The 57671-nt window shown below is 64.7% G+C and carries 45 protein-coding genes and 1 tRNA gene (1 of these 46 running past the window's edge); 23 read left to right on the top strand and 23 right to left on the bottom strand.

What is annotated here, in order from left to right; all coding sequences use genetic code 11:
* The 15 genes from ACQRAG_RS08810 to ACQRAG_RS08740 form a co-directional block, all read right to left on the bottom strand.
* Window positions 1–71: the beginning of a DVU_1553 family AMP-dependent CoA ligase gene (locus ACQRAG_RS08810; RefSeq protein WP_427803975.1), read on the bottom strand. Its footprint begins 1189 nt before the window's first position; only the first 71 of its 1260 coding nucleotides appear in the window; it begins with the start codon at window positions 69–71; its stop codon lies beyond the left edge, outside the window.
* Window positions 58–1518: a radical SAM (seleno)protein TrsS gene (gene trsS, locus ACQRAG_RS08805; RefSeq protein WP_300646270.1), complete on the bottom strand. Its 1461-nt coding sequence runs from the start codon at window positions 1516–1518 to the stop codon at window positions 58–60. Before trsS ends, ACQRAG_RS08810 begins: the two co-directional genes overlap by 14 nt.
* Window positions 1511–1975: a DVU_1555 family C-GCAxxG-C-C protein gene (locus ACQRAG_RS08800; RefSeq protein WP_427803976.1), complete on the bottom strand. Its 465-nt coding sequence runs from the start codon at window positions 1973–1975 to the stop codon at window positions 1511–1513. The genes trsS and ACQRAG_RS08800 overlap by 8 nt, the downstream gene beginning before the upstream one ends.
* Window positions 1972–2676, bottom strand: a complete 705-nt coding sequence (trsM, locus tag ACQRAG_RS08795) for a DVU_1556 family methyltransferase (RefSeq protein WP_303866923.1) — start codon at window positions 2674–2676, stop codon at window positions 1972–1974. Before trsM ends, ACQRAG_RS08800 begins: the two co-directional genes overlap by 4 nt.
* A complete protein-coding gene (locus ACQRAG_RS08790) occupies window positions 2673–2888 on the bottom strand; it encodes a DVU_1557 family redox protein (protein ID WP_040369047.1) in 216 nt (71 codons plus the stop codon). The genes trsM and ACQRAG_RS08790 overlap by 4 nt, the downstream gene beginning before the upstream one ends.
* A 1-nt stretch (window position 2889) precedes the next feature.
* Complete coding sequence (locus ACQRAG_RS08785) at window positions 2890–5253, bottom strand: pyridine nucleotide-disulfide oxidoreductase/dicluster-binding protein (protein WP_427803977.1); 2364 nt, start codon at window positions 5251–5253, stop codon at window positions 2890–2892.
* Window positions 5254–5464: 211 nt separating this feature from the next.
* Window positions 5465–8194 (bottom strand): molybdopterin-dependent aldehyde oxidoreductase, encoded by a 2730-nt coding sequence (locus ACQRAG_RS08780; RefSeq protein ID WP_204625309.1) that lies wholly within the window; start codon window positions 8192–8194, stop codon window positions 5465–5467.
* A gap of 51 nt (window positions 8195–8245) precedes the next feature.
* Window positions 8246–9271 (bottom strand): molybdopterin-binding protein, encoded by a 1026-nt coding sequence (locus tag ACQRAG_RS08775; protein ID WP_427803978.1) that lies wholly within the window; start codon window positions 9269–9271, stop codon window positions 8246–8248.
* A gap of 609 nt (window positions 9272–9880) precedes the next feature.
* Window positions 9881–10798, bottom strand: coding sequence for a DUF2333 family protein (locus ACQRAG_RS08770; protein ID WP_168934855.1), 918 nt, complete (start codon window positions 10796–10798; stop codon window positions 9881–9883).
* 310 nt (window positions 10799–11108) lie between these two features.
* Window positions 11109–13769, bottom strand: a complete 2661-nt coding sequence (locus tag ACQRAG_RS08765; RefSeq protein ID WP_427803979.1) for a M16 family metallopeptidase — start codon at window positions 13767–13769, stop codon at window positions 11109–11111.
* A gap of 281 nt (window positions 13770–14050) precedes the next feature.
* Window positions 14051–14773 carry an ABC transporter ATP-binding protein gene (locus ACQRAG_RS08760; protein ID WP_006004328.1) on the bottom strand — a complete coding sequence of 241 codons (723 nt, stop codon included), beginning with the start codon at window positions 14771–14773 and terminating at the stop codon, window positions 14051–14053.
* A 1-nt stretch (window position 14774) separates the two neighbouring features.
* Window positions 14775–15560 (bottom strand): ABC transporter ATP-binding protein, encoded by a 786-nt coding sequence (locus tag ACQRAG_RS08755; protein ID WP_297137651.1) that lies wholly within the window; start codon window positions 15558–15560, stop codon window positions 14775–14777.
* On the bottom strand, window positions 15557–16591 hold the full coding sequence (locus ACQRAG_RS08750) for a branched-chain amino acid ABC transporter permease (RefSeq protein ID WP_304028497.1): 1035 nt from the start codon (window positions 16589–16591) through the stop codon (window positions 15557–15559). Before ACQRAG_RS08750 ends, ACQRAG_RS08755 begins: the two co-directional genes overlap by 4 nt.
* A complete protein-coding gene (locus ACQRAG_RS08745; protein WP_006004323.1) occupies window positions 16591–17484 on the bottom strand; it encodes a branched-chain amino acid ABC transporter permease in 894 nt (297 codons plus the stop codon). The genes ACQRAG_RS08750 and ACQRAG_RS08745 overlap by 1 nt, the downstream gene beginning before the upstream one ends.
* Window positions 17485–17579: 95 nt before the next feature.
* Window positions 17580–18716, bottom strand: a complete 1137-nt coding sequence (locus ACQRAG_RS08740; protein ID WP_168934851.1) for an ABC transporter substrate-binding protein — start codon at window positions 18714–18716, stop codon at window positions 17580–17582.
* Window positions 18717–19174: 458 nt separating this feature from the next.
* Here ACQRAG_RS08740 and dsdC point away from each other — a divergent pair, with 458 nt between their 5' ends.
* On the top strand, window positions 19175–20170 hold the full coding sequence (dsdC, locus tag ACQRAG_RS08735) for a DNA-binding transcriptional regulator DsdC (protein WP_427803980.1): 996 nt from the start codon (window positions 19175–19177) through the stop codon (window positions 20168–20170).
* 329 nt (window positions 20171–20499) lie between these two features.
* Here the strand turns inward: dsdC and ACQRAG_RS08730 are convergent, their stop codons facing one another.
* From ACQRAG_RS08730 to polA, 4 genes are all read right to left on the bottom strand, one after another.
* The gene (locus tag ACQRAG_RS08730) at window positions 20500–22251 is read right to left on the bottom strand and encodes a YcaO-like family protein (protein ID WP_297158649.1); all 1752 of its coding nucleotides are present in this window, start codon (window positions 22249–22251) and stop codon (window positions 20500–20502) included.
* 289 nt (window positions 22252–22540) lie between these two features.
* The gene (rpsI, locus tag ACQRAG_RS08725; protein WP_006004313.1) at window positions 22541–22933 is read right to left on the bottom strand and encodes a 30S ribosomal protein S9; all 393 of its coding nucleotides are present in this window, start codon (window positions 22931–22933) and stop codon (window positions 22541–22543) included.
* A 12-nt stretch (window positions 22934–22945) separates the two neighbouring features.
* Complete coding sequence (gene rplM, locus ACQRAG_RS08720; RefSeq protein ID WP_072331677.1) at window positions 22946–23380, bottom strand: 50S ribosomal protein L13; 435 nt, start codon at window positions 23378–23380, stop codon at window positions 22946–22948.
* 509 nt (window positions 23381–23889) lie between these two features.
* The gene (gene polA / locus ACQRAG_RS08715; RefSeq protein ID WP_427803981.1) at window positions 23890–26649 is read right to left on the bottom strand and encodes a DNA polymerase I; all 2760 of its coding nucleotides are present in this window, start codon (window positions 26647–26649) and stop codon (window positions 23890–23892) included.
* 100 nt (window positions 26650–26749) lie between these two features.
* On the opposite strand from polA, the gene ACQRAG_RS08710 reads away from it, so the two are divergent.
* From ACQRAG_RS08710 to ACQRAG_RS08695, 4 genes are read left to right on the top strand one after another with little or no spacing between them, the layout of a single operon-like run.
* Window positions 26750–27877, top strand: a complete 1128-nt coding sequence (locus ACQRAG_RS08710; protein WP_204625316.1) for an MlaE family ABC transporter permease — start codon at window positions 26750–26752, stop codon at window positions 27875–27877.
* 1 nt (window position 27878) lies between these two features.
* Complete coding sequence (locus ACQRAG_RS08705; protein WP_168934845.1) at window positions 27879–28652, top strand: ABC transporter ATP-binding protein; 774 nt, start codon at window positions 27879–27881, stop codon at window positions 28650–28652.
* A 16-nt stretch (window positions 28653–28668) separates the two neighbouring features.
* The gene (locus ACQRAG_RS08700; RefSeq protein WP_168934844.1) at window positions 28669–29622 is read left to right on the top strand and encodes an MlaD family protein; all 954 of its coding nucleotides are present in this window, start codon (window positions 28669–28671) and stop codon (window positions 29620–29622) included.
* On the top strand, window positions 29619–30215 hold the full coding sequence (locus ACQRAG_RS08695; RefSeq protein WP_204674105.1) for a PqiC family protein: 597 nt from the start codon (window positions 29619–29621) through the stop codon (window positions 30213–30215). The genes ACQRAG_RS08700 and ACQRAG_RS08695 overlap by 4 nt, the downstream gene beginning before the upstream one ends.
* 316 nt (window positions 30216–30531) lie before the next feature.
* Here the strand turns inward: ACQRAG_RS08695 and ACQRAG_RS08690 are convergent, their stop codons facing one another.
* Together ACQRAG_RS08690 and ACQRAG_RS08685 are read right to left on the bottom strand one after the other, a co-directional pair.
* Window positions 30532–31722, bottom strand: coding sequence for an OmpP1/FadL family transporter (locus ACQRAG_RS08690; RefSeq protein ID WP_427803982.1), 1191 nt, complete (start codon window positions 31720–31722; stop codon window positions 30532–30534).
* Between the two features lie 397 nt (window positions 31723–32119).
* A complete protein-coding gene (locus ACQRAG_RS08685) occupies window positions 32120–32689 on the bottom strand; it encodes a nucleotide exchange factor GrpE (protein ID WP_427803985.1) in 570 nt (189 codons plus the stop codon).
* A gap of 231 nt (window positions 32690–32920) precedes the next feature.
* Between ACQRAG_RS08685 and hisD the strand changes: the two genes are divergently transcribed.
* The 8 genes from hisD (at window position 32921) to ACQRAG_RS08645 (ending at window position 43307) form a co-directional block, all read left to right on the top strand.
* Entirely contained in the window at window positions 32921–34225 is a 1305-nt protein-coding gene (gene hisD / locus ACQRAG_RS08680; protein WP_168934841.1) for a histidinol dehydrogenase, read from the top strand.
* Between the two features lie 26 nt (window positions 34226–34251).
* Complete coding sequence (locus ACQRAG_RS08675; protein ID WP_168934840.1) at window positions 34252–35148, top strand: phosphoribosylaminoimidazolesuccinocarboxamide synthase; 897 nt, start codon at window positions 34252–34254, stop codon at window positions 35146–35148.
* A 44-nt stretch (window positions 35149–35192) separates the two neighbouring features.
* A complete protein-coding gene (locus ACQRAG_RS08670) occupies window positions 35193–35957 on the top strand; it encodes an enoyl-ACP reductase FabI (RefSeq protein ID WP_006004296.1) in 765 nt (254 codons plus the stop codon).
* A gap of 540 nt (window positions 35958–36497) precedes the next feature.
* Window positions 36498–36589, top strand: a tRNA-Ser gene (locus ACQRAG_RS08665).
* A 281-nt stretch (window positions 36590–36870) separates the two neighbouring features.
* Window positions 36871–39936: a hypothetical protein gene (locus ACQRAG_RS08660; protein WP_427803983.1), complete on the top strand. Its 3066-nt coding sequence runs from the start codon at window positions 36871–36873 to the stop codon at window positions 39934–39936.
* A 282-nt stretch (window positions 39937–40218) separates the two neighbouring features.
* Window positions 40219–40701 carry a GNAT family N-acetyltransferase gene (locus tag ACQRAG_RS08655; RefSeq protein WP_168934838.1) on the top strand — a complete coding sequence of 161 codons (483 nt, stop codon included), beginning with the start codon at window positions 40219–40221 and terminating at the stop codon, window positions 40699–40701.
* A gap of 119 nt (window positions 40702–40820) precedes the next feature.
* Window positions 40821–42056 (top strand): dicarboxylate/amino acid:cation symporter, encoded by a 1236-nt coding sequence (locus ACQRAG_RS08650; protein ID WP_304020987.1) that lies wholly within the window; start codon window positions 40821–40823, stop codon window positions 42054–42056.
* 309 nt (window positions 42057–42365) lie between these two features.
* Window positions 42366–43307 (top strand): LysR family transcriptional regulator, encoded by a 942-nt coding sequence (locus ACQRAG_RS08645; protein ID WP_297230784.1) that lies wholly within the window; start codon window positions 42366–42368, stop codon window positions 43305–43307.
* Window positions 43308–43671: 364 nt separating this feature from the next.
* On the opposite strand, the gene ACQRAG_RS08640 is transcribed toward ACQRAG_RS08645, so the two are convergent.
* Both ACQRAG_RS08640 and mgtE read right to left on the bottom strand, forming a co-directional pair.
* Window positions 43672–44340 carry a response regulator transcription factor gene (locus ACQRAG_RS08640; protein WP_304024045.1) on the bottom strand — a complete coding sequence of 223 codons (669 nt, stop codon included), beginning with the start codon at window positions 44338–44340 and terminating at the stop codon, window positions 43672–43674.
* 33 nt (window positions 44341–44373) lie between these two features.
* Window positions 44374–45696 (bottom strand): magnesium transporter, encoded by a 1323-nt coding sequence (gene mgtE / locus ACQRAG_RS08635; RefSeq protein WP_239463818.1) that lies wholly within the window; start codon window positions 45694–45696, stop codon window positions 44374–44376.
* A gap of 305 nt (window positions 45697–46001) precedes the next feature.
* Between mgtE and nadC the strand changes: the two genes are divergently transcribed.
* From nadC to hypE, 10 genes are all read left to right on the top strand, one after another.
* Complete coding sequence (gene nadC, locus ACQRAG_RS08630; protein WP_300705603.1) at window positions 46002–46874, top strand: carboxylating nicotinate-nucleotide diphosphorylase; 873 nt, start codon at window positions 46002–46004, stop codon at window positions 46872–46874.
* Window positions 46875–46897: 23 nt separating this feature from the next.
* On the top strand, window positions 46898–47968 hold the full coding sequence (gene nadA, locus ACQRAG_RS08625; RefSeq protein ID WP_168934832.1) for a quinolinate synthase NadA: 1071 nt from the start codon (window positions 46898–46900) through the stop codon (window positions 47966–47968).
* Between the two features lie 21 nt (window positions 47969–47989).
* Window positions 47990–49588: an L-aspartate oxidase gene (gene nadB / locus ACQRAG_RS08620; RefSeq protein WP_168934831.1), complete on the top strand. Its 1599-nt coding sequence runs from the start codon at window positions 47990–47992 to the stop codon at window positions 49586–49588.
* A gap of 168 nt (window positions 49589–49756) precedes the next feature.
* Complete coding sequence (locus ACQRAG_RS08615) at window positions 49757–51298, top strand: hypothetical protein (protein WP_289616443.1); 1542 nt, start codon at window positions 49757–49759, stop codon at window positions 51296–51298.
* Between the two features lie 243 nt (window positions 51299–51541).
* On the top strand, window positions 51542–52735 hold the full coding sequence (locus ACQRAG_RS08610; RefSeq protein WP_168934829.1) for a class I SAM-dependent rRNA methyltransferase: 1194 nt from the start codon (window positions 51542–51544) through the stop codon (window positions 52733–52735).
* Window positions 52736–52756: 21 nt separating this feature from the next.
* A complete protein-coding gene (locus ACQRAG_RS08605) occupies window positions 52757–53944 on the top strand; it encodes a pyridoxal-phosphate-dependent aminotransferase family protein (RefSeq protein WP_204625324.1) in 1188 nt (395 codons plus the stop codon).
* 82 nt (window positions 53945–54026) lie between these two features.
* The gene (locus ACQRAG_RS08600; protein ID WP_204625325.1) at window positions 54027–54323 is read left to right on the top strand and encodes a DUF1844 domain-containing protein; all 297 of its coding nucleotides are present in this window, start codon (window positions 54027–54029) and stop codon (window positions 54321–54323) included.
* Window positions 54324–54334: 11 nt separating this feature from the next.
* Window positions 54335–55387, top strand: coding sequence for an N-acetyl-gamma-glutamyl-phosphate reductase (argC, locus tag ACQRAG_RS08595; RefSeq protein ID WP_168934827.1), 1053 nt, complete (start codon window positions 54335–54337; stop codon window positions 55385–55387).
* A gap of 12 nt (window positions 55388–55399) precedes the next feature.
* The gene (hypD, locus tag ACQRAG_RS08590) at window positions 55400–56491 is read left to right on the top strand and encodes a hydrogenase formation protein HypD (RefSeq protein WP_304049476.1); all 1092 of its coding nucleotides are present in this window, start codon (window positions 55400–55402) and stop codon (window positions 56489–56491) included.
* Between the two features lie 164 nt (window positions 56492–56655).
* The gene (gene hypE / locus ACQRAG_RS08585) at window positions 56656–57663 is read left to right on the top strand and encodes a hydrogenase expression/formation protein HypE (RefSeq protein ID WP_427803984.1); all 1008 of its coding nucleotides are present in this window, start codon (window positions 56656–56658) and stop codon (window positions 57661–57663) included.
* Window positions 57664–57671 lie beyond the last annotated feature (8 nt).

The following is a 57671-nucleotide window of genomic DNA, read 5'->3' as shown; positions in this document are numbered from 1 at the left end:
GGGGGCAGGAGCGACGGCGCTTGCCCCGTACTCCGTGCCTTTGCCGGAGAACGCGGATCAGATGCCGTCATGGCCTTCCTCCCCGCAAGCCAGACGCTGCGGATAGAGCATCCGGCCTTCCGTGGACGTAAGGTTGTGGAGGCAGAAGGGGATCATGCGGCCATCGGGGCGCACCACATGGATGCAGCAGCCGCGCACCCGCTCCACGTCCAGAGAGAGCGCATCCTGAAAAGCCATGCAGGAAAGGGTGAAGCGCTGTTCGGCCCCGGCACGGGCCAGAAAGCGGCCGAAGTCATCGGCCAGCGCCGCCTTGCCCCCGTCCCGGGGACTGTCGTCACCGCGCCAGTGACTGGCCACGAACTGCCGGGACTTGCGCGCCCCTTCGGCCGCCGGGACCGGCACCTTGTCCACGGCAGGACCGCAGCAGGAGCGGGCCGCATCAGGCAGCCAGCGCAGGGATGGGCTGCCGTCCGCCGCCTTTTCCCGCGCGTAGAGCGAACTGAAGGAGCAAAGGGAATGCTCGCAGCCCGGCGGATGGAAATGCTCCATGCGCAGCCACTGCGGGACCTGACGGCACAGGGCGGCCATCACATCGCTGAGGGTGAAGCGGAGGCCGTCCTCCAGCCGTCCGGGATAGCGGCCGAAACGGGCCACGGGCTGGATATGCAGGCCGCGCACGCCGGGGCCCAGCTTCAGCGCCAGACGCAGCAGGGCCCCCAGACGGTCATCATTGACGCCCCGGGCCACGGTGGCCACCAGCACCACGCCCAGACCGGCGGCCGTGCACTGCTCCACGGCCCGGCGCTTGACCGCCAGCAGATCCAGCCCATCGGGCAGGGCCACGGTCCCCCGCAAAGGCAGACAGCCCTCCAGATCGGGGCTGTCCCATTGCAGGTAGACGGAATCCAGCCCGGCCTCGCGCAGCGTTCGGGCATAGCCCGCTTCCAGCCCCAGACGCAGACCGTTGCTGTTGACCTGCAACAGGCCGAAGCCCCGTTCCCGCGCCATGCGGATGATGGCGGGCAGATCGTCGCGCACGGTGGGCTCGCCGCCGGAAAGCTGGACATTGCAGCCCGGCGAGGCCCGGCGCAGGCTGTCCAGCTGGAAGGCCACGGTCTCCGGCGAAGGATCGTCGGGCACGGCCCCGCCGGCCGCCGCATAGCAGATGGGGCAGGCCATGTTGCAGCGCAGGGTCACTTCCACCAGGCCCGTGCAGGTATGCTGGGCATGGGCCGGACACAGACCGCAATCATAGGGGCAGCCGTGCCGGACAGCTGTGCGCGGTTCACGCGGGTACGACGGCGTTTTGGGCCGTGACCAGCCGTCGAAACGCGGCGGCGTGACGTCCTCTTCCGTCCGTTCGTGCCAGATGTCCACGGCAAAGGTGCCGTGTTCCGGGCAGGTACGCTCCAGCAGGATGCTCTGCCCCCGCCGCACATACCGGGCATCCAGCCGTCGCAGGCAGACAGGGCACAGGCTCTGGGTCTCGTGCAATATCTCCACGTCCACCTCAGGCATGGGCCATGAAATCCAGATCGTAGTTCTGGATCAGCTCCAAAATCTTTTCCCAGCATTCGGCCAGCAGGTCGCCACAGGCCACGGGATCGGGCTCCGCGCCCGCCGCCGTACGCGCTCCCAGCCCCAGCGCCACCTGCTCGCAGGAGTGGCCGCCGTAGGCCGCCGTGCGCCCGTAAAACCAGCCGGCGTAGTCATTGAGCAGGGGGGCCAGCATGGGATGGGGCTCCTCGCCTTCCGCGCCTTTGCCCGCCAGCAGGGCCAGCACACAGGCACCGCCCGTGAGCAGGCCGCAGGGCCCGCCGGACTGGCCGATGCCGTGACAAAGGCCGTGCAGGGCCCGCACCAGATCCGGAACTTCCCTGCCCTGGGCCTGTACCAGAAGCTGCACCAGCAGCTGGCTGCAACAATAGCCCTGCCGCACCAGCGGCAAAAGATCCATCATCAGGGGATGCATCATTCCTCCTTTTGCGCGATCCAGAGCGCATAACCGGGCCGGGATGCCGCTCCGCCGCAGCCGGGCCCGCACAGGCCCCATTCCCGCAGGCTCCGCTTGTCGCCATACCAGACCAGCGCCGCGGCCAGACGGGCCAGGGCCGGGCTGGCATCCTCGAAATGCCGGACGGTGAAGCCCGCCCCTTCGCACAGCGCCGTCCAGCCCGCACGGGAACGGGCCCCGGACGCACAGCCGGCGGGCTGTGGAGCAAGGACGCTCTCTTCTCCACGCCGGTACAGATCACTGCACGCCAGCAGACCGCCCGGCCGCAAGACGCGCCGGGCCTCCTGCAGAAAGGCGGCGGGGTCCGGCAATACGGACAACACGCATTCACACAATATCATATCCAGCACACCGTCCCGCAGGGGCAGGCCAGCGCAGGCATCGGCCACCAGATACGGCCGTTCCCCGGTCACAGGCGGAGCTTCCGTCCGCCACTGGGGACGCAGCACGGTATCCAGGCCCCAGACCTGCCGCCCCTGCTGCCTCAGATGGCGCACACTGCCGCCGGGCCCGCAGCCCACGTCCAGGATACGGCCCTCCGCCCCGGCATCATGCCAGCGCCGCCCCAGGGCCAGCAGCCTGTCCGTGATCTCCGTCCCGCCGGGCCGCCAGTGTTCGCCCGCGATGCGCCTGAATTCCGGCCTAGTGTAGAGCTGGCTCACTTGTCTTCCAGCAGGGCTTCCACTTCCAGCATCTTGCCCTCGGCCAGTGACTTGGGCACCATGGTCAGCCCGCATTGCGGACAGCGCGGCAGCATGACGTCAAAAGCGCTGTTGAGGTAAAAGACCTGCACCTTGCCCTGTTCCAGCGGGCAGCCACAGCGGCCGCACGTCCAGCTGCCGCCATCCGGTTCATAATTGGGACCGATACTCATCTTACGCCTCCCCGCAGCAGCCGTTTTCCTGCACGCCGCCGCTGCCCGGCACGCGCATCCGGTGGCACCAGGCATCATGCAACAGCCAGCGCCCGTCTTCTTCCGTGTATTCCACCCAGAAGGTCACGTTGCGCGGCCGCCACGCGCCCAGGCGATGGCCGCTCTCCGCATCCACGAAATAAGCCTTTTCCGCTTCCACGGCCGCCACGGCCCCGTCCACGTCCTCCAGCAGGATATGGCGACGCTCCAGCTCTTCCAGCAGGCCGGGGACAAGGTCCAGCCGCCCGGCGGCCGGTTCGGCCAGCTCCTGCCCCAGCCAGATACGGGCCAGACGACGGCGCAAGGCCGCACGACGGGCGCGCCGTTCCGAAAGGCCGGGGCCCTTTTCCGGCTCCAGACCGTGGGCCAGCGGGGCCAGCTGCGGCAGCAGGTCCAGCAGATGCAGACCGGGCTTGCCGCTGCCCGCCAGACGGTCACGGCACATGATGCAGGAACTGAGGGCCGCATGCGGCAATCCTCCGGCCCGGTGACCGGCCATGGCATCGGCCAGTTCCGGCTGGGCACACCAGACCAGACCGCCGTACCCGCAGCAGGCCGTCCTGTCGCGCCCCTGCGGCGGCTCTTCCGGGATCATGCCGGCCTTGCGCGCCAGCGAACGCACGGCGTCCTGCCATGCCGTATCGTGCCGGGCCGTGCAGGGGTCCTGCATGGTCAGCAGGGTGCCCCTGTCCGCACCGCCGGAAGTGCCTTCGGGCCACGGCAGGGCATCCAGTACCTCCCAGAGGGAGAGGGCCCGCGCCTCGGGCAGGACCTCGCGCAGGACGGAGAGGCAGGACGAACAGGCGGCCATGATCCGCGGCCTGCCCAGTCCTTCCCATTGCTGCCGCAATTCCTGCGCCTGTCGGGCAAAAAGTTCTTCGCGGCCGCCCCAGCGTGCCGGGATGCCGCAACAGCGCAGCAGCAGGCTCACGGGCCCGCGTTCCAGGCCGGGAGCGAACTCGCCCTGCCCGGCCAGCGCGTCACGCAGCCAGGCATAGAGGGCTTCCACCTGCTCCCCACGCGAGGCCGCCAGCTGGCAGCCGGGGAAGAACAGCCAGCCGCCCTCCCCTCCCCTGATGCTCAGGGCGCATTCCGGGCCGCTGGCGGCTTCCATGTCCTCCAGCGCGAATTCATGGGCCGAAGGCGGCATGACGCCGCGCTCCACCATATCCTGCCGCGCGCTCAGGCAGAGCTCGGCCATGGAGAAATTCTCGGGGCACAGTTCCTCGCACTGCCCGCACAAGGCGCAACCGTTGATGAGGTTGTTGGCCAGATGCAGGCCTTTGACGATGGCCGCATTGTTGTACATCTGGCGGGCGTAGACGCGAGGATAGCCCTTGTATTTTTGCAGATAGACGCAGGCCTTGACGCAGACAAGGCACTGGCATTGCAGGCAGCGTCCGGCCTCCTGCCGGGCCTCCGCCTCGGAATAGACTTCCGCGACGGGCAGGACCCGCTCCACCGGCGCGATGCCGTCCAGCTCGGTGTACAGGCTGCGCTCGTCCGTATCGCGGGCCGCGGTCAGGGACACGCCGGCCACCAGCCGCTCCAGGGTCCGGGCCGCACTCCTGCCCTGCCCGGCCTGCCGCGACGCGGACGCGAAACGGTGGCCCGTGGGCGTGACGCTGGCCCAGCCCGCGCAGCAGATGTTGTCCCGCCAGTGCAGGATCTGCGCGTCCACGCCGTCTTCGGCGGGCGCCAGCTCCGGCAGGGCCCCGGCATCCAGCAGGACGCCCTCGTACTCCCCGACAGCCTGCTGCAGGCAGGCCGCATCCGTGGAGGCTTGCTCAAAGCGCACGCCCCGGCGGCCCAGGGCCTCCCATTCGGCATCCAGGGCCGCGGCCCCCGCCCCGGCCAGCACGGGCCAGCAGGACAGCAGCTGCGCTTTGGGATCGCCTTCATGGAAGACGGTCACGGGATAGCCCTTGCCGGCCAGATCCCAGGCACAGACCAGACCGGCCAGGCCGGCACCGATGACGGCGATGCGCTTTTGTTTGCGCGGCATGGGCAGGGAACGGGTCTGCACGCCCAGATGCTTCGTGCAGAAGATCTCCAGCCCGTGCAGGTTGACGGCGCCCCCCAGATCGCCGCGCAGGCAGCCCTGTTCGCAGGGATGGTCGCAGACGCGGGCCAGCAGACCCGGCAGGGGCAGATAACGTTCCAGCTGTTTGCGGGCGTCGCTCCAGCGGCCTTCGGCGGCATGGCCGAGGAAGGCGCGCGCGTCCAGACCCAGCGGACACAGGGACTGGCAACGGGGCGGGCGCTCCTGCGTGCAGCGGGACTCCACTTCATGCAGCGCGCTCTGGCTGTTCATGGAAATGCTCATGGGGACCTCGGGATGCCAGCGGGCAGGGGCCCCGCATCGTCATGCCCCATGAGGAGGCAGGCAACGGATACGGCACACGGCACGCCTGCGGCGGGCAGGGAAGAAAAAACGGTGCAGGGCAAGACGGCATCCCTCCAGCAGGATGCCGTCAGCCTTGTCTGCATCTGACGGGGGACCGGCGAACCGGCCCCCCGGACAGTCATTGTTCCATTTACTTCTTGGGCATGGCCGCCAACACCTTTTCGGGGTACGCGGGCAGATGGGTCACGCGAGCGCCGCAGGCGTTGTAGATGGCGTTGATGATGGCCGGATGCGGGCCGCACAGCGGGATCTCGCCCGTGCCGGAGGCGCCGAAGGGGCCGTCAGGACGCGGGGTCTCCACGTAGATGAGCTCGAGGTCGTCCGGGATATCCTTGATGGTGGGGATACCGGCGCCGGCCATGGTGCTGTGCTTCTTGATGTCCTCGTAGTCTTCGGTGAGGGCCAGACCGATGCCCTGGGCGATACCGCCGTAGAGCTGGCCGTCGGTGAGCAGGCGGTTGACCACCTTGCCGATGTCGGCCACCATGGTCATCTTTTCCACCTTGGTCTTGCCGGTGGCCACTTCCACGGCCACTTCGGCCATGAACAGGCCGTACATGTAGCAGCAGAAGGGTTCGCCCTGGCAATTCTTGCCGCAGTCGCGGGCCGGAGCGGTCCACTTGCCGTCCTGATGCACGGCGCGGCCTTCGGCCTTCATTTCATCATAGGTGTAGAAGCCGCCGTCAGGCTTGCGCATGGCTTCCACCAGCTGTTCGCAGGCCACGCGGATGGCGTTGCCGGTCATCACCTGGGAGCGGGAACCGCCGGCAGGACCGGAGTTGGGGGTCTTGCTGGTGTCGTTCATGACCAGGCGGATCTTTTCCACAGGCAGGCCGATGGGACGCAGGGCCTCATGGGCGGTGCACTGCGCGCCGGAGTCGGCGCCCTGGCCGTGATCTTCCCAGGAGCTGCCGATGGTCACGGAGCCGTCGGGGTTCAGTTCGGCCCAGGCTTCGGAGGAGTCGGGGCCGTCCAGACCGGCACCGTACACGGCAAGGGCCAGGCCCACGCCGCGCTTGACGGCATCGGTGGATTCCGCCTTGGCCTTGGCTTTGGCGGCCTCATACTTGGGACGCAGGGCCTTGAACATGGTGGGCAGGTTCATGACCTCGGGCTTCTGGCCGGTAGGCGTGGTGTCGCCTTCCTTGTAGCAGTTGAGCTCGCGCAGATCGAAGGGATCCATGCCCAGCTTTTCGGCCAGTTCGTCCATCAGCACTTCGGAGGGGAATTCCGATTCGGGACCGCCGTAACCGCGGAAAGCGGCGCCCCAGGCGTGGTTGGTGGCCACGGTGCGGCCGTCACCACGGATGTTGGGGATGCCGTAACCGGCGCCGATGAACTGGGCGCCGCGCAGGGTCAGCAGGTCGCCGAATTCGGAGTACGGGCCGTGGTCGCAGGTCCAGTCGGTCTCCATGGCCACGATCTTACCGGTCTTCTTGTTGGCGGCCATGCGCACCTTGGTCCAGAAGGGCGAACGCTTGCCGGTGTACTGCTGTTGCTGCTGGTAGTTGTAGCGCAGGTGGCAGGGACGGCCGGTGGCCAGCACGGCCACGCCGATGAGGGCTTCCATGGTGGGGCTGAACTTGTAGCCGAAGGTGCCGCCGGTGGTGTTCTGCACCATGACCAGCTCTTCGGGGAATTTCACGCCCAGACCGGGGGCGATCATCAGGGCATGCAGGTGCAGGCCGATGGACTTGGAGTGGATCACCAGCTGGCCCTGCTCGTTCAGGTAGCCGTAACCCACGTCAGGCTCGATGTTCAGGTGCGGCTGACGCTGGGTGTAGAAGCTGTCTTCCACCACCACGTTTTCGGGATCGTCGAAGAAGGGCTTGGTGTCCTCGCCCTTTTCGATGTGGGGCTCATAGTAGATGTTGGGCGTGCCGGGATGGATCTCGATGGCGTCGGGAGCCATGGCTTCGGGCGCGCTCATGTATTCGGGCAGCAGTTCCAGGTCGAACTTGACCTTGTCGGCAGCGGCGCGGGCGTGGGCCTCGCTGTCGGCGCAGACGATGGCCAGGGCGTCACCGTACTGGAACACCTTGGTATCGTTGAGGATGGGACGATCCCAGCCGTCGCCCTTGTTGTCGGCAAAGGTAATGAGGCCGGTGATGCGGTTCTTGCCCTTGACGTCCTTGTGGGTCAGCACGCGGACCACGCCGGGCATCTTTTCGGCTTCGGAGGTGTCGATGCCCTTGATGATGGCATGGGAGACCTTGGCCTGGGCCAGGGCCAGGTGCAGGGTGTCGGGCGGCATGTGCACGGCGGCGTCGGCGCCGTATTCGGCCAGACCGGTCACCTTGACCAGGGCGCTGGGACGGGGTAGACGCGAACCGAAGGCGCGGCCGTCGGCAGGCAGCTTGTAGCGCAGCTCTTCGATGTCCTTGTCACCGCGCATGACGGCGGCGGCGTCCATGACGGCGTCCACCAGGGGCTTGTAACCGGTGCAGCGGCAAATATTGTGATGTTTCTGGAACCAGTCGCGCACTTCTTCACGGCTGGGGGCGGGATTGGAGTCCAGCAGGGCCTTGGCGGACACGATGAAGCCGGGCGTGCAGAAACCGCACTGGGCCGCACCGTGGAACATCCAGGATTCCTGGAGGGGATGCAGTTTGGCGGGGGTGCCCACGCCTTCGAGGGTGGTGATCTGGGCCTGATCGGGCACGCGACGCATCTTGACGATGCAGGCGCGGGTGACCTTGCCGTCGAGGATCACGGAACAGGCACCACACTGGCCCTGACCGCAACCGACCTTGACGCTGGTGATCTGCAGCTGGTTGCGCAGCACGTCAACGAGAAGAGTGTCGGAATCCACCAGGACCTGACGGGGAATACCATTGACCACAAGCGTTTTCGTTTCCATATGCGACTCCTAGAAACGGCTTGCAAGTTGAGACGGTCGCTGCCGCGCCGTCTATTTTCCAAACGGACAGATGGGATAACGGCATTCGCCACAGCCGGAGCAGAAGCCCCCGTGACCCATGCCGGCGATATCCTCGGCTGTCACCTCCAGTCCGGCCAGAAGGCGCGGGACTACGAGTTCGAAGATGCTGGCCTTGTAATACATGACACAGCCGGGCAGCCCCAGTACGGGGACGCGGCCGCGTTCCGTGGGCACATAGCCCAGCAGGAACATGGCCCCGGGATAGACCGGTGCGCCATAGCTCACCACCTGCGCGCCAGCGGCACGGATGGAAGCGGGGGTCTTGTCGTCGGGATCCACGGACATGCCGCCCGTCACCACCACCATGTCGGCTCCCTGTCGGATGAAGCCGCTGATGGCTGACGAGGTCATCTCCACTTCGTCGCTGGTGAAGACCTGATCCATGACGGTGCATTCAAGGCGGGCGAACTTGTCTCGAAGCACAGGGCCGAAGGCATCCTTGATGCGGCCCGTGTAGACTTCGCTGCCGGTAGTGACAATGCCTACCTTGAACTTTTGCAGGGGCAGGACCTCGACCACGGGACGGGAAACCAGCTGCTCGAGAGCGACGATCTTGCTTTCCTCGATGAGCAGGGGCACCACGCGGGTGCCCGCCAGGTTCTGTCCCGGCCTGACCTGCTGCATGCTGTGCAGCGTGGCCAGGGTGATCTCTCCCAACAAATTGATGCGGGTCAGCGTGGGGACATCCACCCGCAAGAGGCCCATACAGGACGCCGAGTAGTTGATGCGCCCTTCCTTGGGCTCGTTCAGCGTGATGTTGGCCCCGGCCGTAGCGGCCGCGATGCGCCGGGCGGCTTCATTCTCATGCAGCACGCCCTCCTGCGGCTCGTACACATACAGATGTTCCTTGCCCACCTCCAGAAGGGTTTGGATGTCTTCCTCCCTCACGATATGCCCCTTGCGGAAAACGGGCCCTTTGTCCCCTCCGGGCACGATGCGGGTGATATCGTGACAGAGCACGCTGCCGACAGCGTCCTTGACGTGAATGGTTTTCATGGCAGCAGCTTTCATTGTCTCTCCTGAACAAACTGTGAGATACGGAAAAGAAATAGCAAGTTTTCATAAAAAGTGCAAAGAAAAACCTCATAAAATAAGATGGCTTGATGCGTCAGCGAATGATGCACGCTTTTCCAATGATTTCCGGGGGAATGTCACGCTTTGAGCTTTTCCGGTGATAAAAGTGCGCCTTGCTGCCTTTAATTGTGAAAACAAGTACAATCATCACTGCTTCCCTGCCCATCGTTGCACCATTATTTTTTGCAGTGTCCTCTGTCCGTATCCCAAGCGGCAACCTCCCCTTCCGGGATCCTGTTCCCGATCGCCCGGAGCCCGCCCCGATCGACCATGACGACCGTCTCCGGCTGCCAGTCCGTGCACAGATACGCAGGCGCCAAGAGCCCGGCCAAGCGAACGGACGAGGCTCCGGACCATAAAGAGGATCACGGGGAAAGGAACGAAATCCCCTCCCTACCTGCCGCAGGCCGGAAACGCACGAACGGCCGCATGCCCACCGTCCCCCTCCCCTCCGCAGCCCTGCCCATAAACACGAAAAGGCCGGAGCCTTTGGGGCTCCGGCCTTGCCGATGCATGTGAAAGGACGCCCTGCTAGATGCGCAGGCTGTCGCGGATGTCTTCCAGACGGTTCTTGGTGAACATCAGGTAGGAGATGATGAGCTCACCGGAGTTGAACGACGAGGTGATGTACATGGGATCATAGGTGCAGATATCGTTCATGAACTGCATGGCGGCGGCCATGTTCTCGGCATTGTTCTTCTGGGCGATCTCGGGATACAGGTCGTACAGGGCCTTCACGAAGTCACGGATGACCAGCACCATGCCCTGCACTTCGTAGATGCGGTTGTCCAGGGTATAGAAGGGGATGTCCTGGGCATCGGCCAGCAGGCCCAGGGCATAGCCCAGCATGTTCTCGCCCACCACCGTGTTCAGGGCCGCGTACAGGTCGTCAGTACGGCAATTGTAGGTGCCCTTGCCGGTATCCAGGGACTTCTTGTATTCCTCCACCTGCTTCAGGGCCTTTTTGTAAGAGCCTTCCGCCGAGGGGAACATGAAGCTGCGCGGGTCCACGGCAAAGCCGTTGAGGCGGGCCTGGTACAGGAACTCGCTTTCGCGGTCATTGGAGCCCAGCTTGGCGATCTGGGTGGAGTACAGGTCCATGAGCACGCGCGTGGCGTGGTAGACCCCGTACTGGCGATAGGCGCGGTTATCCAGCACGAAGCGGTTGAACACGATGTCGTTCATGGTCCAGCCGAAGGTGGAGCCCATCTCGCGACGCAGCTGATTGGTGACGGAATCCACCAGCAGCTTGCCCTTGTCGTTCTCGCTCAGGTTCGCCGTCTCGCCCACACTGTAGGCCTGGGGGAATTTTTTGGTATCGATGACGCCGTAGAAGGCCTGGCTGCCCCAGACCAGCACCAGCAGGCCCACAAAAAGGCATACCTGGATGCCCAGGGTCTTGGCCACCACACGGGCCTTGTCAAACACATGCATGTCCGTCAGTTTCATGTCATCCTCGCAGGATTGAAAATTTCATTTTTCGTATGACAGGACATATTTCCACAAAACGGAAACATATCCCGGACAACCTTTCCACACCGGCAGCACCGGCGCATCAGTCGCCGCACCCCTCTGGCCTAACAGCACAGGCGTCAGTCAGCCGTCAGGATGCTTTATTCAGAGATAAGCCCGCCCGGACGCCGGTCAAGATGGCGGGCCTGCCCGGCACGGCAAAAATGCCCTGCCGCAAGCAAAAGGGGAAGGGACCCTGCCCTCGGCCGGAACCCTTCCCCTGTCATTGCATCCCGTCACCCTTGATCTAGGGCAGCAGGGTCACTTCATACATCTTGTCCACTAGCAAGTACTTGCGGGCGACCTCGCGCAGCTGCTCCGGCGTCACCTTGGCGGCCTTTTCCAGCAAACGCTTCTGGAAGTCCTGGGGCTGGCCCAGCAAACGTTCGCTGGCGGCCTCGTCGGCCCGCGCGCCCAGGCTCTGGCGACCACGATAATAGCTGCCTTCCATGCGGTTCAGGCCCTTGGCCAGCAGCTCGGCGGGCAGCAGGTCGGTCTTGATGTCCTTGATGATGCCGCTGAAGCCCTGCCGAGCCACATCCAGATTGCGGGGCGTGGTCCCGATATAGAAGGCCATGAAACCGGCTTCGGGCAGGCTGCGGTAAAAGGCCGTCACCGTGTAGCCCAGGCCCTGCTCGTCACGCAGCTTGTTGAACAGCAGGCCGCTCTGGCCGGAAAGCACCGATTCCAGCAGCATGAGCGCCGGAGCGTCGGGATGATCCAGCGGCACGGCATGGAAGGCCAGCAGCAGATGGGCCTGCTGGCGACCGGGCAGGGACAGGGGCAGACGCTTGTCGGCGCCCCAGGTCGGCTGGGGCACATCCACGGCAGGCGCGGTGGGCACGGGCAGGCTGCGGGCAAAAGCCAGCACCTTTTCCCGGTCGAAATCCCCGGCCACGGAAAGGATCCACGGCTGGGCATTCTGCTGTTTCCAGAAGGCCTGCACGTCCCCGGGACCGAAGCGGTCCTGGTTCTCCGCCGTGCCCAGGCCGTCGAAGCCGTAGGGCTGGCCGCCGGGGAAGAGGAAACCGTTGATCTTGGAACCCATGAAGCTCATGGGATTGTCCTGACGGCGCACCAGGGCCGCCTTCAACGTATCGGCCTGACGGCGCACGTCCTTTTCGGCAAAGGTGGGCTTGTGCAGCAGATCGCCCAGCAGGGCGAAGTAATCGGCATTGAAGCGGGCCGGGCCCGTCAGGGAAACGGTGAAGCTCTGCACGCCCGCCGAGGCACTCAGGGAAGCGGCGCGTTCGGCCACGAAGCGTTCCATGGCATCCAGGTCACGCGTGCCGCAACCGTCGGTCAGGGTGGCGGCCGTGAGCTGGGCCAGGCCCTGGTCGGCAGGCTTGAGCAGCGCATTGCCGCCGGGGCGCAGAATCTCCAGCGACACATAGGGGATGGTGCGGTCCGGCTGCAGGATCACGGTACGGCCCTGCCCCAGATCGACGATCTCGCGCTTGCCCACCTTTTCCGCGGCAGCAGCAGCCTTTTGCCGCTCCACGGCAGGCGCGGGCCAGTTGCGCTGCAAAATGGCATCCAGATCGGGCAGCTTGGCCTTTTCGGGCGCCAGCACGCGCACGCGCACCTGATCGGGGCGCAGCCAGAGATCCTGGGCCTGACGCAGGCGCGCGCTGTCCACGGCGGCCAGCGCATGACGCACATTGGCTTCACCCCGCGGCCCGCCCAGCTCGAACTGTACCGTGGCCTTCCACGAGGTCAGACCGTCCAGGGTCTCGCTGGCGCGGTCCATGCCGTCCTCGTAATTGAAGCGTGCCCGCTCGATGACGTCGGGCGTGATCTTGCCGGCGTCCAGCGCGGCCAGATCGCGGGTGAACTCCTGCCAGAAAGGCTCCACCTTGTCCGCATCCAGCTGGGCGACCATATAGAACAGGCCCGCGCGGTTGAGACTCATGTTGCCGACGCTGATGCTGTCCACCAGCTGTTTTTCGTAACGGTACTTGCGATAGAACTGCGAAGTACCGTCGCCGCCCAGCGCATAGGCCAGCACGTCCAGGTCGATGGAGCGCTGGTCGCCCAGGGCGGGGGCAGGCAGGGCGATGCCCAGATAGACCTTGTTCCACGGCCCGTACGTCACCTCGACACGGGGACCGCCCGCGGCGCCTTCCAGCTGCACGGGAGCGGGCTCGGGCAGGATGGTGTCGTTCTTCAGGCCGCCGAACAGCTCTTCGGCGTGGGCCAGCACGGCCTTGGGATCGATGTCGCCGGCCACCAGCAGCATCATGTTCTGCGGCTGGTACCAAGTACGGATATAGGCCCGCAGGTCGTCCGCGGTCACGGCCCGGATGGTCTTTTCAAAGCCGATGATGGGGCGCCCGTAGACCGTGTGGGCCAGACCGGCCACCTGCAGGTCCTCGAACAGGCGGCGGGTGGGCGTGTCGTCACCGCCCTTGAGTTCGGAAACGATGACGTTCTTTTCCGCTTCCAGCTCGGCCGGATCCAGCGAAGGATGGAAGGCCATGTCCTTGACCACGTCCATGCCCGTCTTCCAGTGCTTGGCGGGCATGTCGGTGATGAACCAGGTCTTGTCGAAGCTGGTGGCCGCGTTGAGGTAGCCGCCCAGGGATTCCACATCCCGGGCCACCTGCCCCTTGGGACGCTTCTCCGTACCCTTGAAGACCATATGCTCCAGCACATGGCTGATGCCCGCCTGCTCGGCGGTCTCGTTGGCGGAACCCGTGCCTACGAACAGGCGCGTGCAGACCAGCGGGAAGCGGCTGTCCCGGATGATATGGACCGTCAGGCCGTTCTTGAGGCGGACGAGCATGGTGTCGTTACCAGAGGTTGAAGGATTGGCCGGGGCGGCCTGCGGCGCGGCAGCGGCGAGCTGCGGCAAAAGCAGGATCCCCAGCAGAAGGATGAGCAATGCATGGCGAGAAATGCGCAGCATGGGTACTCCTTATGAAGGGTTGCGGACGTCTCCGGCCCCTCCGAAGACATCCGGGGAACAGCACGGACCGGTCCCCCTGCCTGACGGCAGCCGGTCCTGCATCCTCCGTTTTCGGACAGTAATGTCAGAAGGCCCGCCTGACAAGAGCCGAAGCCCCTGTGTGATGACGGGCACGAAAGACGAAGCGACGGGATTCGTGCTCCCCTGCCGCCATGCATAAAAAAAAGGAGGGGCGTCCCTTGCGGAAACATCCCCTCCCCTGCATGTCGATGATGCCGGAACTAGCCGCCCAGATAGGCTTCCTTGACCTTGGGGTTCTCCAGCAGTTCCTGGCCGGTGCCCTCCAGCACCACGCGGCCCACTTCAAGGATGTAGGCGTAATGGGCCACGGAAAGGGCCGCGAACGCGTTCTGCTCCACCAGCAGCACGGTCATGCCGTCCTCGTTGATGCGGCGGATGATGTTGAAGATCTCCTTGACCAGCAGCGGGGCCAGACCCAGCGAGGGCTCGTCGAGCATGATCATGTCCGGGCGGCTCATGAGCGCGCGGCCCACGGCCAGCATCTGCTGTTCGCCGCCCGAAAGCGTGCCGCCCTTCTGCCAGTGGCGTTCCTTCAGGCGGGGGAACAACGCATAGACACGCTCGATATCCTCGTTGATGCCGTCCTTGTCGGTACGCGAATAAGCGCCCAGGCGCAGGTTCTCCACCACGGTCAGATGAGGCAGGATGCGACGGCCTTCCGGCGAAAGCGAGATGCCCCGCCGCACCATCTCCTCGGGCTTGAGACCGATGAGGGAGACAGGTTCGTCGCCTTCCTTGCGGGTCAGCGAGATCTCGCCGCTGATATTCTTGTTCAGGCCGGCGATGGAACGGATGATACTGCTCTTGCCGGCGCCGTTGGCGCCCACCAGCGTGACGATGCTGCCGCGCTTGATGTCCAGGCTGACACCCTGCACGGCTTCGATGCCGCCGTAACGAACGTAAAGATCCCTGATTTTCAGCATACTACACCACGTCCTCGCCCAGATAGGCCCGGATGACCTCGGGATTGCTGCGAATGGCGTCCGGGTCGCCGTGTGCGATAAGCGCACCGTATTCCATCACCCAGATGTACTGGCACACGCCCATGACCACCTTCATGTCATGTTCGATAAGCAGGATGGTCAGGTCGAAATGGTCACGGATGGCCTGGATGAAGTGCATGAGCTCGATACTTTCCTGCGGGTTCATGCCGGCGGCGGGTTCGTCCAGCAGGAGCAGACGCGGTTCCGTGGCCAGGGCACGGGCGATCTCCAGGCGGCGCTGCGCCCCGTAAGGCAGGCTGCCAGCCTTCTCGTCCATGTATTCGGCCAGGTTCAGATGCTCCACCAGGTCGCGGGCCTTGTCCGTGATGGCCTTTTCTTCCTTGTAATACGTGGGCAGGCCCAGCGGCGCCATCCACCAGGGGCAGCGGCGGCGCACATGACAGCCCACCATCACGTTCTCCAGCACGCTCATGTGCGGCGAAAGACGGATGTTCTGGAAGGTACGGGCCACGCCCATGCGACAGATCTCGAACGGCTTGCGGCCGCGGATGCTCTTGCCCGCAAAGCGCACGTCGCCTTCCTGCGGCGTATAGAAACCGCTCAGCACGTTGAACAGGGTGGTCTTGCCCGCACCGTTGGGACCGATGACGCCCACGATGCTGCCCTCGTCCACCTTCAGGGAAAGGTCGCTGACGGCCGTCACGCCGCCAAAGCGCATGGTCACGTTTTCAGCCGTCAGGATGGGCTGGACTTTGCTTGCACTCATGCCTTGCGCCTCCCCAGCGAAAAGATGTTTTTCCAGGTGATCTCACGGGTGCCCATGATGCCCTCACGCCGGAACAAAATGATGGCCAGCAGGATGAGCGAGAAAACCACCATGCGCATGCCGGGGATGCCCGGGATCTCGAACACGCCGAAGTCCATGGGCTCCTCGATGGCGCGCAGCCATTCCAGCAGGATGGTGACGATGGTGGCGCCCAGCAGGCTGCCGGTCAGCGAGCCCAGGCCGCCGGCCACCACGAACATCAGCACGTTGAAGGTCAGCAGGAAGTTGAACATCTTGGGGTCGATGGTGGACAGGTGGCTGCCCAGCAGCGCGCCGCCCACGCCCGCGAAGAAGGCCCCCACGCAGAAGGAGAGCACTTTGTAGCGGAACACGTTGATGCCCATGACGCCCGCGGCGATCTCGTTATCGCGTATGCAGCGCAATACGTTGCCGAAATTGCTGAATATGAGCCGTGACAGCACCACCAGCGTGATGACTGTCCAGATGTAACAGGTCAGCAGGGTCGCCTCGCCGGGGATGCCCTTGATGCCCAGCGAACCGTTGGTGATGGACGTGGCGTTGACGATGACCACGCGGATGATCTCGGCGAAGCCCAGGGTGGCGATACCCAGGTAGTCGTCACCCAGCCGCAGCACGGGCACGGCGATGATGAAGGCGAAGATCATGGCCACCAGACCGCCGGCGATGACCGCCACCCAGAAGGGCGTATGCAGCACCGAGAAAGGCCAGATGATGGGATCCAGGATCCACATGATCTCTTTCTGTTCCGGCAGCAGGGTACACAGGGCGCCCACATAGGCGCCGATGGCCATGAAGCCGGCATGGCCCAGCGAGAACAGGCCGGTGAAGCCATAGATCAGGTTGAGCGACAGGGCCAGGATGGCGTTGATGAAGATCAGTTTGAGGATGTAGATCTGATAGTCGCCCATATAGGCCTCGGCCTGGGTCAGGGCCAGACCGAAGATGACGATAAGCGCGATGTTGAGCAGGGTCGTTTGATTGAAGCGCATTAGATCTTCTCCTCCATGCGCTCGCCCAGCAGGCCCGTGGGCTTGAACACAAGCACCAGCACCAGCAGGATGAAGGCGAAGGCATCACGGAAGCCCGAAAGCTCCGGCATGAAGGCCACGGTCATGATTTCCACAAAGCCCAGGGCCACGCCACCGATAACGGCGCCGGGGATAGAGCCGATGCCGCCGAACACGGCCGCGATGAAGGCCTTGAGGCCGGGCATGATGCCCATGTAGGGGTGCACCTGCGGATAGCGCAGGGCCCACATGATGCCCGACGCGGCAGCCAGGGCGGAACCGATGAAGAAGGTGAAGGCGATGATGTTGTCCACCCGCACCCCCAGAAGACGCGTGGTCTCGATATCCTTGGAGATGGCGCGCATGGCCAGGCCGGGCTTGGTGTGGTGCACGATGTAGAGCAGGAGCGCCACCAGCACGATGGTCATGACCGGCACGAAGGCCGTGAGTTTGAGGATGCGCACATCACCGAACTGCCAGACCGAGAGCAGCCAGTCGGGCTGCAGCACGGGCCGGGGCTGGCCGGTGAAGACCACCACGGCCAGACTTTCGATGAAGAAGGAAACGGCGATGGCGCTGATGAGCGCCGAAATTCTGGGCGCGTCACGCAAGGGCCGGTAGGCCACGCGTTCCACCACCACACCCAGCACGCTGGCGCCGAGGATGGCGATGATGGCGGCCACACCCCAGGGCCAGCCATAGGCGAAAGTGCCGAAAAAGACGAAGTAAGCCCCGACCATCAAGATATCGCCGTGGGCAAAGTTGATCAGGCGCAGAATGCCGTAGACCATGGTATAGCCAATGGCGATCAGCGCGTAGAGCGAGCCTAGCGTCAAGGCGTTGAAACAGTGCTGCAAAAACATGTCAAGGGTCATGGGGCCACCTGGAAATAAGCTTTATCCCGCCCGAAGGGGCGCGAAGACGGAACGGCGGGGCCCGTCGGAGCCCCGCCGTGAACAGACGGATTCCCTTACTTGGGAGTGACTTCGGTCAGATAAACGCGCTTGCCGTCCTTGTACTCAATAATGCCCACGGGCATTTCGGCGTCGTGGCTGGCATTGATGGTCAGGGTACCCAGCGGGGTCACCAGGTTCTTGGTCGCGGCCAGGGCCTTGGTGATGGCGGCGGGTTCGGCGGAGTTGGCGCGCTTGATGGCGTCAACGATCAGGAACAGACAGTTGTAACCCAGGGCGCCGTTCACGTTGGTTTCCTTTTCAGGATAGGCCTTGTTCCAGGCTTCGGTGAACTTTTTGGCTTCGGCGCTCATGTTGGGCATCTTGGCATCGTAGGGGAAGGTGGTGTGCAGGAAGCCTTCCGCAGCCTTGCCGGCCAGCTTCACGGTGTCGGGGTTGTCCATGGCGTCGGCGCCCATCAGGCGGAAGGTGGCGCCCAGTTCGCGGGCCTGCTTCATGATGATGGCGCCTTCAGCGAAGTAGGCGGGCATGAAGACGATCTCGGGCTTTTTGGCGATCAGTTCGGTGAGCTGGGCAGTGAAGTCCTGGTCACCGGAGCTGTACTTGAGGTTGGCCACCACTTCGCCACCCAGCTTCTTGAAGGAGCGGGTGAAGAAGCTGGACAGGCCCACGGCGTAGTCGTTGGTCATGTCCATGAGCACGGCGGCCTTGCGCAGGCCCAGGTTCTCATAGGCATAGGTGGCGGCAGCGGCACCCTGATAGGGGTCGATGAAGCAGGCGCGGAAGTAGTACTTCTTGCCCTGGGTCACCAGGGGGCTGGTGCAGGAGGTACCCACGCCGGGCACCTTGGCCTTTTCGGCCACTTCAGCACCGGCCATGGCCAGAGAGGAACCGTAGGTACCGATCAGGGCCACGACCTTGTCGCGTTCCACCAGGCGCTTGACGGCGTTGGCGGCTTCCACCTTGTCGGACTTGTTGTCCACCACAACCAGTTCAATGGGGCGGCCCAGCACTTCAGGCATGTCCTTCAGAGCCAGCTGCACACCTTCCAGCTCGAGCTGGCCGCCAAAGGCATTCTGACCGGTCAGGGGCAGGTACACGCCGATCTTGATGGGTTCAGCAGCCAGGGACTGGCCGGCCAGCCCCAGGGTCAGAGCCATCAGCGCCAAGCCAACGAATTTGCCCAGTTTCATAAATCATCTCCCAGGTCTTGGAGGGTGAAAGAGCTCGCCCCGGTGATCCTTTTCCAGGGCTATTCCTGTTGAGATACACCAAATCCCCCCATTGCGCAATTTGCCGGTTGAATTTGGCCATAAACCCCAAGCCGAAAAATCTCTGCGCATGGCCTCATGCAAAATGGTTCATCCGCAGTTGAAAAAATTTATCCTCTTTCACGCCAAGCGCCAAGGCCTTTTTTCGATAATTTGCGTTTTGATTTTTTATTACACATAACATATTGTAATAACATTATTTTTTAAACAATCCCCCATAGTGCTCCATGGTTGAATAAATCTCATCTCTGCCCCGTATCCTCCTGCGCCGGCCGCCCTGTCCGTATTGACGAAAGCCCATGAAGAAAGGAATATCCCCTTCTCGACATATATCTGTCCGCATCCCCTGCCCTTTCGGGCGGGATCTCCAAGGAGACAATGTGACGCTTCCCGACAGCAAAAACCGTCAGCGTTCCCGCAGCATCGCCCGCGTCCTCAACGATGACGCCAGCCTCATCAACATCAAGACCTTCGCCATCGCGGCCCGTTACATGAGCTTCAAGGCCGCTGCCCGGCATCTTGGCCTGACCTCCGGCGCTGTCAGCCACCGTATCGCCCGCCTGGAAAAGGAGCTGGGCTTCCCGCTGTTCAACCGCCTGACCCGCGCCGTCTCCCTGACACCGGAGGGCGAGCGCCTGCGCGACGTCTACCTCAATGCTTTCCAGAAGATCTATGAAGAGATCACCCAGCTGCTGCAGGACGACTTCAGCTCCCTGACCATCTATGCCGCCCCCAGCCTGGCCCTGGCCTGGCTCATCCCCCAGCTGAGCGACTTCCAGCAGCACTACCCCTCCATGCAGCTGCATGTACGTACCGGCAACGCTCCCATAGATTTCCACGGGGACTCCACGGTGGACGTGGCCCTGTATTATGCCGAGAGCCACGTCAGCGGCCTGACCTCACGCAAGTTCATGGACGAGGCCACCCTGCCCGTCTGCTCCCCCGAGTACGCGCAAAAGCACGACCTGATAGGCCATCCCGAGAACCTGCCCGCCTGCACCCTGCTCCATGACTCCGCCGCCTGGCATTATGCCGCCACCACGGCCGAATGGCAGGAATGGGCCGACAGGAACCATGTGGACATCTCCAACTGCCTGAACTTCGTCACCTTCGACCATACCTACGGGGCTTCCGTGGCCGCCAGCCACGGCCTGGGTGTGGCTCTGGGGCGCTGCAGCCTCATCGCTCCCCTGCTGGCGGAACAAAAGCTGGTCACCCCCTTCCCCGACCTGCCGCCCACCACGGCGTTCCGCTCCTACTACGCCGCCTGGCCCCGTCATACCAATCCTTCCCCCAAGCTCCAGGGCTTCCTGGACTGGCTGGAAGAAAAAGGCCAGCAGAGCAATGCGGCTCTTGCCCGCCTGATGCACGCCTAGCAGGAAGAGACATTTGAGCGAGGGGGGAAAGGAGACCTTTTTGGAAAAAGGTCCTCCTTTCCCCCCTCGCGCTCCCCTCTTTCCTCCCAAAAACTTTTATCAGGCCATAAAAAAAGGACGCCAAGGCGTCCTTTTTTCATGGCCGCGGGATGAGCGCTGATAAGCACTTCCCGCATCATTCAGCAATCATCTCCCGGCTCACGCATCCCGGGGGCTATGCTTCCAGAATGCGGAGCTTCTCATAAGGCGGGTTTGGGGAAGGAGGGGGCATGGGGGAGGAACCCACTTTTTGCCGCAAGCAAAAGGGGGCTCCTCCCCCGTTCAGATTCCTACTTCTGCCAGCGGGCCGTGTAACGGGCCAGAAGGCGCAGCGAGGGGCGGGAGAAGCGGTCGAAGTCGGCGGTGAGTTCCAGACCGGGGACCAGGGCACGCACCACAGGCATGTCCAGATCCTTGCGGGAGATGTCCACATACAGGGGCGTACGGCCCTGGGCGCACAGCGTCTTTTCCAGCAGCTTGCAGGAGGCTTCGGCCGACGGCAGACTGTAGTCGGGCAGATCTTCCAGCCAGCGCACCGGCAGGCCGCCCAGAGCGGGCCCCGTCGGTTCGCCATACGGATAGGGCCAGGGCACTTCGGTCAGGGCCGCCAGCGCGGCCCGGCTGCCGCACAGATTGGCGCCCGTGGCCTGTGCCACCTCGCCGCGACGGCTCATGACGAAGCAGCGGTAGACCGGCACGCCCAGCTCCGTGGTGATGTCTTGGAACTGGATCTGGATGCCGCGGGCCGCGTAATCGTCCAGCAGGGCCTGCAAACGTTCGTCGCGGCTCTTGAGCACGAAGCAGCCCTCACGGCTGAAGGGCGTGGTGGCCTCGGCGTCACGCTCCACGATCTCCGTAAGCGCCGCCAGCCTGGCTTCGGCTTCGGTATTGCCGGAAGCCAGGCCCGTGGAGCCACCGGCCAGGAACAGGGACTGCTCGTCCAGATTGCAGAACAGGAAGACCGCCTGCGCGGGCACCAGCACGGTCTTGCCCTCAGGATCGCGGGCCTCCAGCCAGTACAGGGGCACATAGTCCTCGAAAGGCGTTTCCAGCGGCAGGGAGGACAGGGGCAGGAAATCCTTGCCCTGGGACCGCAGCTTGGCGCAGGAAGCATGGACCAGCGGCATGGGCCGGCGGCGGTTCGTCACCTCAAAGGTGTGCTCGCCGGTACGGGCCACGCTCACATAGCTGCTGGCCCGTTCCACGATCTCCATGGCGTAGGAGGCCCGGGCCGCAGCCAGGGAAAGACCGCGCCCGTAGGCCGTGGCCTCGCCGCGCAAACTGTGACGCATGCGGCCGCAATCCACGGCCAGGTCCACCTTCCAGGAGCGCAGCAGCGCGATGGGAGACAGCGAAGCCTGATGACGCATCTCCTGCCCGGCCAGAACGTCGTTCTCCAGCAAAGCATTGACGGCCTGCTCGTAGGTCTCCTGTGCCGGACGGCGCTCAAGGCGCGGCAGGTCTTCCGCCTGCATGCGGGCGTGTTCCCGCTCCAGCATCCCGGCCCGGGCCCGCAGGCCTTCGCGGCAGACCTCCAGCTCTTCTTCACTGTAGGGCAGTTCCAGCTCCAGTTCTTCCCAGTGCGGCAGCATGTGGTGCCGGGCGATGTTGTCGGCAAAATGGGCGCTCCAGGCCTGCATGAGGCCAAAGTCCTTCCGGCTGGCAGCGCGCAGGTAGATCAGGGAAGAAGACAGCGTCAGCCGCTGCAGGGCATCTTCGGGGAAGCCGTCGCAGCAATGGGCCAGCTCGGGCACCAGCAGCGAGCACTCCAGCAGCAGGCCGGCAAGCCCCATGCGCCGGAAACTGTCGGTCTCGCGGTCGTACAGTTCATCGGCCAGATTTTTGATCTCCTCCGGCGAACGGCGGCTCAGCTGGCGCAGGCAATGCTGGCGCAAAAAATCATCGAAGGGCGTGGCCTCCAGACGGGCCAGCGCCTGGGGCAGGGTCAGGGATGCGGGCGGCTGGCAGGAAAAATAGCCGGTCGTGGCCTGGGTCGTCTCGTGGGTATAGGCATAGGCGATGCCTTCGGGGATCACGGGCATGGCGTGGAAAACCTCATGGCAAAAAGATGGCGACAACATCCCGGGGCGTGCGGCCCAACGCCGGAGGCGCGACCGGCCCGTCATCCGCCGCAAGGCGGGATGGGGGATGCCGATACGGCCCTGCAGGAAGACAGGGGCACGGACACAACGGCAGGAGACAGAGACGGCAAGACCGTGAAGCAACGGACACGGCCGCCCCTCTCCCCGGGACAGGACGGGCGGAAGATAACAGAAAAGGGGTGGGCCAACAATGGCCCACCCCTTGAGGTTCCGTAATCCGGAGTGCGGATTAACGCTTCGAGTACTGGTAACGAGCGCGGGCAGCGCGCAGACCGTACTTTTTGCGTTCCTTCTTACGCGCATCGCGGGTCAGGAAGCCGGCCTTCTTCAGGATAGGACGAAGGGCGGGATCCACCAGCAGCAGGGCGCGGGAAATACCGTGACGCACGGCTTCGGCCTGACCGGCCACGCCGCCGCCAGCCACGTTGACGCGCACGTCCAACTTTTCAGCCAGCTTGGACAGCACGAGGGGCTGACGAATGATCATCTGCAGGGTCTTGCGGGGGAAGTAATCTTCAAAGGCACGACCGTTCACCGTGATGTTGCCGGAGCCAGCGTAGACGCGGGTGCGGGCAGTGGCGGTCTTGCGGCGGCCGGTGCCGTATTCGAATTTGTCGCTCATGACGTGCGCTCCTTAGTAAGGCAGGGTCAGCGGCTGCGGGTTCTGAGCCGTGTGCGGGTGTTCGGGACCCGCGTAAATCTTGAGCTTCTTCAGCATGGCGCGGCCCAGACGGTTCTTGGGCAGCATGCCACGCACAGCGGCCATGAGCACGCGCTCGGGCTTGGAAGCCAGCATATCGCCCAGGGAGGTGGTCTTCAGACCGCCCACCCAACCGGAGTGGCGATAGTAGTTCTTGTGGGCCATCTTGGTGCCGGTCACCTTGATCTTTTCGCAGTTGACCACGACGATAAAGTCGCCGTTGTCCATGTGACGGGCAAATTCGGGCTTATGCTTGCCGCGCAGGCGGTGGGCGATCTGGCTGGCCAGACGACCCAGCACCTGATCCTGGGCGTCAACCACAAACCATTCGTGGTTGATGTCTTTCGGGGTGGGGCTGAACGTCTTCATCGGGATGAACTCCTCATCTACTTATCTCAGTAGCCATCAAGCGGCGGAAAATCCGTCTGCGACGTGCCGCCTAACGGGTGACGACAGTATCGCTCACAAAGAAAGCGCTCTTTATCGCAAAGTGCGCAACTTGTCAAGCATTCACGACGGAATGCCAAATTTGTGCCGTATTCCAGACGGCTGCGGGTTGGTGTATATCAAAATGCTCCGGCTGTCATCCTTTTTTTGCCAAAAATTTGTACCAAGACAAAAACCATTTGAAAATATTGGTATTTTGCGACCCGCTTTTACGGGGCCAGCAGCTGCTGCCCAAAAGGCGGACAGGCTACCCCCCAAAAAGGCACCGCTCCCCTGCCCTTTTGGACTCGCGGATACGAAGGGGGAAAAACGCGGAAAGAACTGCATGTTCCGGCCGTTTTCCCAGGCTCACGCAGAAAAAATTTGGGAGAAAGGGGCCCCGATCCACACGAGTCCCCCTCCTCCCAAACAGGTGCCTCCATATCGGCAACTTAATGTGCCGCGCCCCAGTCGTGACCGGTGCCCCAGTCCACCAGCAGCGGCACGGAAAGCTCCCTGCCTGCGGGGCAGACATCCTGCATGAGGCGGGCCACCAGGGCCCCGGCTTCTTCGGCGGCATCGGCGGGCACTTCCAGCAAAAGTTCGTCGTGCACCTGCAGCAGCAGGCGGGCATCCAGCTCCCGCAGGCGCTCGTCACGGGCCACGGCCAGCATGGCCAGCTTGATGATGTCCGCCGCCGAGCCCTGGATCACGGTATTGATGGCCTGACGGCGGGCCAGGGCCGCAGCCTGTCCGCTGGCGGAATTGATGTCCGGCAGCAGACGGCGGCGACCGCCCAGAGTGGTCACGAAGCCGTGCTTGCGGGCCGAGGCCTCCACGCCTTCGTAAAACTCCTTCAGGCCCTGCAGGCGCTCGAAGTAACGGGCGATGAAGTCCTTGGCCTGCGTGGTGCTGATCTTGAGCTCCTGGGCCAGTTTCTGGGCGCCCATGCCGTAAATGAGGCCGAAGTTGATGGTCTTGGCATTGCGGCGCTGGTCCGGGCTCACCTGGTCGGGCGGCAGGTCATAGACCAGGGCCGCCGTGCGGGCGTGGATGTCCTCGCCGTTGCGGAAGGCTTCCAGCAGTGCCGGATCCTGCGAGACATGGGCCAGCACGCGCAGCTCCACCTGCGAATAGTCGGCCGAGACCAGCAGGCGGCCCGGCCCGGCGATGAAGCAGGAGCGCATGCGCTTGCCCAGCGGCCCGCGCACGGGGATGTTCTGCAGGTTGGGATTGCTGGAGGAGAGCCGTCCCGTAGCCGTGGCCTTCTGGTTGAAAGTGGTATGGATGCGGCCCTGCGGGTCCACCAGGCGCGGCAGGGGATCGAGATAGGTGGAGCGCATCTTCTCCAGCTTGCGGTACTGCAGGATGCTGTCCACCACCGGATGCTGCCCGGCCAGTTTTTCCAGCGTCTGCTGGCTGGTGGACGCCTGGCCTCCCTTGGTCTTGCGCGGCGCGGGGAGGCCCAGCCCGTTGAACAGCACATCGCCCAGCTGCTGGGCCGAACGGATGTTGAACTGCGTGCCCGCCAGCTCGTAGACATGGGCCGTGAGCTGGTCCAGCCGGCCCTGCACATCGTCGAGGAAGGCCCGGAAGGCTGCGGCGTCGATGGCCACCCCGCTCTGCTCCATGCCTGCCAGCACGGGCAGCAGGGGCATCTCCAGACGCCGGAACAGCTCCAGCAGGCCGTCCTTTTCCATGCGCTGCTCGAACAGCTGCGCCATGGCCAGTCCCAGACGCGCGGGGCCGGGGGCCGTCTCGCCCCTGCTCTCCAGTTCATGGCGCAGCACGGCGCCCCAGCGGGCCGAAAGACGGGGCCAGCCGTAATCGTTCTCTTCGGGGTTCAGCAGATAGGCGGCCACGCCCAGATCAATGCAGTCCCCCGCCCGCCCGGCTAGGAACTGCCAGCAGGGCGCGGATGTCAGCAGGCCCTTGAGGTCCGCCGTCACCAGGGTGCGGGCAGGGGCCAGCCACCGGGCCAGCTCCGCCACAGGACCTTTCCACTGCCATTCTCCCAAAGAACTGCCGTCAGCGCCTTCCACGGCAAGATAGGGGGCCTCGCGGTCGCCGTGGGCCCAGATCAGGGCCACGCGGGCATCTCCGCAGTCCGGCAGGGCCGATACGTCATCCAGCGCGGGCGCGGATTCCTGCGGCATGGCGTCCAAAAGGCTCATCTGACTGGTGGCACGACCGCTGCGGGCAGGCTGGGCCAGCGGCAGGGAGGCCTGTTCCGCAGCCGCCTTCTTCCCGGCTGCAGGCTGTGCGTCCTCACGGATGCTGCCCGCATCCAGGAACTCCTCGGGCAGGTCGGCCTCGGCGGCCTGCAGACGGTCCAGGGCGGCCAGCTCGCGCCGCAGGGCGAAGAGCTCGAACTCTTCCGTGAGCAAGGCGCAGGTGGCGGCATCCAGCGGCCGCACGCGCAGGTCGTCCAGCGTGACGCCGGGGCAGAAATCGCGTCTCAGGGTGGTGAGCTCGCGCCAGGTGAACATGTTTTCCAGATGCGCCTGCAGTTTGGCCTGCATCTTGGGCGGCAGCAGGACGAAATGGTCGCGGATGTCCTCAAGACTGGGGCAGATGGAGAAGATCTGGCGCGCGGTCTTGGGACCGATGCCCGGCACGCCGGGGATGTTGTCGCTGGTATCCCCGATGAGGGCCTGCACGTCGGGCCACTGGGCGGGCGTCACGCCGCTCTCTGCCGTGAAATCGGCCTCGCTCACCAGCTTTTCTTCCTTGGAGGCCGGGTCCCACATGTAGACGTTGGGGCCCAGGCACTGTTTCAGGTCCTTGTCGCCGCTGACGATGATGACGGGATGTTCCGCCGCGAAGCGCGCCGCCAGCGAGGCGATGCAGTCGTCGGCCTCGCAGCCCTGCGAGACTTCCAGCCTCAGGCCCAGGGCCCGCACCATGCGGTGGATGGGATCCAGCTGGCGTACCAGATCTTCGGGCGTGGCATCGCGGTTGGCCTTGTAAAGGGGGAATATCTCGTGCCGGAAGTTGGGGCCCTTGCCGTCCTGCACGAAGGCGAAATAGCGGGGGCGCTCTTCGCGCAGGATGCGCAGCAGCACGCGGCTGACCACTACCAGGGAATTGGTGGGGAAACCGTCGGAACGCTGCATGTTCCTGTTGGCAAAAAAGCCGCGATAGATGAAGGCCGAGCCATCCATGAGAAAGACGGGCTCTGCGGCAAGCCCGAGGCGTTGTTTCAGCGACATGGCAATCCGGGGTTGTAGGGTAAGCAAAAAAGGGGAAAAAGCCTGCGGGGGAGCGGCCTCCCTCCTTGCGTAGCTTCTGTCCTGCGCGTATACTATAGAGATGGAAACAAGTCCGCAAGTAAACCTGGACAGGGCCGGAGAGCGCCTGCAGGTCACCGTCTCCGGCAGCTGGGCCATCAATACGCCCTGGCCGCCGCAGTGTGCCGACGCCCTGCAGCAGCTGCGAGGCCCCGGCATCCGGCAGCTGCATCTCGCGGCGGCCTCCCTCGACGCCTGGGACAGCAGCCTCCTGGTCTTCCTCGTCCAGCTGCACAAGGCCGCCCGCGCCGCGCAGATCGAGATCAGCCAGGACCTGCCCACAGGACTGGCACGACTGCTGCACCTGGCCTTCGCCATCCCGGCCCAGGCAGGGGCCGCCCGCAGCGACCACCGGCAAGGGCTTTTTGCCCGGGTGGGCGAGGCGGTCATGGGCCTGCCGCCCCGCTGTGCGGATTTTCTGGAATTCCTCGGCGATGTGACCCTTTCCATCTGGCGTCTCATCCTGGGACGCGCCGGCATGCGCATGCAGGACTTTATAGAAGCCATGTACGAATGCGGTGTGCGCGCCCTGCCCATCATCTCCATCACCAGCCTGCTGTTCGGTCTGATCCTGGCCTTTGTGGGCGCGGTGCAGCTGACGCAGTTCGGCGCCCAGATCTATGTGGCCGGGCTGGTGGGCATCGGCATGTTGCGCGTCATGGGCGCGGTCATGGTGGGCGTGGTCATGTCCGGCCGCGTGGGGGCCGCCTATGCGGCCATGATCGGCACCATGCAGGTCAACGAGGAAGTGGACGCCCTTACCACCCTGGGCATCTCGCCCATAGATTTTCTGGTGCTGCCGCGCATGCTGGCCCTGATGCTCATGGTCCCCCTGCTCACGGTCTATGCCGACCTCATGGGCATCCTGGGCGGCTATGTGGTGGGCGTCTCCATGCTGGGGCTGAGTTCCGCCGAATACCTCAACGCCACCATGCAGATGGTCTCCTTCGTCCACGGGCTCATCGGCATCGCCTACGGTACGGTGTTCGGCATCATCATCGCCCTGGCGGGCTGCTATCAGGGCATCCGCTGCGGCCGCAGCGCCCAGGCCGTGGGCCTGGCCACCACCACGGCCGTGGTCCAGTCCATCGTGGGCATCATCATCGCCACGGCCGTCATCACCATCATCTGCAACGTACTGGGCATCTGACATGAGCACTCCCCGCCTGCGCGTCCGCGACCTGACCCTGGGCTACGGCTCCTTCGTGCTCATGCGTGACGTCAATTTCGATGTGGCCGCCGATGACATCTTCCTCATCATGGGCGGTTCCGGCTGCGGCAAGAGCTCGCTCCTGCGCACGCTCATGGGCCTCAAGCAGCCCCAGAGCGGCCAGGTGCTCTACGGCGATACGGACATCTGGGCCTGTACCGAGAAAGAGCGCCGCCGCATCCTGCGGCGTACGGGCGTCCTCTTCCAGGGCGGCGCCCTGTGGAGCTCCATGACCCTGGCCGAGAACGTGGGCCTGCCGCTGCAGCAGTACACCGACCTCGATGACGACGAGATCCGCGAGCAGGCCTCGCTCAAGCTGGCCCTGGCCGGTCTGGCCGGTTTCGAGGACTACTATCCTTCGGAGATCAGCGGCGGCATGCGCAAGCGGGCCGGTCTGGCCCGGGCCCTGGCCCTCGATCCCGAGATCCTTTTTCTGGACGAACCTTCCGCCGGTCTGGACCCGGTGAGCGCCCGCATGCTGGACGACCTGATCCTGGAGCTGCGCGACGCCCTGGGCACGACCTTCGTCATCGTCTCCCACGAGCTGGCCAGCATCTTCGCCATCGCCAGCAACGGCATCTATCTCGACGTGCGGACCCGGCGCGTCACTGCCCGGGGCAACCCCTCCGAACTGGTGCGCGACCCGCACACCGAGCTGCAGGCCCTGCGCTTCCTGACGCGCGGCGAAGCGGGCGGCCCCCAACAACAGGACTGAACCCACAGGATACGGCATGGCAAAACAATCATTCAAAACCGCTGTAGGGGCTTTCGTCATCGGCGGACTGGCGCTGCTGGTGGCGGGCATCATCCTTCTGGGCGGCGGCCGCATGTTCAGTGACGACATCGAATACGTCCTGTACTTCGACGGCTCGGTGAGCGGCCTCAATATCGGGGCGCCCGTGGTCTTCCGCGGCGTGCCCATGGGCCAGGTGACGCGCATCAGCCTGGAGGCCAACCCGCGCGACGCCAGCGTCACCATCCCGGTCTACATCCGGCTGGACGAGAACAGCATCGTCCGGGCCGGAGTCACCGGCGAGCTCACGGACAATTTCCGGCAGGAGATCCTGCGCCGCCTGATCCAGCGCGGCCTGCGCGCCCGCCTGCAGCTCCAGAGCCTCATCACCGGCCAGTACCGCGTGGAGCTGGACTTTTTGCCCAATACGCCCGCCAATTTCCGTTCCCCCATGCCGGACAGGGAGATCCCCACCCTGCCCTCGCCCATCGATACCCTGCAGCGTACCGTGGCCAGTCTGCCTCTGGAAGAGATGGCGCATACCACGGCGGGCATCCTGGAAAAGCTCAACGCCGCCCTGTCCGGCGATGCGCTGGAACGCGGCATCAAGGCCTTTGCCACCTCCTTTGAAGAAGCGCAGGCCCTGCTGGCCGGCATGCAGGAATCCCAGAAGACCCTGGCCCAGGCCCTGGAAAAGCTGAATGCGGCGGCCACGTCGGCCCAGCACGATCTGCCCCAGGCCCTGCAAAGCACCCGGGACGCCATGAACAACGTCTCCTCCGTTTCCCTGGCCACCAAGGCCGTGGTGGAACGCAATGCCCCCCTCACCCAGGAGCTGCGCCGCCTGATTCAGGAAAGCGCGGCTGCCGTCCGCTCCCTGCGGGCGTTCATGGACGTGCTGGAACGCAATCCCGAAGCCCTGCTCCGCGGCAAACAAGGAAGTCGCCGATGAACCATCTCCTCCGCCATACGACCGTTTTCCTGGCCCTGCTGACGCTCCTGCTGACCGCTTGCGGCCGCAGCGCGCCCACGCACTTCTATCTGCTGGACAGCGGCCAGCCCCCCCTGACCGCCGACAGCCTGCCCGCTGCCAGTCTGAGCATCGCACCGGTGAGCGTGCCTGACTATCTGGACCGCAACGGTCTGGTGCGCCGCAGCGACGGCCAGACCCGCCTGGAGGTCTCGGAACTGGACATCTGGGCCGAGCCGCTGGGACAGGGCGCCCGGCGCGTGCTGGGCGAAGTGCTGGCCGCCCGCCTGCTGCCCCGGGGCATCGACGTGATCGCTGCCGGAGACCGGCAGGGCGACATGGAACTGGCCGTGGCTCTGGAACGTCTGGACGGCGACACGCCGGGCACGGCCCGGCTGCAGGCCCGCTGGCAGCTTTCCCGTGGCGGAGAGGCGCTGGATCGCGGCATCTACGCAGCCAGCGAGGATGCCGGCATGAGCAGCGCCAGTCTGGTGGCGGCCCAGAGCCGTCTGTTGCAGGGACTGGGCGAACATCTGGCCGACCGCCTGTTGCCCCGCCTCAAGGCCGGACGCTAGCGACAGCGCGTTTTCCCATCATCCGGCCGCCCGCACAGGACCTAACGGCAAATGCGTACCGCCGGGCCGGTTGCACGGACAGGCCGGGAACTTGCGGGAAACGGATCCCCAAACCCATCACAGGACAAAAAAAGGGAGGCTTGAGCCTCCCTTTCCTTTTTATCGCATTGTGTCCCGTTCCGGTGCCCGCCCCGCACAGGCCGTGCCATCCCACTTCCCGCCGTTTTACCCTTCACATGAAGAACGCCGGTTTCGTGCAGTCAGAGCGGCTGCCGGGCATGTCTGCCTTCCGGTCCGGCACGGCCTTCCGGCAGCGTCATGGCCAGCATCCCCGAAGGGCCGTCCCGTACCTTAGAACGTGTAGCCGATGGTGGCGGAATAGATACTGGAAGCCCGCGCCCACACTGACGCCCGTACGGCCGTGGCTGGGGACCATGAAGTCCGCGTGCGCCTCGTTAGTGACCGGCGTCTCGTACCAGATGCCCGCACGCAGGGCCAGCCAGTCCAGGGGCTCATATTCCACGCTGGCGTTGAAATTCCAGCCGTCACGCCACTTTTTATGATTGATGGACTGGAAATCGGAATCGAAATAAATGTTCATGGAATCGTAGGTGGACCAGCGGGTGAAGACGGTCCCCACCTCGAAGCTCAGATTCTCCAGCGGGCGGTAGGCCAGGCCCACGGCAAAGGAATCGGGCAGATGCACCGTGCTGTGCACATCGGTATCGATGGTGTGCGGCACCTGTCCTTGGTCGGCCAGCATATTGCTATGATGCCGGGAAAAATCCGCCGAACCGGCGATATTGAGCGTGACCGGACTTTTGTAGGAAAAGCCCAGCGACAGCTCGTCGGTCATGCGCAAGTGCGCCCCCACCTGGGCCCCCACGCCCCAGCCCGTACCGTTGAGCGTCATCTTGCTGTCTTCCCCTCTGCTGGGGATGTAGCCGATATACTGCATGCTGGGAATCTGCTGTCCCATGGCAAAGCTGGCATGCATGATCTCCACGCCCGCCGAAAGGGACAGGACATCGTTGACCTTCAAGGCCACAGTGGGCACGAGGGAAAAGGTCTGGAAATTGATGTTGGTCAGGTTGTACCGTCCCGTCCAGTTATCGGCAAATTCATTGCCGAGGCCGAATCGCGAGAACAAGCCCAGGCCCAGCCAGAAGCGGTCGTTCAGCTGATGGGTGATATAGGCGTGCGGGGCAGCCCAGATATGGGGCTTGGTGGTCGTGGACGTGTGGCTGCCGTCGGCCAGATCCAGGTCGATGGTACCCATGGGCGCGATGGCGGCAAAACCGCCCATGACGTGCGTGCCCGGCAGCTGGGTGATGCCCGCCGCATTGTAGGCGATGGCCGAGGGATCGTCCGCGCGTCCCACCATGCCGCCTGCCAGCGAAAGACCTCGCGAGCTCCATTCCGTCAGGGCGAAACCTTCGGCCCCTGCCGTCGTCACCTGGCATGCCCACAGAAGGCAGACGGCAAGCACGACATACAATTTTTTCATAGATATCCCCCACAAAAATAGTCCGGGGCGCAGCAAAGGCTCCTTCCCCGCAACATGCAGTACCAATACAGATGTCTAGTGTTACGCTAGAGTGCAACGCTTTTGAAAGTCAAGCTGTTTTGCCGGGCTTCCCGACGCTGCCGCAGGGAACGCCAACGCGGCATGGCCCCGTACTTGTCCGGGGATACCGGACCACGGTATCGCGAAGATGCCCCGGTTGAAGCCGCTGGCGGAGAACCGCCGCTATGTCGGATGAAGGACTTTGATAAGGATGCCGGACCAGAGAAGAGGGCTCCCCGGGCCCTGATGAGAGTCCACTGATCCGTATGCCTGTATACAAAAAAGGGCCCTCCCCATATGGGGAAGGCCCTTCCGGCTGTCTTGCGGATAACGGCGCTTAGCCCTGCTTGATCATGACCTTGGCCGGGCGCAGCAGACGCTCGCCCAGCTTGTAGCCGCTCTGCAGAACGCGGGCCACGGCCCCGGCTTCCACATCGGCCTCGGCATCAAAGCCCACGGCTTCGTGCAGTTCGGGCGTGAAGGCCTCACCGGCCGTGCCCACGGGGGTCAGACCGTGACGCGCTACGGCTTCCAGCAGCAGCTTGCGGGTCATGGCCACGCCCTGGAGCATGTCCTTGCAGGCCTCGTCCTTGCTGCCGTACTGCAGGGCCAGATCGAGGTTGTCCAGCGTGGGCAGCAGGTCGCTCATGACCTTTTCCGCCGCATAGCGGATCTGTTCCTCGTGCTCGCGCTTCAGGCGCTTCTTGAAGTTATCCATCTCCGCGGCCGCGCGCAGGCGTGCGTCATCGGCATCGCGCCTTTCGGTGCAGTTGGGGCACACATGTTCGTGGCACAGGCTTTCCAGATTTTCCGGCAGGGTCTGCACGGCGTCCCCGGCATCCCCGGCCTCGGCACCGGCACAGGCCTCTTCCTGCGCTTCCGTGTTCTGCGTGTCCTTCATATGCATATCATCGTTCTCGTTGTGACGATCCATGGTTCCTCCCAGAAATGCACCAGCGTTGTGCCGGCTAGTATTGAGTAAATACGCACTGCCGTACTGTCAAGGGGCTGACACCCCGGCAACGGCCTCCTGCACGGAAGTCTCGACATTGGCGCACGCCTTCGCTATATTCGTCCGACGCGCAATTCCGCGCGTCCACGCGCCCTCCGGTGGCGTTCTTTTCTTGAGGTATATTCCATGATTTGCCGAATTTTGCACCTGCAGTCCGAGCAGGAATGGGTCAAGGCCTCGCAGTGGCTCGACGGCCGCTTCAACCCCGGCGACAGCGTTGAGGGCAGCGTGCGCGAGATCCTCGCCAATGTACGTGAAAAGGGCGATGAGGCCCTGATCGACTATACCCGCCGTTTCGACTGTCCCGAATTTGCCGCGCCCCTGCGCGTCAGCGAGCAGGACATCGCCTGGGCCGCCGCTTCCATCTCTCCCGAACATCGCGAGCAGATCAGCGAAGCCGCCCACAACATCCGCACCTTCCATAAAGAACAGCTGGAAAAATCCTGGTTCCAGACCCGGCCTGACGGCAGCATCCTGGGCCAGCGCGTGCTGCCCGTGGACCGGGTGGGCCTGTATGTGCCCGGCGGCCAGGGCGGCAACACCCCGCTGCTCTCCAGCATGCTCATGAACGCCATCCCCGCCCTGGTGGCCGGTGTGCCCCGCGTGGCCGTGTGCACCCCGCCCCGCAAGGACGGCACCATCAACCCGCACATCCTGGCGGCGGCCCACCTGCTGGACATCGACGAGATCTACCGTGTGGGCGGCGCCTGGTCCATCGGCGCCATGGCCTACGGCACCCAGAGCATCGACCCTGTGGACGTCATCGCCGGTCCCGGCAACATCTATGTGGCCACGGCCAAGCGTCTGGTGCAGGGCACGGTGGGCATCGACATGGTGGCCGGCCCCAGTGAAGTGCTGGTGGTGGCCGACAGCTCCGCCCGCCCGCACTGGCTGGCCGCGGACATGCTCTCCCAGGCCGAGCACGACATGCTGGCTTCCGCCATCCTGCTCACCGACGACATCACCCTGGCCGAACAGGTGCAGCAGGAACTGGAAAAGCAGTGCAGCCAGCTGCCCAAGGCCCAGATCGCGGGCAAGTCCCTCATGGACTGGGGCGCCATCGTGGTGGTGCCCAACATCATGACCGCCGTGGCCATCGCCAACCGTGTGGCTCCCGAGCATCTGGAACTGTGCGTGCGCGATCCCTGGGCCCTGCTGCCCCACATCCGCCATGCCGGGGCCATTTTCATGGGCCAGCACAGCCCCGAACCCGTGGGGGACTACTTCGCGGGCCCCAACCATGTGCTGCCCACCCTGCGGACCGCGCGCTTCTCTTCCGCGCTCTCCGTCCAGAACTTCTGCAAAAAAACCAGCATCGTGGCCACTTCGCCGGCCTTCCTGCTGGAAAACGCGCCTGCCATTGCTTCTCTGGCCCGTCTGGAAGGGCTGGAGGCCCACGCCCGTTCCGTGGAGATCCGCAGCAAGCGCTAGTGCCTTAAACAAACTGGATCAAGACTATGCGCATCACCACCAAGACTGAAATCAGCGCTTACCCGCTGCTGTCCCGCGGCAAGGTCCGCGACATCTATGACATCGACGACAAGACCCTGCTCATCGTCACAACCGACCGCATGTCCGCCTTCGATGTCATCATGGACAAGCCCATCCCCTACAAGGGCGTGATCCTGAACCAGATCACCCTGTTCTGGATGGACAAGTTCAAGGACATCATCCCCAATCATCTGGTGGAAAGCGATGTGGACCGGTTCCCCGCCGCCCTTGCCCCCTGGAAGGACGAACTTGAAGGGCGTGCCGTACTGGTCCGCAAGGCAAAGCCCCTGCCTGTGGAATGTATCGTACGCGGCTACATCTCGGGCTCGGGCTGGAAAGACTATCAGAAGACCGGCACGCTCTGCGGCTATCAGCTGCCTGCCGGCATGCGGGAATCGGACAAGCTTGAAACGGCCCTCTTCACGCCTTCCACCAAGGCCGAGCTGGGCCAGCACGACCAGAACATCAGCCCGGAAGAGGCCTCCCGCCTGCTGGGCGAGGACGTGGCCCGCAAGGTCCGGGAGACCACCCTGGCCATCTATGAAGCCGGACGTGCCTATGCCGCCAGCCGCGGCATCATCGTGGCCGACACCAAGTTCGAATTCGGTTTCGTGGACGGGGAACTGCGCCTCATCGACGAAGTGCTGACCCCCGACTCTTCCCGCTTCTGGCCCGCGGACCAGTACGAACCCGGCCGCAGCCAGCCCAGTTTCGACAAACAGTACCTGCGCGACTGGCTCACCTCCCAGCCCTGGGACATGCAGCCGCCCGCGCCTGCCCTGCCTGCCGAGGTCGTGGACGCCACGGCCCGGCGCTACCGTGAGGCCTACCACATCCTGACGGGCAAAGAATTCACCATCTAACCTGTGGTCACCGTCGCCAAGGCGACTTTTCTGGAGGATATTACATGCTGCTTCAAGGAAAAAAAGCCCTGATCCTGGGCCTGGCCAACAACAAGAGCATCGCTTACGGCATCGCCAATGCCTTCAAGGAACAGGGCGCCCGCCTTGCTTTCAACTATGTGGGCGACGCCATCAAAAAGCGTGTTGAGCCCCTGAGCGAAGAACTGGGAGGCGAGTTCACCTTCCAGTGTGACGTGACCGACGACGCCCAGATCCAGGCCGCCGCCGACCTGGTCAAGGAAAAGTGGGGCGAGGTGGACATCCTGGTCCACTCCGTGGCCTTTGCCAACCGTGAGGACCTGAGCGGCCGCTTCCTGGATACGTCGCGCGCCGGTTTCCATCTGGCCCTGGACATCTCCGCCTACTCCCTCACCGGCGTCTGCCGCGCTTTCGAGCCCCTGCTGCATGACGGTTCTTCGGTGCTGACCATGACCTACCACGGTTCCACCAAGGTCATCCCCGGCTACAACATCATGGGCGTGGCCAAGGCCGCTCTGGAAGCTTCCGTGCGCTACCTGTCCTACGACCTGGGCGAAAAGGGCGTGCGCGTCAATGCCTTGAGCGCCGGCCCCATCAAGACCCTGGCCGCTTCCGCCGTCTCCGGTCTGAAGAACATCTTTACCCGCGTGGAAGAGCACGCTCCCCTGCGCCGCAACGTGACCACCGCCGATGTGGGCGGTGCCGCCGTGTTCCTGGCCTCCGAGCTCTCCCACGGCGTGACCGGCGAAGTCATCTACGTGGACAGCGGCTTCAGCCAGCTGGGCATCTAAAACGACCATCAGGCGGCTGCCGCGGCAGCCAAGCCTTTTCTTGATGCTGACGGCCCGGCAACGGCGGGGCGGGACCATCCCGCTCCCCTGCCGGGCCTTCCGGTAGCAACGGACGAACTCCGGGACACCCCGGACAGTCTTTCAGGAGATCGTATGGATACCATCTTCATGCTCAATCTGGCCGGCATCGTGGCCTTCGGTGTGGCCGTGCTGGGCTTTTTTTACATGATGGGCAAAAAAAAGCGTGAAGAAGACAGGGACCGCAAGGACTAGGCCATGTGGCAAGCCCTGCTCGTCCTGCTGGTCATCGTCCTTGCCGTGGCCCTGTCCAGGGGCAGGGCCGGGACGCCTTTTCGTCATCACGCCCCGTGAGTGGGCAGCTGTGACCATCTCCGGCGGAAGATGGAGACGAAAAACAGCGATGATAACAAGCTGAAATAACAGCTAATTTTTTAGAGAAAAAATTTTTTTGCGAAAAGTGCGATTTTTTGCTTGCCAAAGCCGAAGGTTCTGCCTATAAAGAGCAGGTCTTCACGACACGGAGAGGTGTCCGAGTTGGTCGAAGGAGCACGATTGGAAATCGTGTGTACGTTAAAAGCGTACCAAGAGTTCGAATCTCTTCCTCTCCGCCACCGAGAAAATAGCCCGCTGAGCAATCAGCGGGTTTTTTCGTTTATGGTGTTGCCGGAGCAGGTGTCCCGGACCGCCCTTTTTCCACGCCTTCCCGTGTGCAGCATCCGCCCGGGCCGCCCTTTCACCTTCGCCCTTTGGTCTTCCCCTCCCCATCCGTTTGCAATCCCCGACGATATTTGTCACATTTTCTTCTTTCACACAGGGGGACGACCCGGCATATCCGTGCGACCGCTGGCCGCCGCCAGTGCCGCCCGCATCTCCAGCAATAGAGGGAACCGTCATGTGCGCCACCAGACATTCGGCCAATGCCGTCACCACTTCCGGCCCGGACAAGCAAGCGTCCTGGCTGTTCGACCTGCAGGACCATCAGCTGATCCAGCTGGTCAACAGTTTCGTGGCCGCCCGCAACATGTCCATGAGCCTGGCCCAGCCTGAAGAAGGCCTGCATCCGCGCGGCATCATCAAGCTGACCACGGACCCCGGCATGCGCATCGCCCGCGCCGTCATCATCCTGCTGGAGAGCCTGGAGGCCCGCGGCCCGCAGGAGCGCCTGCAGGCCCTGCGCCGTCTGCATGACGAGGTCCTCTACTCCGCCCTTTCCAGCCTGCAGAAGAATACGGCCCGCGTCCTGATCCAGATCATGAAAGACCTGGTCCGCGCCGCGCCGCACGTCCATATCCAGCTGCCGCTGGCCCACGATTTCTACCAGGCGGTGCGCGGCACGCCCCACGTCATCCGCTCGCTGCTGCGCCGCTATCATCTGCTGGAGATGCCCGAAGCCTGGAACCAGCAGGCCTTCGACCACCACGTCCATGATGCCAACACCAAGGGCCGCAAGAGCCCCACGCATCTGGTCATGGATGCCTGGCTCAAGGGCCTGCGCTTCATCACGGTGGTCTACTACAATACCGTGGACCCCGAAGCCGCCAGCGAACTGCTGCGCGCGGCCCGCATCATGGGCATCACCGTGCGCATCGGCATCGAGTTCCGGGCCACCTTCCATGACAAGCTCATCGAATTCACCTGGTCGCCGCTCAACGTCCACAGCAGCCGGGCCTTCATCAAATTGCTCCAGCGCCCGGACATCGCGGCCATCCTCAAGGAATACGCCACGGTGAACCAGTGGATGCGCCGGCATGTCCTGCGCCTGCTCCAGGCCTGGAACCAGAAGCACGCGGCCACCCTGGCCCGCAAGCTGGAAGTCCCGCCTCCGCCCCCGCTGGATGCGGACGCCTTTCTGGCTTTCGTGGGCCAGCGCCAGCCTTCGTCCCTGCATCTGGCCGAATACATCCTCCAGCAATGGCAGCCTGCCCTGGAACAGGCTCTGGAAGAGCTCCGCAACGATCCCCGGCGGAACGGCACGGATGAAGAAGCCGCCCGCCTGCGCGCCCGTCTGAAAGCCATGGAAGGCCTCATGCCCGACAGCCTGCGCCAGGAATGGCTGGGGCCGCAGGCCAACCCGGATATCCTGTTCCCCGTGGCGCCCCACAAGGATCTGCCCCCTGTGCTGCTGCGCGATCCCGAAGTCCTTTTGCAGTCCCTGGTGCCCCTGCACCCCTGCCAGATGATCCTGGGCCTGGAAGGGCTGAACGTACAGGACACGCTGGAACTGCTCTGGCGCGGCAAGGGGCTCATCACCCATCTGGAACTGTTCAACCTGCGCACCTGGTCCAAGGGCCAGCTGCCGCATATCGAGGCCATCAACGAGCTGCAGCGGGCCATCAACGAGGGCAGCCCCCTGCGCCTCAAGCAGGTTGTCCGCCGGATCGTGCAGGACGAACCCGCGGATTCGCCCCGCCGGGACCTGCTGCTGGAAGTGCAGGACAACCTGACCCAGCTGCGGAGTTTTTACGAGCTCTCGTGGCTCGGCTCGCGCATCGGCACGGACTCCACCAGCCGTTCGCACATGACGCACGGCATGGGCCTGGTCTTCACCGAGACCCTGCCCCCGCAGGCCCGGGCCGCCCTGCGCCATGAAAAGAGCGGCCAGCGCCTGACCCTGCCCGTGCATACCGACATCTACGGCTTCACCCATTATCACGAGCCCGCGACCCTGCCGCGCTGGCTCCGGACCCTGCGCCGCCTGCCCCTGCTGCACCATCTGGGCTGTCGCGTGGTCCGTGGCTGGGAGCTGGAAAAAAAGACCACCACCATCAGCCCCGACGGCGGCAACCTGGTGACCCTGGGCGGCGTGGACTCCCGCGGCATCAACGCGGAACAGCACGATCCCGTGAGCATGATGCGCGATGCCGCCACCCCCTGGAACGTCCACTACTTCAACAGCAATCTGGTGAACGTGCTCAAGGTGCTGCTGGGCTTCATCCCCGCGCAGTGGGCCTTCTGGTACGTGGACAGCTGGTGGATCCTGACCTGGATCGGCGCCCTGCTCTGGTTCGCCATCACGGCCGTGCGCAATGTCCTGCAATCCATGGTGGGCGGCGGGGCCTTCTGCCGCTCCATGCTCCTGCCCTGGAACCGCTATGTGAGCTGGAGCCGCATGGCGGACTCCCTGCTCTATACGGGCATATCCGTCCCCCTGCTGGAGGTGGTCGTCCGCATGTGGCTGCTGGAGGACTGGCTCGGCATCACGGTCCAGAACAACGAGCTGGCGGTCTATACGGTCATCGCCATGATCAACAGCGTCTACATATCAGGGCACAACATCTTCCGCGGCCTGCCCAAGGAAGCTGTCGTGGGCAACCTGTTCCGCAGCGCCATCTCCATCCCCCTGTCCATCGTGCTGGGCAAGGGGCTGCTGGTCTGCTTCGTCTGGCTGGGCATCGCCGACCCGGTGGGCGCCCTGCAGAACTGCGCCGCCATCGTCTCCAAGTGCTCCTCGGACATCGTGGCCGCCGTCATCGAAGGTTTTGCGGACCGTAACATGTATCTGCGCATGCGCACCCTGGAGTACGACAGCAAGTTCAGCCAGATATTCAACAATCTCGTGAAGCTGGCCCTGCTCTTCCCCCAGGCCACCATCCGGCGCCTGATGCAGGAGCAGCCCCGCGAGTTCTGGCAGCAGCTTTTGGAAAAGGACCCCAACGCCGCCCGGCAGGCCATCGTCCATCTGCTCGACCTGATGTACATGTGGTACTATCTGCCGCGTTCGCACGACATCTTCTGGCGTCGTCTGTCCGGCATGCCCACGGAAGAAGTGGAAGGCATCCTGGCCCTGCATTCCCTGCTGCGCCTGCAACGAGAGATCTCCAGCCAGGTCCTCGACGGGCTGCTGGGCGACAACTTCGCCAACGCGCTGGCCTTCTACCTGCGTCAGCACGACAGCTACCGCAAGGAGATCCGGTCCGAAGCCGCCCGCAGGAACCTGTTCACGGAGAAAGCAGCGTAACGCGTGCCGCCCTTGCGGGAAGCATCCCCTGTTCTCTCTTCCGGCGGTGTCCGTGAGTCCCCGGGGACTGGCGGACACCGCCGCGGCCCATCCGTCACGGACGGCGGAAAAGAGACATTGTTTCCTCTACCGGCACACACAGGGGCACAGGTGCTCCTGTTACCCGCCCTGAAAAACCTTTTCCCTTGGACGGCCGGACATCCTTCGAGCCGTCATGCCGTCCCGCGACGGCCCGTTATCAACCTCAAGGTCCGCTCCGGCGGGCCCCGTCCAGGAGCTTCCATGCATATCAGACAAGCCCGCCCCGAAGACCTGCCCGCCATCGCCGCTCTGGAGGCGCGCGGTTTTCCCCCTGCCGAAGCCGCATCGCCGGAAAGCTTTGCCGCCCGTTTTGCCGTCTTTCCCCACTGTTTTTTCGTGGCCGAGGATGACGGCGCCATCGTGGGCCATATCAACGGCTGCATGACCGATTTCGATACCTGCCGGGACGAGCTCTACCACGATGCCGGACTGCACCGTGAGGAGGCCCCGCATCAGGCCGTCTTCGGGCTGGTGGTGGATCCGCAGCGGCAGCATCAGGGCATCGGCGCGGCCCTTGTCCGCCATTTTCTGGAAGTGGCCCGGCAGCGGGGCAAGGAAGATGTGGTCCTCACCTGCAAGGAACGGCTGATCCCCTTCTACAGCTCACTGGGCTTCCGGCTGCTGGGGCGCTCCGACAGCCAGCACGGCCAGGCCTGCTGGTATGACATGCGCTGCCCGCTGTAACGCCCCAGAGGTCCCTCCCCCGCCATATTCCCCGGCAAGGAAAACGTTGCGTGCGGAACGAATCTTGCTTACTGTCGGCGACAGTATCGTGACATTACGCAACACGCAGTGAGGTTCCTATGAGCGCACGCAAGAAAATGGGCCTGCCCCTGCAAATGGGCATCGGCATGGTTTTGGGCATACTGATGGGCACGCTGGCCCCCAAGCTGGGCATCAGCGCCGCCTTCTTCAAGCCGTTCGGCGACCTGTTCATCAATCTCGTCCGCATGGTCGTCGTACCGCTGGTGCTGGCCACCCTGGTCTCCGGCGCCGCCAGCGTGGGCGATGTGGGCCGTCTGGGCCGCGTGGCCGCCAAGACGCTGGTCTTCTATTTCGCCACCACGGCCCTGGCCGTGGCCATCGGCCTTGTCCTGGGCAATATCTTCCAGCCCGGTGTGGGGCTCGACCTTTCCACCGCCAACCTGAGCGCCAAGGAAGTGGCCGCCCCCTCGCTGGTGCAGGTGCTCATGGGCATCGTGCCCCTGAACCCCGTGGATGCCCTGGCCAAGGGCAACATCCTGCAGATCATCTTCTTCGCCGTGCTGGTGGGCATGGCCATCAGCCTGTGCGGTGACAAGGCCAAGCCTGCCGCCGCCTTCTTCGACGCCATGAGCGAAGTCATGATCCGCGTCACCAGCATGGTCATGCACTACGCGCCCATCGGTGTCTTTGCCCTTATGGCCTACACCGTGTCCAACCACGGGCTGGAAGTGCTGCTGCCGCTCATCAAGCTCATCGGCATCATGTACCTGGGCTGCCTGATCCACGTCATCATCACCTACCTGCCCTGTATCCGCTACGCCGGTCTCAAGCCCGGCACCTTCTTCCGCGGCCTGAGCGCCCCGCTGCTCACCAGCTTCACCACCTGTTCCAGCGCCGCCGCCCTGTCCACCAACCTGACCTGTGTGCAGAAGCTGGGCGCCTCCCGCAGCGTCTCCAGCTTCTCCATCCCGCTGGGCAACACCATCAACATGGACGGCACGGCCATCTACATGGGCATCGTGACCATCTTTGCCGCCGAGATCTACGGCATGCCCCTGCCCCTGGACCAGCAGATCTCCGTGCTGCTCATCGCCCTGCTGGCCAGCGTGGGCACCATGGGCGTGCCCGGCGCGGCCCTGATCATGCTCTCCATGATCTTCACCCATGTGGGCATCCCGCTGGAAGCCATCGCCCTGGTGGCCGGTATCGACCGTGTCATGGACATGGCCCGTACCACCATCAACGTGCTGGGCGACGCCACCGCGGCCATCTTCATCTCCCGCACGGAGAACGACTTCGATCCCCAGCGGGGCGCCGCCCTGCAGGACGAATAAGTCCCGTCACCGCACAAGGACGTTTCGGGAAGAGGCAGGCCCCGTGCCATGCGGGGCCCCTCTCCCGGATATCCCTTTTCCGGCAACGTTCTTTTCCGGCATGGGCACAGACAGCGGCAGAAGGCCTCCGCCTCGTCCCCCGCTCAGTGTCCCTGCCGTTCCCAGCCCCGCCCGGCGGGGATTTTTTGTACCCGCTGCGCAGGCCATGGGGCCAGCCCCGCAGATCTTCTGCCCTCTCTGACCGGCCCTGACGGCCAGCGACACCAGCAGCAGGCATCAACACCCGGCATCCCGGCAAAGGAGCATCACATGGAATTGAGGACCCTCCGCTATTTTCTGGCGGTCGCGCAGGCAAAGACCATCTCCGCTGCCGCCGAGGCCCTGCACGTGACCCAGCCCACCCTGTCCCGGCAGATGCAGGAGCTGGAAGAAGAGCTGGGCAAGACGCTTTTCCTGCGCGGCAAACGGAGCATCACCCTGACGGAGGAAGGTACGTTTTTCCGCAAGCGGGCGCAGGAGGTCGTCAGCCTGCTGGAAAAGACCACGGCGGAGCTCAAGGCACCGGACGAGCTGCTGAGCGGTGACATCCACATCGGCGGCGGCGAGACCGACGCCATACGCCTCATCGCCCGGGCCGCGCGCCGCATGCGGCAGGATCACCCGCATGTGACCTTCCACATCTTCAGCGGCAATGCCGAAGACGTCATGGAAAAGATAGACCGGGATCTGGTGGATTTCGGCCTCTTCATCGAGCCCGTGGATCTTTCGGGCTACGAGTTCTTCCGTCTGCCGGTCAAGGACCGCTGGGGCGTCCTGATGCGCAAGGACGCGCCGCTGGCAGCCCGGCCGTCCGTCGCCCCTGCGGACCTGCGCGGCCTGCCCCTGCTGGTCTCCCGGCAGAACATGGTCAACAACGAAGTCGCAGGCTGGCTGGGGGAAACGCACGATGCCCTGCAGGTGGTGGCCACCTACAACCTGCTTTACAGTGCTTCGATCATGGTCGAGGAAGGCATGGGCTATGCCCTTTGCCTGGACAGGATCATCCGCCTGCCGGAAGACGGCCCGCTCTGCTTCCGGCCCCTGCATCCGGCCATGGAAGTGGGCCTGAACGTGGCCTGGAAAAAACAGCAGCTCTTCTCCAAACCGGCCAGGGTCTTTCTGGACTATCTGAAGGCCTCGCTCTGGGGCGGGCCCGCCGCGAAAGGAGCACCAGCGGCAGGGACGCCACAAGACGACCTCGCCACGGCATAGGCCTGCTCGCACAGGCTTGGGCCCACAGACGGCCGTGCCTGTTCATCCCGTCTGCCCGGAAGACGGGTACGGCACCAGGACCGCTGCCATCATGGCGCAGGATGGCAGACCATCCCCATCCCGTACAGGACGGGGATGCCACAGGAGGCCCCAGGGCAGCCAGGGGCGAGCTGATATGCGCTGATTTGGAGGGAGATGGGAGGAAGAACGGGCCGCCTGCGGGAACGACAGGCCTCACTGCCGCACAGGGAGGCCTTCGAAAGACAAGCCTCACCGAAAGGACACGCTCCCCCGCCGGCACCGCCGCAAGGACAGCAGGCAGGAAGCGTACGGAAACGCTCTGAAGGACAGGCCCGAATGCGGACTACAGGGAGACCAGGCCCAGGCGGATGGCCATCTTGGTCAGCTCGTTGATGGAGCCGGCGCGCAATTTGGTCAGTACGCTGTACTTGTGGGTCTCCACGGTCTTGGGGCTGATGTTGAGGGCATCGCCTATCTGGCGGACGCTGTAGCCGTCGGCCAGCAGACGGAAGATTTCCTTCTCGCGCGGCGAGAGCATGCCGATGTCCGGCCCGCCCTCGGCGGGGCTGAGGCGCTGGCGGTTCTGGCGCATGAGGGCCGCCATGCAGCCGCCGGGGTCAGCACAACTGAGGAAGACCTCCCCCTGCCGCACGGCATCGATGGCCTGGAGCAGGACGGACGGCGGATCGCTTTTGCAGACGTGGCCCATGATGCCCAGCTGGATGAGCTCCAGCAGATGCCGCTGGTCCTCGTGACCGGTATAGATGAGGATGCGCGTCTCGGGCCGGATCTGGAGGATGGCGCGGCTGGCTTCCACGCCGTTCATGCCCGGCATGGAGATGTCCATGATGACCAGATCGGGCGACAGGGTGGCGGCCAGGCCCACGGCTTCCTTGCCGTCGGGGGCCATGCTGGCCACGCGCAAATGGCTGTGGGGGGCCAGCAGGCTGCGGATGCCCTCCATGAGCAATTTGTGATCGTCCACCAGCAAAATGCGGCAAACGTCGTGCATGGCTACCTGCCTTTGCGTTATGTCCGGGCAGGCCTAGAAGAGGAACATGGTGGCCAGCCCGAGAAAGATGAAGAAGCCCGCGCCGTCTGTGATGGTGGTCAGGAAGATGCTGGAAGCCTGGGCCGGGTCGCGTCCCAGGGCCCGGAAGATGAGGGGGATGGAACCGCCGGCCACCGCGCCCAGCATCATGTCGCACAGCAGCGCACCAGCCATGACCATACCCACCAGCGGGTTGCCTGTGAAGCCCCAGGCGCCGCACAGCGCCAGCATGGCCATGAAAAGACCCGTGACCAGGCCGATCTTGGCCTCGCGCAGCACGGCCATCCAGGCTTTTTTGGTCTCGAAGCGGTCCGTGGCCAGCTGCCGGATCATGACGGCCAGAGCCTGCTGGCCGGTGTTCCCGGCCTGGTTGGCCACCATGGGCATGAGCACGGCCAGGGCGGCCATCTGGGCGATGGAGCCCTCGAACATGTAGACCACCGATGCCGAGAGCGCCGAATTGACCATGTTCACCACCAGCCAGGGCAGGCGCTTGCGCACGCTCTCCTTCCAGGGGGTGTCCACGCTTTCTTCGGGGTCGGCGCCCACCATGCCCAGCATGTCGGCGCTGGCCTCTTCGTGCATGATGTCCATGATGTCGTCGTAGGTCACCACGCCCATGATGTGCCCCTCGTAGTCCACGACGGGCATGGCAAGATAATTGTAGTGCGACAGCAGATTGGCCACTTCGCCCTTGTCCATGTCATAGGGCACGGAGACCACGCTCTGGCCCGACACGGCATCGCCCACGATGGTCCCGGGGCGCGCCAGCATCAGGTCGCGCAGCGAAAGCACCCCCACCAGTTTGTCGTTCTTGTCCACCACATAGGCGTAGTAGGGGCTTTCCTTGTCCTCCATCTCGCTGCGGATGTGGGTGATGGCCTCGTCGGCCGTCATGTTCTCTTCCAGCAGGATCAGCTCGGTGTTCATGACACCGGCCGCGGAGTCGGGGTCGAAGTTCAGCAGGTTGCGCAGCTCTTCGGAATCTTCGCGCGTCAGCTTGCCCAGCAGGACGTCGCGGTGTTCCTCGTCCAGCTCGTCCAGCACGTCGGCGGCGTCGTCGGGCTCCATCTCGGCGATGATCTGGGCGGCCACGTCGGCATCCAGGTTCTCCAGGACGTCCACGGCCACGCTGCCTTCCAGTTCGGCCAGGGCCTCGGCGGCGTCCTCCGTGGGCATGTGGCGCAGGGCGCAGACCTGCTTTTCCAGACTCAGGTTCTCCAGATGGTCGGCAAGGTCGGCGGGATGGACGAATTCCGCCTCGTCCCCCAGCTCGCGGCAGGCCTCGGGTATACTTATGCCATGTCCTTCCGCCATCCCGTCGTCTTCGGGGATCGGGTTCGCCATCTGCGGCCGGTCGTCTGCGGTCTGGATCTTCTCTTGTTCACTCATGGCAATCAGCTCCCTCGTCTGTACGCGTGCCGGGCCTCTGCCTGCCCGACGGACTTCTCCCACAACACGGCGGTATCATACAGCATCTTGGTGACAAAAAGAATGCTTTTTTGCTGCGCTGTTGTGAAAAAGCTCTCAAACTTGACGCGCCCCAACGGGCCATTTATCACTATGTAATGCCGTGCTTATGCGCAGGGCTTACCATGCACACCATAGACGGGACAAGAAGAATGTTCACACCCTGGAGCACGTTTTTTTCCGACGAAGGCCGACGCTATCTGCGTCGTTCCATAGAACTGGCCCTGGATGAGGACGGCCCCGACCTGACCGCCCAAGGCCTTTTTGCCGCTGACGCGCCCATGCATGCCGTCATCCGCGCCAAGGAAGATACCCACGTGGTGGGCCTGCCCGTCATCCACGAGGTCTTCGAGGTCATGGGCGCCGACCCGCACGTGGAGATGCTGGTGGCGGAGGCCTCCACCGTCCCGGCCATGACCGAGGTCGTCCGCATGGAGGGCCCGGCCATCGTCCTGCTCAAGGCCGAGCGGGTCATCCTCAATTTCATCACCCACCTTTCGGGCATCGCCAACCTCACGGCCCGCTATGTGCGCGAGCTGGAAGGCACCGGGGTCCGCCTGCTGGATACCCGCAAGACCACGCCCTGCCTGCGCTGGCCCGAAAAATACGCCGTCCAGGCCGGTGGCGGCTGCAACCACCGCAAGAACCTGGTGGAGATGCTCATGCTCAAGGACAACCACATCGATGCCGCCGGTTCCATCACCCGCGCCGTGGCCCGCCTGCGTGAGACCTACTCCCCCTGCCCGCCCATCGAGGTGGAATGCCGCACCCTCGACCATGTGCGCGAAGCCGTGGCCGCCGGGGCCGACCGCATCATGATGGACAACATGGGCGCGCCCCTGCTGGGCCAGGCCCTGGAGCTGGTGCCCGCCCACATCGAGGCCGAAGTGAGCGGCGGCGTGACCCTGGAGACCATCCGCGGCATCGCCCTCACCGGTCCCCGCCATCCCGATTTCATTTCCGTGGGCCGCCTGACGCATTCCGCCGTGGCTGCCGACTTCAGCATGACCCTGGCCAACGCCTGATCATCCCCAACCCAAAGGAAACCATGTCTCGATTCTCCGACGCCATTACGGCCATCAAGCAAGGACTGGGCGACCGCCTGTGCATCATGGGGCACCATTACCAGCATGATGATGTGGTGCGGCATTGTGATGTGACCGGGGACTCCCTGGAACTGGCCCGCCGCATCGAAGGTATCGATGCCGAGCACATCGTGTTCTGCGGCGTGTACTTCATGGGCGAATCCGCGGCCCTGCTGGCCAAACCGGGCCAGAGCGTGCATATGCCCGCCTGGGACGCCAACTGCATGATGTCGCTCATGACGCCGGCCGGGCTCGCCCGTACCGTGCTGCTGCAGTTGCAGGCCACAGGCCGCAAGATCGTGCCCCTGGCCTATGTGAACACCACCCTGGCCCTCAAGGCCGTAGTGGGCGAATTCGGCGGGGCCGTCTGCACCTCGGCCAATGCCCGCACCATGCTGGCCTGGGCCCTGGAAGAAGCCGGGCCCGACGGCGCCGTGCTCTTCATGCCCGACAAGCACCTGGGCCGCAACACGGGCCTGCAGCTTGGCCTGGGCCCCGATGACTGGCACGTGCTGCGCCTGAGCGGCAAAAACGGCCTGGCCGAGAGCGAACGCCGGCCCGGCAGTGCCGCCGCCTGCCGCCGCCTGCTGCTCTGGCCGGGCTGCTGCGCCATCCACGGCCACCTGCGTCCCGAAAGCGTGCAGGCCGCCCGGGCCGCCTATCCCGGCTGCCGCGTGCTGGCCCATCCCGAATGCCGTCCCGAGCTCATCGGCCTGTGCGACGGCTCCGGCTCCACCTCCTACCTCATCAAGGAAGCGGAAAAGGCCGCCGGCGAAGGCGGCACCCTGATCATCGGCACGGAGACAAACCTCGTCCACCGCCTGCGTGACCGCTTTGCCGGACGCTGCCGGATCGAGCCTCTGGCACCCGCCATCTGCCCCGACATGGCCAAGGTCACCGAAGAAAACCTGCTGGCCTGCCTGCAAGGCGTCGCTGCCGGCACAGCCCCCATCATGACATTGCAGGACGAGCAGCTGGCGCCCGCCCGGGCATCCCTGACCCGCATGCTCCAGGTATGCGCGGCCCAACGCTAGCGCAAGAAACAAGGAGTCAAGATGAGCTCGACACGTCGTCACGTCACCATCCTGATCATCGGTTCCGGCATCGCCGGTTGTACTGCCGCCCTTACCCTGGCCGATGCCGGGCGTGACGTGCTGCTCATCAACGCCGGTCCCGACCTGGACGACGGCAACACCCCTCTGGCCCAGGGCGGCATCATCTACAAGGCCGCAGATACCCCCCGTGACGCCGAAGCCCGCGCCCTGGAGCACGACATCCTCGTGGCGGGCCACCGCTACAACAATAACCGCGCCGTGCGCTTCCTCTGCCGTCAGGGCCCCGACTGCGTGGACAATATGCTCATCGAGCGCGCCGGGGTCGATTTTGACCGCAACGAGGACGGCACCTACAACCTCACCCGCGAAGGCGGTCACGGTGCCCACCGCATCCTCCACAAGGCCGACTATTCCGGCCGCGCCCTCATGGACGGCCTGGCCGCCCAGGTGAAGATCCATCCGCGCATCACCTGCCTGCACAACCATTCGGCCATCGACCTGCTGACCACCCACCACCACGCCAAGAACTCCCAGTACCGCTACAGCGTCACCAACCGCTGCCTGGGCGCCTACGTGCTCAATGCCGAGACCGGCGAGCCCGAGACCATCCTGGCCGACTGGACCGTCCTGGCCACCGGCGGCGTGGGGCAGGTCTTCCTGCACTCCACCAACGCTCCCGGCTGTGTGGGGGCGGGCATCTCCATGGCCTTCCGCGCCGGTGTGGAACTGGCCAACCTGGAATTCATGCAGTTCCATCCCACGGCCCTGTATGAGGAACGCAGCTACCGCCGTCCGCTCATCACCGAGGCCATGCGCGGTGAGGGCGCCCGTCTGCTGGACGACCGCGGCGAGGCCTTCATGCTCCGCCACGACAAGCGCGGCGACCTGGCCCCCCGTGACGTGGTGGCCCAGGCCATGGTGGAAGAGATGCTGCGCCGGGGCGTGCCCTGCCTGTACCTTGATGTGAGCGGCGTCAAGCAGGATCTGCCCACGCGCTTCCCCACGGTCTTCAACCAGTGCCTTGAGATCGGCATCGACATCCGCAAGGAGCCCATCCCCGTGGTGCCCGCGGCCCACTACTTCTGCGGCGGCATCCTCACCGACACCTTCGGCCGTACGTCCATGCCCGGCCTGTACGCCATCGGTGAATGCGCCTGCACGGGCCTGCACGGCGCCAACCGTCTGGCCAGCACTTCCCTGCTGGAAGCCGCCGTCTGGGGCCAGAGCTGCGGCCAGCACCTGGCGCGCATCACGGCCTCCGGCCGCGAAGCCATCCCCCGCGCCCTGGCGGCCGCCATCCCCGACTGGCGCCACGAAGGCAACGAACACCACGACGACCCGGCCCTGGTGGCCCAGGACTGGGCCAACATCCGCAACACCATGTGGAACTACGTGGGCATCTCGCGCTCCAAGGCCCGCCTGCGCCGGGCTTTCGAAGACATGCGCGACCTGGTGCGCCATATCCACGACTTCTACAAGGGCACGCGCATCTCCAAGCCGCTGGTGGATCTTTTCCACGGCTCCCAGACGGCCTACGTCATCACCCAGGCCGCCATGCGCAACAAGAACAGCATCGGCTGCCACCATCGCGTGGACTAGCCTTTCCCCCTCCCAGCGACAACGCGCCGTGGTCTTCGGGCCACGGCGTTTTCCGTTTCCGCGTCCTCCAGGCTTTTTTTCTGTACAAGCAGCCGAAGCCCGGCTATTTTGAAAAAAGCCCCACCCTCAACAGGGGCCATCCATCCTTTTTTCCAAGGAACTACTGCCATGTCGAAAACAGCGAAAGGCCTGTCGGCCGCACTCATCATCTGTGTCCTCGCCGTCGTGGGGGGATTGTTCGCCTGCAAGCCTCTGGTGGAACAGGCCGTCCGGGATGCCCTGCGCAATGTCAATCCCGACGCCACCATCTGCAGTATCGATACGGTGGACATCAATCCCCTGAGCTTCACCCTGAAACTCGGCAACATCCGTATCTCCGACCAGCGCACGTACGACACGGTCCTGAAAGAAGCCACCATGACGCTCAGCCCCCGCTTCGTCCTGGCCTGCGTGCCCTTCCTGCGGGACAGCATCCTGCCCGCCGCAGGGGACGCGCCCCTGTTCTCCAGCGCCACAGGACGTGATCTTACCGAGAAATCTTTGATACCGGGAGAGCCCATGACCTGCACGGTGGAGGCCCTCACCTCCGGCCCTGTGGCCATGGACGCCGCTGTGCTCAAGCGTCTGCTGAACGGGCAGCAGGTGCCCGAGGGTGAATTCATGATCTCCATCATCGCGGAGAAGGTCACCTACGGGCCCGTCCGCATCAGCAGCACGGCCCCCGAAACGCCGATGCAGAGCTCCGTCGCCGCCGTCAGCATCGAAGGCGTGGACCGCCGCACCTGGAAGCGGATGACTATGGATGCCACCGAGGTCATCATCCGGTCCGAAGGCGCGTTCAAGATGGGCAAGCTGGAGATCCGCGACATCTTCCTGCCCGACGCTGACTGGTTCGGGCGTTTCCTCAGCCTGGTCCGCCGTGCCGACGATCTCTCCGTCGAGGCATTCGAACCCCAGCTCGAAGCCCTGATCCTGGAAGCCGCGCGGCCCCGGAAGGATGCCGCCGGCAAGCAGATGATGACCCGGCCCCTCTTCGGTCAGCTGGCCATCAGGGATGTCGACATTATCGAATCGCCCGGCAGGACGAACGAGAACCTGTTCCATGCCAGCGATATGCAGTTCGACTGGCTGGGGCTCGCCCCCCATCATTTCAAGAGCAGCCTGACCTGCGACTTTTCCACCAAGCCCTTCCGCGAGATGTTCGCCATCCCGGGCAAGGAGCGCATCACCCTCAAGTGGCAGGACGATACCCTGGGAAAGACGGGCGCTGCCGGTAAGGACCTCCTGCGCCAGACGGGCCGCCTGAGCCTGGAAGGCCTGGCCGATCTGGACTATGCCTACGACTTTTTCAGTGAAGACCCGAGCATGATGGATGCCGCCGTCTCCGACCTGTCGCTGGATCTGCACGATCATGGTCTGACGGCTGTCCTGGCCTACAATATCGATCCCCGTCCCGAGGCCATGGAAGCCATGATGCCCCTGCTGGGCGCCTCTTTGAGCAGAGACCTCGGTGATCCCGCTGATGCGGAAGCCATCCAGACCTTCCTGGCCCGCCCCGGCAGCCTGTCCATCCGCAGCGAGGACCCGGCCCAGCTCATGCCCTGGATCCAGTTCCTCGATCCCGCCGCCCTGGGCCGCATGCTGGCGATCACGGCAACGCCCGGTGAAAAGTCCCTGCCGGAGCAGATGAAGGCCCTTATGGCCCGCTAGGGCCGCAGGGGCCCGCCGCTCCCTGGGCCCTGCCCTGACTGACAGGAACGCTCCCTTCGGGGAGCGTTCTTTTTTTCGTCCCTGCAGCAGAGTCCGGTGCCGGCAAGGCGCTCCCTCCCGCAGGGCTCGGGGGCATCATGGTGCTGGCGAAAAATCCATTTTTCAGCCATAGTCATCTGTGCGGCATCGGACAGGATGCCTCCTGCCCGCGCTGCCAAACTTTTTTGCCCATCGGGAGTTACCATGAAGACACTTTGGCTGAAAAAAGGGGAAGACCGCCGCATCCGTGCCGGCCACCTGTGGATTTTCAGCAACGAGATAGACAGCGCCAAAAGTCCCCTGCCCGACTTTGAGCCCGGCGAGAACGCCACCCTGCGCGACGCGCGCGGGGCCGTGCTGGGCAGCGTCTTCGTCAACCCGCATTCGCTCATCTGCGCCCGCCTCTACAGCCGCAAGGCCGACCTGCCCCTGGACGCGGACCTGCTGCGCCAGCGTCTGCAAAGCGCCCTGGGCCTGCGCCAGCGCCTCTACAACCAGCCCTGGTACCGCCTGTGCCACGGCGAGGGCGATCTGCTGCCCGGCCTGGTCATGGACCGTTTCGGCGACCACCTCACCGTGCAGGTCGGCACCTGGGGCATGGAAGCCCGCAAGGAAGAACTGCGCGAAGTGCTGGGCGAACTTTTGCAGCCCCGCTCCATCCTTTGGGACAATGATATCGCCGCCCGTTCGCTGGAAGGCCTGCCCCGCGAGAACGAGAGCGAGGGCCCGGTGCCCGACGTGCTGGAAGTTCCGGAAAACGGCTGCATCTTCCGGGCCCCCCTGCAGGGCGGCCAGAAGACCGGCTGGTTCTATGACCAGCGCCGCAACCGCCGCGAGGCCGCCCGCTACGCCGCAGGCGCCGACGTGCTGGACATCTTCTGCTACGCCGGCGGCTTCGGCGGGACGGCCGCCGCTGCCGGTGCCCGTTCCGTGACCTTCCTGGACGCCTCGCCGCAGGCCCTGGCCCTGGCCACGGAGAACGCGGCCCGCAACGCGCCCGAACTGGCCCGCACCAAGGCCATCGAAGGCCTGTGCGGCGATGCCTTCGAACGTCTGGCCGAGCTGGACGCCCAGGGCCGCCGCTTCTCGCTCATCTGCCTGGATCCGCCCGCCTTCATCAAGCGCCGCAAGGACTTTGCCCAGGGCCTGGCCGCCTACCGCAAGATCAATGCCCTGGCCATGCAGCTCTTGACGCCGGGCGGTGTCTTTGTAAGCTGTTCCTGTTCACACCACCTGCCCGCCGAGTCCCTGCGTTCCTGCGTGCAGCAGGCCGCCGCCCGCCGCAAGTGGCAGGCCCGCATCCTCTATGCGGGCGGACAGGGTGCGGACCATCCCGTGCATGCTGCCATGCCCGAGACGGCCTATCTCAAATGTTTCATCGCGCATCTGCTGCCGTAAGCGGCGCATAAAGGACGCATCATGCTCAACAAAAAACGCCTCCTGACCCCCGGCCCCACGCCCCTGCCCGAAGAAGTCCGCCTTGCTCTGGCCCAGGACATGATCCACCACCGCAAGGGCCAGTTCAAGGAAATCATGCAGCGCGTACAGGGCCACCTGCGCGAGCTTTTCGGCACCACGCAGCCCGTCCTGCCCCTGTCCTGCTCCGGCAGCGGCGCCATGACCGCCGCCGTCTACAACCTGTTCGCCCCCGGTGAGAAAGTGCTGGTGGCCGAAGCCGGCAAGTTCGGCGAGCGCTGGGTGGAGATTGCCCGCTCCCGCGGTCTGGAATGCACCGTGCTGTCCGCCCCCTGGGGACAGGCCGTCAAGGCCGAGGACGTGGCCGCCGCCCTGGACGCCGATCCCGACATCCGCGGCGTGCTGATCCAGATGTCCGAGACCTCCACCGGCGTGCTCCATCCCGTGCGTGAGGTGGCGGCCATCACCCGCACCCGCAACGTGCTCTGCGTGGTGGACGGCATCTCCGGTGTCAGCCTCTCTCCCTGCCCCATGGACCAGTGGGGCGTGGACTGCCTGGTCACCGGCTCCCAGAAAGGCCTGATGCTGCCCCCCGGCCTGGCCCTGCTGGCCCTTTCCGCCCGCGCCTGGGACAAGGCCGAAAAGACCGGTACCGGCTGCTTCTATTTCGACCTGTGCCGCGAACGCGACAACGTGCTCAAGAACCAGACCCGTTTCACCACGCCCGTGAACCTCATCGTGGGCCTGGACGTGAGCCTGAAGATGCTGCTGGCCGGCGGCCTGGATGCCGTCTACCGCAAGCAGTGGGCCCTGACCATGTTCACCCGTGCCGCCGTCAAGGCCATGGGCCTGGAACTGCTGGCGCCCGATGACTTCGCCTGGGGCATCACCAGCGTGCTGCTGCCCGAAGGCGTGGACGGCAATGAGGTCCTGCGCCTGGCTGCCGAAAAGCACGGCATCTACATGGCCGGCGGGCAGGACCAGCTCAAGGGCCGCATCGTGCGCATCGGCCACATGGGCTGGGTGGACTGGGCCGACGTGGCCGCGGGCCTCTACGCCCTGGAACGCAGCATCGTGGACGCCGGCGGCTACATCGGCGCGCGCAACTACCTCGAACAGGGCCTGGCCGTGTACCGTGCCGCCCTCGAAGTGACGCCCGGCACGCCCGTGAGCTGCCCCGCCGTCCGCTAGATCACAGCAGCGGCCGCTGCGGCGGCCGCACCGCTTTCGGGGCTGCCGGACGGCCCCCGGAGCGCATCAGCAGGAGAACAGCATGAGTCAGAACCAATGCGGCTGCGGCGGCAAGGGCCCCCTGCCGGAAGTGACCTTCTCCACCTTCGTCCTTTCCCTGGCGTCCGCCGCCCTCGTGCATCTGGGCGAGGTGGCCGACCCCGAGACCGGCCAGACCGGCCAGCAGCCGGAACTTGCCCGGCACAGCATCAGCATGCTGGAGATGCTGCATGAAAAGACCACCAAGGGGCTGGACGAACAGGAGCGCAAGATGCTGGAGAGCATCCTTTACGAATTGCGCATGAAATACGTCATCAAATGCGGCCCGGACAGCAAATAAAGGAGAGGGAGATGAAGATATTCAAAGTGGGTCTTGTGGGCGTCACCGGATACACCGGCATGGAACTGGCCCGGTTGCTGGCCAGCCACCCCCGCATGAAACTGGAGATGGCCTGTTCCCGTACCGAATCCGGCCTGCGCCTGGGCGAGTTCTATCCCTTCCTCGAAGGTCTGCCCGGTTCTGACGTGGTCATCAGCATCTTCGATGCCAAGGAAGCCGCCCGCCGCTGCGACCTGGTCTTCCTGGCCGTGCCCCACGGCAAGGCCATGGAGATGGCCGGCGAACTGCTGGAGGCCGGGACCCGTGTCATCGACCTTTCCGCCGACTTCCGCCTGCGTGACGTCAATGTCTATGAAGACTGGTATGTGCCCCACACCCGCCGCGAGCTGCTGCCCGAGGCCGTCTACGGCCTGCCCGAGCTCTACGCCGCCGAGACCGCCAAGGCCCGCCTGGTGGCCAACCCCGGCTGCTATCCCTCGTCGGCCATCCTGGGCCTGTACGCAGCCTTCAAGCATGGCCTGATCTCGCCGGACAACATCGTCATCGACTCCAAGTCCGGTACCTCCGGCGCGGGCCGCAAGCCCGTGGTGCCCTCCCTGTTCTGCGAAGTCTACGACACCTTCCGCGCCTACGGTCTTGGCAAGCACCGCCATACCCCCGAGATCGAGCAGGAATACAGCCGCGCCGCCGGTTGCGACGTGCGCGTCTCCTTCAACCCGCATCTGGTGCCCATGGTGCGCGGCATCCTGTCCACCATCTACACCACCCTGCGCAAGCCCGGCACCACCCTGGACGAAGTCCACGCCGCCTACTGCGAGACCTGGGCCCAGAGCCCCTGGGTCCGCGTGCTGCCCAAGGGCAAGCTGCCCGAGACCCGCTTCGTGCGCGGCAGCATGTTCTGCGACCTCGGCCTGGTGGTGGACCCGCGTACCAACCGCCTCATCGTGGTCTCGGCCATCGACAACCTCTGCCGCGGTGCTTCCGGCCAGGCCCTGGCCAATGCCAACCTCATGTGCGGCCTGCCCGTGGACTGCGGCCTCAACGCCGCGCCCATGCTGCCCTAGCCGAGGCCTGCCATGTCCCTGAGCTCTCCCTATCAGGACCCCGCGCTCTGCCGCGCCCTGCTGGACCGCCTGCAAACGGCCCTGGACGGCCGCGAGCTGCGCTTCATGGAAGTCTGCGGCACGCACACCGTGTCCATCTTCCAGAGCGGCCTGCGTTCCCTGCTGCCCAAGGAAGTCACGCACCTGTCCGGGCCGGGCTGCCCCGTCTGCGTCACCCACGACGCCGAAGTGGCCGCCTTCCTCGATCTGGCCGGTCGTGACGACGTCATCATCGCCACCTTCGGCGACCTGCTGCGCGTGCCCGGCCCCGGCGGCCGCAGCCTCAAGCACGCCCAGGCCCAGGGGGCCCGCATCGAGATCGTCTACTCGCCGCTGGACGCCCTGAACATCGCCGCCGCCAATCCCGGTGACACCGTGGTCTTCCTGGGCATCGGCTTCGAGACCACCGCGCCCACCGTGGCCGCCACCCTCATGATGGCCGAGCAGCGCAAGCTGGACAATTTCTGCGTGCTTTCCCTGCACAAGCTGGTGCCGCCCGTGCTGCGCGCCCTGCTGGACGACAAGGACGGCTGCGGTGTCCAGGCTTTTTTGCTGCCGGGGCACGTCTCCACCATCCTCGGTCTGGAGCCCTACGGTTTCCTGGCCTCGGAATACCGCGTCCCCGCCGTGGTGGGCGGCTTCGAGCCCGTGGACATCCTGCAGGCCCTCTGCATCATGGCCGAACAGCGCCGCGATGACGCCCCGGCCGTGGTCAATGCCTACCAGCGCGCCGTCAGCGACCAGGGCAATCCCCGCGCCCGCGCCCTGCTGGAGACCTACTTCATGCCGTCCGACGCCCTGTGGCGCGGCCTGGGCCCCATCCCGAACAGCGGCCTGGCCCTGCGGCCCGCCTATGAGCGCTTCGATGCCATGAAGCGCCTCGACATCACCCTGCCGGACGTGCCGCCCCTGCCGGGCTGCCGCTGCGGGCAGGTGCTCAAGGGACGCATCACGCCGCCGCAATGCCCCCTGTTCGGCAAGGCCTGTACCCCGGCCAGCCCCGTGGGGCCCTGCATGGTCTCCACCGAAGGCAGCTGCGCGGCCTACTTCAAGTATATGGCTTAGGAGCGGGATCTCTCCGGTTGCCCATGCCGCGCACATCCTGAGCGCCGACATGGACAGCCGCAACATCCTGCCTCTGGACAGACGGGGAAGGGGCACCTTCCCCGTTTTTTCCGGCCCGCGCCGCAGCGACGCCCGGCCGTAACCCCAAGACTCCCGGGATCATCATGGACGATCGCATTCTGCTGGATGCAGGCAGCGGCGGACGCGCCTCGCAACGGCTCATCTCCCAGTGCTTCATGCGCCATTTCTCCAACCCCCTGCTGGACCGCATGGACGACGCCGCCCTGCTGGACATCAAGGGCCCGCTGGCCATGAGCACGGACTCCTACACCGTCACGCCCCTCTTTTTCGCCGGGGGCAGCATCGGCACCCTGGCCGTGCACGGCACGGTCAACGACGTGGCCATGCTGGGCGCCCGGCCCCGCTACCTGAGCTGCGCCTGCATCATCGAGGAAGGTCTGGAGCTCTCCATCCTCGACCGCGTGGTGGCCGACATGGCCGCGGCCGCGCAGACCGCCGGCGTGCACATCGTCACCGGTGACACCAAGGTGGTGCCGCGCGGCATGTGCGACAAGATCTTCATCAACACCACCGGCGTGGGCGAGATCTTCGCCTCCCCCGTGCCCTCCGGCCATGCCGCCCGTCCCGGCGACGCCGTGCTGGTCAGCGGCGCTCTGGGCGATCACGGCCTCACCGTCATGGGCAGCCGCGAAGGCCTGTCCTTCCTCACCGACGTGGCCTCGGACTCCGCGCCCCTCAACCACATGATCGCCGACATCATCTCCGCCTGCGGCGAGGTCCACGTCCTGCGCGATCCCACCCGCGGCGGTCTGGCCACCACCCTCAACGAGATCGCCGAACAGTCTTCCGTCTGCATCGACATCGAGGAAAGCCTGCTGCCCGTGCACGAGAGCGTGCGCAACGGCTGTTCCTTCCTCGGTCTCGATCCGCTCTATCTGGCCAATGAGGGCAAGTGCATCTGCATCCTGCCCCAGGACAGGGCCGAAGCCGCCCTGCGCGCCATGCAGGCCAGCCCCTACGGCAAGGAAGCCGCCATCATCGGCCGCGTGGCCGAGGACGGCAAGCCCGGCCAGGTGCGCCTGCGTACCCGTATCGGCGGCCAGCGCCTGCTGGGCATGCTCGAAGGCGCCCAGCTGCCGCGCATCTGTTAGAAAAGAAA

The sequence above is a fragment of the Desulfovibrio sp. SGI.230 genome, from assembly GCF_050313065.1.
In the GTDB taxonomy this organism is placed as follows: domain Bacteria; phylum Desulfobacterota; class Desulfovibrionia; order Desulfovibrionales; family Desulfovibrionaceae; genus Desulfovibrio.
Note: the sequence above shows the minus strand (reverse complement) of the source record. Positions and strands in the feature narration are given on the sequence as shown.

Coding starts and splice junctions, on each gene's coding strand:
- trsS (WP_300646270.1), bottom strand. CDS start 1,518: ATGCCTGAGGTGGACGTGGAGATATTGCACGAGACCCAGAGCCTGTGC.
- ACQRAG_RS08800 (WP_427803976.1), bottom strand. CDS start 1,975: ATGATGCATCCCCTGATGATGGATCTTTTGCCGCTGGTGCGGCAGGGC.
- ACQRAG_RS08790 (WP_040369047.1), bottom strand. CDS start 2,888: ATGAGTATCGGTCCCAATTATGAACCGGATGGCGGCAGCTGGACGTGC.
- ACQRAG_RS08785 (WP_427803977.1), bottom strand. CDS start 5,253: ATGAGCATTTCCATGAACAGCCAGAGCGCGCTGCATGAAGTGGAGTCC.
- ACQRAG_RS08780 (WP_204625309.1), bottom strand. CDS start 8,194: ATGGAAACGAAAACGCTTGTGGTCAATGGTATTCCCCGTCAGGTCCTG.
- ACQRAG_RS08775 (WP_427803978.1), bottom strand. CDS start 9,271: ATGAAAACCATTCACGTCAAGGACGCTGTCGGCAGCGTGCTCTGTCAC.
- ACQRAG_RS08770 (WP_168934855.1), bottom strand. CDS start 10,798: ATGAAACTGACGGACATGCATGTGTTTGACAAGGCCCGTGTGGTGGCC.
- ACQRAG_RS08765 (WP_427803979.1), bottom strand. CDS start 13,769: ATGCTGCGCATTTCTCGCCATGCATTGCTCATCCTTCTGCTGGGGATC.
- ACQRAG_RS08760 (WP_006004328.1), bottom strand. CDS start 14,773: ATGCTGAAAATCAGGGATCTTTACGTTCGTTACGGCGGCATCGAAGCC.
- ACQRAG_RS08755 (WP_297137651.1), bottom strand. CDS start 15,560: ATGAGTGCAAGCAAAGTCCAGCCCATCCTGACGGCTGAAAACGTGACC.
- ACQRAG_RS08750 (WP_304028497.1), bottom strand. CDS start 16,591: ATGCGCTTCAATCAAACGACCCTGCTCAACATCGCGCTTATCGTCATC.
- ACQRAG_RS08745 (WP_006004323.1), bottom strand. CDS start 17,484: ATGACCCTTGACATGTTTTTGCAGCACTGTTTCAACGCCTTGACGCTA.
- ACQRAG_RS08740 (WP_168934851.1), bottom strand. CDS start 18,716: ATGAAACTGGGCAAATTCGTTGGCTTGGCGCTGATGGCTCTGACCCTG.
- ACQRAG_RS08730 (WP_297158649.1), bottom strand. CDS start 22,251: ATGCCCGTGATCCCCGAAGGCATCGCCTATGCCTATACCCACGAGACG.
- rpsI (WP_006004313.1), bottom strand. CDS start 22,933: ATGAGCGACAAATTCGAATACGGCACCGGCCGCCGCAAGACCGCCACT.
- rplM (WP_072331677.1), bottom strand. CDS start 23,380: ATGAAGACGTTCAGCCCCACCCCGAAAGACATCAACCACGAATGGTTT.
- polA (WP_427803981.1), bottom strand. CDS start 26,649: ATGTCGCTGAAACAACGCCTCGGGCTTGCCGCAGAGCCCGTCTTTCTC.
- ACQRAG_RS08710 (WP_204625316.1), top strand. CDS start 26,750: ATGGAAACAAGTCCGCAAGTAAACCTGGACAGGGCCGGAGAGCGCCTG.
- ACQRAG_RS08705 (WP_168934845.1), top strand. CDS start 27,879: ATGAGCACTCCCCGCCTGCGCGTCCGCGACCTGACCCTGGGCTACGGC.
- ACQRAG_RS08700 (WP_168934844.1), top strand. CDS start 28,669: ATGGCAAAACAATCATTCAAAACCGCTGTAGGGGCTTTCGTCATCGGC.
- ACQRAG_RS08695 (WP_204674105.1), top strand. CDS start 29,619: ATGAACCATCTCCTCCGCCATACGACCGTTTTCCTGGCCCTGCTGACG.
- ACQRAG_RS08690 (WP_427803982.1), bottom strand. CDS start 31,722: ATGAAAAAATTGTATGTCGTGCTTGCCGTCTGCCTTCTGTGGGCATGC.
- ACQRAG_RS08685 (WP_427803985.1), bottom strand. CDS start 32,689: ATGCATATGAAGGACACGCAGAACACGGAAGCGCAGGAAGAGGCCTGT.
- hisD (WP_168934841.1), top strand. CDS start 32,921: ATGATTTGCCGAATTTTGCACCTGCAGTCCGAGCAGGAATGGGTCAAG.
- ACQRAG_RS08675 (WP_168934840.1), top strand. CDS start 34,252: ATGCGCATCACCACCAAGACTGAAATCAGCGCTTACCCGCTGCTGTCC.
- ACQRAG_RS08670 (WP_006004296.1), top strand. CDS start 35,193: ATGCTGCTTCAAGGAAAAAAAGCCCTGATCCTGGGCCTGGCCAACAAC.
- ACQRAG_RS08660 (WP_427803983.1), top strand. CDS start 36,871: ATGTGCGCCACCAGACATTCGGCCAATGCCGTCACCACTTCCGGCCCG.
- ACQRAG_RS08655 (WP_168934838.1), top strand. CDS start 40,219: ATGCATATCAGACAAGCCCGCCCCGAAGACCTGCCCGCCATCGCCGCT.
- ACQRAG_RS08650 (WP_304020987.1), top strand. CDS start 40,821: ATGAGCGCACGCAAGAAAATGGGCCTGCCCCTGCAAATGGGCATCGGC.
- ACQRAG_RS08645 (WP_297230784.1), top strand. CDS start 42,366: ATGGAATTGAGGACCCTCCGCTATTTTCTGGCGGTCGCGCAGGCAAAG.
- ACQRAG_RS08640 (WP_304024045.1), bottom strand. CDS start 44,340: ATGCACGACGTTTGCCGCATTTTGCTGGTGGACGATCACAAATTGCTC.
- mgtE (WP_239463818.1), bottom strand. CDS start 45,696: ATGGCGGAAGGACATGGCATAAGTATACCCGAGGCCTGCCGCGAGCTG.
- nadC (WP_300705603.1), top strand. CDS start 46,002: ATGTTCACACCCTGGAGCACGTTTTTTTCCGACGAAGGCCGACGCTAT.
- nadA (WP_168934832.1), top strand. CDS start 46,898: ATGTCTCGATTCTCCGACGCCATTACGGCCATCAAGCAAGGACTGGGC.
- nadB (WP_168934831.1), top strand. CDS start 47,990: ATGAGCTCGACACGTCGTCACGTCACCATCCTGATCATCGGTTCCGGC.
- ACQRAG_RS08615 (WP_289616443.1), top strand. CDS start 49,757: ATGTCGAAAACAGCGAAAGGCCTGTCGGCCGCACTCATCATCTGTGTC.
- ACQRAG_RS08610 (WP_168934829.1), top strand. CDS start 51,542: ATGAAGACACTTTGGCTGAAAAAAGGGGAAGACCGCCGCATCCGTGCC.
- ACQRAG_RS08605 (WP_204625324.1), top strand. CDS start 52,757: ATGCTCAACAAAAAACGCCTCCTGACCCCCGGCCCCACGCCCCTGCCC.
- ACQRAG_RS08600 (WP_204625325.1), top strand. CDS start 54,027: ATGAGTCAGAACCAATGCGGCTGCGGCGGCAAGGGCCCCCTGCCGGAA.
- argC (WP_168934827.1), top strand. CDS start 54,335: ATGAAGATATTCAAAGTGGGTCTTGTGGGCGTCACCGGATACACCGGC.
- hypD (WP_304049476.1), top strand. CDS start 55,400: ATGTCCCTGAGCTCTCCCTATCAGGACCCCGCGCTCTGCCGCGCCCTG.
- hypE (WP_427803984.1), top strand. CDS start 56,656: ATGGACGATCGCATTCTGCTGGATGCAGGCAGCGGCGGACGCGCCTCG.